This window comes from Flavobacterium urocaniciphilum (genome assembly GCF_900110615.1).
In the GTDB taxonomy this organism is placed as follows: domain Bacteria; phylum Bacteroidota; class Bacteroidia; order Flavobacteriales; family Flavobacteriaceae; genus Flavobacterium; species Flavobacterium urocaniciphilum.
This window is the reverse complement of sequence record NZ_FOEI01000007.1, coordinates 57,672-115,342: the sequence shown is the minus strand read 5'-3', so window position 1 is coordinate 115,342 and position 57,671 is coordinate 57,672. Positions and strand designations below refer to the sequence as shown.

Annotated in this window: 42 protein-coding genes (1 of these 42 only partly in view); 6 read left to right on the top strand and 36 right to left on the bottom strand. The window is 33.4% G+C overall.

What is annotated here, in order from left to right:
• On the top strand, positions 1-747 hold the 3' portion of the coding sequence (locus BMY86_RS11440; protein WP_091469450.1) for a hypothetical protein. It extends 384 nt beyond the left edge of the window; the window shows 747 of its 1,131 coding nt (coding positions 385-1,131); its start codon lies off the left edge, out of view; it ends in the stop codon at positions 745-747.
• Between the two features lie 7 nt (positions 748-754).
• Here BMY86_RS11440 and BMY86_RS11435 read toward each other — a convergent pair whose 3' ends face one another.
• The 10 genes from BMY86_RS11435 to ruvB form a co-directional block, all read right to left on the bottom strand.
• Positions 755-946: a hypothetical protein gene (locus tag BMY86_RS11435; protein ID WP_091469448.1), complete on the bottom strand. Its 192-nt coding sequence runs from the start codon at positions 944-946 to the stop codon at positions 755-757.
• A 125-nt stretch (positions 947-1,071) separates the two neighbouring features.
• Positions 1,072-3,156 carry a gliding motility protein RemB gene (locus BMY86_RS11430; RefSeq protein WP_091469445.1) on the bottom strand — a complete coding sequence of 695 codons (2,085 nt, stop codon included), beginning with the start codon at positions 3,154-3,156 and terminating at the stop codon, positions 1,072-1,074.
• 130 nt (positions 3,157-3,286) lie between these two features.
• Positions 3,287-4,030, bottom strand: coding sequence for a deoxyribose-phosphate aldolase (deoC, locus tag BMY86_RS11425; RefSeq protein WP_091469443.1), 744 nt, complete (start codon positions 4,028-4,030; stop codon positions 3,287-3,289).
• 54 nt (positions 4,031-4,084) lie between these two features.
• A complete protein-coding gene (locus BMY86_RS13220; RefSeq protein WP_143065656.1) occupies positions 4,085-4,462 on the bottom strand; it encodes a VanZ family protein in 378 nt (125 codons plus the stop codon).
• Complete coding sequence (gcvH, locus tag BMY86_RS11415; protein WP_091469438.1) at positions 4,431-4,811, bottom strand: glycine cleavage system protein GcvH; 381 nt, start codon at positions 4,809-4,811, stop codon at positions 4,431-4,433. Before gcvH ends, BMY86_RS13220 begins: the two co-directional genes overlap by 32 nt.
• 73 nt (positions 4,812-4,884) lie before the next feature.
• Positions 4,885-12,021: a T9SS outer membrane translocon Sov/SprA gene (gene sov, locus BMY86_RS11410; RefSeq protein WP_091469435.1), complete on the bottom strand. Its 7,137-nt coding sequence runs from the start codon at positions 12,019-12,021 to the stop codon at positions 4,885-4,887.
• Between the two features lie 53 nt (positions 12,022-12,074).
• Complete coding sequence (ruvA, locus tag BMY86_RS11405) at positions 12,075-12,656, bottom strand: Holliday junction branch migration protein RuvA (protein WP_091469432.1); 582 nt, start codon at positions 12,654-12,656, stop codon at positions 12,075-12,077.
• A gap of 133 nt (positions 12,657-12,789) precedes the next feature.
• A complete protein-coding gene (locus tag BMY86_RS11400; protein WP_091469428.1) occupies positions 12,790-15,090 on the bottom strand; it encodes an NADP-dependent malic enzyme in 2,301 nt (766 codons plus the stop codon).
• A 438-nt stretch (positions 15,091-15,528) separates the two neighbouring features.
• Positions 15,529-16,452 carry a tRNA epoxyqueuosine(34) reductase QueG gene (gene queG, locus BMY86_RS11390; protein WP_091469422.1) on the bottom strand — a complete coding sequence of 308 codons (924 nt, stop codon included), beginning with the start codon at positions 16,450-16,452 and terminating at the stop codon, positions 15,529-15,531.
• Between the two features lie 39 nt (positions 16,453-16,491).
• Positions 16,492-17,514, bottom strand: coding sequence for a Holliday junction branch migration DNA helicase RuvB (ruvB, locus tag BMY86_RS11385; protein ID WP_091469420.1), 1,023 nt, complete (start codon positions 17,512-17,514; stop codon positions 16,492-16,494).
• 376 nt (positions 17,515-17,890) lie between these two features.
• On the opposite strand from ruvB, the gene BMY86_RS11380 reads away from it, so the two are divergent.
• From BMY86_RS11380 to mgtE, 3 genes are all read left to right on the top strand, one after another.
• The gene (locus tag BMY86_RS11380) at positions 17,891-18,217 is read left to right on the top strand and encodes a DUF4286 family protein (RefSeq protein ID WP_091469417.1); all 327 of its coding nucleotides are present in this window, start codon (positions 17,891-17,893) and stop codon (positions 18,215-18,217) included.
• A gap of 117 nt (positions 18,218-18,334) precedes the next feature.
• Complete coding sequence (gene rsmA, locus BMY86_RS11375) at positions 18,335-19,111, top strand: 16S rRNA (adenine(1518)-N(6)/adenine(1519)-N(6))-dimethyltransferase RsmA (protein WP_091469413.1); 777 nt, start codon at positions 18,335-18,337, stop codon at positions 19,109-19,111.
• Positions 19,101-20,453, top strand: a complete 1,353-nt coding sequence (mgtE, locus tag BMY86_RS11370; protein ID WP_091469409.1) for a magnesium transporter — start codon at positions 19,101-19,103, stop codon at positions 20,451-20,453. Before rsmA ends, mgtE begins: the two co-directional genes overlap by 11 nt.
• Before the next feature lie 188 nt (positions 20,454-20,641).
• On the opposite strand, the gene BMY86_RS11365 is transcribed toward mgtE, so the two are convergent.
• From BMY86_RS11365 to BMY86_RS11310, 12 genes are all read right to left on the bottom strand, one after another.
• Complete coding sequence (locus tag BMY86_RS11365; protein WP_091469406.1) at positions 20,642-23,887, bottom strand: T9SS type B sorting domain-containing protein; 3,246 nt, start codon at positions 23,885-23,887, stop codon at positions 20,642-20,644.
• A gap of 6 nt (positions 23,888-23,893) precedes the next feature.
• Positions 23,894-24,355: a hypothetical protein gene (locus BMY86_RS11360; RefSeq protein WP_091469402.1), complete on the bottom strand. Its 462-nt coding sequence runs from the start codon at positions 24,353-24,355 to the stop codon at positions 23,894-23,896.
• A gap of 279 nt (positions 24,356-24,634) precedes the next feature.
• Complete coding sequence (locus BMY86_RS11355) at positions 24,635-25,069, bottom strand: LexA family protein (protein ID WP_091469399.1); 435 nt, start codon at positions 25,067-25,069, stop codon at positions 24,635-24,637.
• On the bottom strand, positions 25,063-26,328 hold the full coding sequence (locus BMY86_RS11350; protein WP_091469397.1) for a Y-family DNA polymerase: 1,266 nt from the start codon (positions 26,326-26,328) through the stop codon (positions 25,063-25,065). The genes BMY86_RS11355 and BMY86_RS11350 overlap by 7 nt, the downstream gene beginning before the upstream one ends.
• 90 nt (positions 26,329-26,418) lie before the next feature.
• The gene (locus tag BMY86_RS11345) at positions 26,419-28,185 is read right to left on the bottom strand and encodes a cytochrome c oxidase subunit I (protein WP_091469394.1); all 1,767 of its coding nucleotides are present in this window, start codon (positions 28,183-28,185) and stop codon (positions 26,419-26,421) included.
• A gap of 31 nt (positions 28,186-28,216) precedes the next feature.
• Positions 28,217-29,377 (bottom strand): cytochrome c oxidase subunit II, encoded by a 1,161-nt coding sequence (locus BMY86_RS11340; protein ID WP_091469390.1) that lies wholly within the window; start codon positions 29,375-29,377, stop codon positions 28,217-28,219.
• 19 nt (positions 29,378-29,396) lie between these two features.
• Positions 29,397-30,926 carry a quinol:cytochrome C oxidoreductase gene (locus tag BMY86_RS11335; RefSeq protein WP_091469387.1) on the bottom strand — a complete coding sequence of 510 codons (1,530 nt, stop codon included), beginning with the start codon at positions 30,924-30,926 and terminating at the stop codon, positions 29,397-29,399.
• 25 nt (positions 30,927-30,951) lie between these two features.
• Positions 30,952-31,512: a c-type cytochrome gene (locus BMY86_RS11330; protein ID WP_091469383.1), complete on the bottom strand. Its 561-nt coding sequence runs from the start codon at positions 31,510-31,512 to the stop codon at positions 30,952-30,954.
• Positions 31,513-31,518: 6 nt separating this feature from the next.
• Complete coding sequence (locus BMY86_RS11325; RefSeq protein ID WP_091469380.1) at positions 31,519-32,043, bottom strand: DUF3341 domain-containing protein; 525 nt, start codon at positions 32,041-32,043, stop codon at positions 31,519-31,521.
• An 11-nt stretch (positions 32,044-32,054) separates the two neighbouring features.
• Positions 32,055-33,491, bottom strand: a complete 1,437-nt coding sequence (gene nrfD, locus BMY86_RS11320; protein ID WP_091469377.1) for an NrfD/PsrC family molybdoenzyme membrane anchor subunit — start codon at positions 33,489-33,491, stop codon at positions 32,055-32,057.
• Positions 33,492-33,518: 27 nt separating this feature from the next.
• Positions 33,519-36,578 (bottom strand): TAT-variant-translocated molybdopterin oxidoreductase, encoded by a 3,060-nt coding sequence (locus BMY86_RS11315; protein WP_091469374.1) that lies wholly within the window; start codon positions 36,576-36,578, stop codon positions 33,519-33,521.
• A gap of 31 nt (positions 36,579-36,609) precedes the next feature.
• On the bottom strand, positions 36,610-37,938 hold the full coding sequence (locus BMY86_RS11310) for a c-type cytochrome (protein WP_091469371.1): 1,329 nt from the start codon (positions 37,936-37,938) through the stop codon (positions 36,610-36,612).
• A 211-nt stretch (positions 37,939-38,149) separates the two neighbouring features.
• On the opposite strand from BMY86_RS11310, the gene BMY86_RS11305 reads away from it, so the two are divergent.
• Both BMY86_RS11305 and BMY86_RS11300 read left to right on the top strand, forming a co-directional pair.
• Complete coding sequence (locus tag BMY86_RS11305; protein ID WP_091469367.1) at positions 38,150-38,542, top strand: SPOR domain-containing protein; 393 nt, start codon at positions 38,150-38,152, stop codon at positions 38,540-38,542.
• Between the two features lie 67 nt (positions 38,543-38,609).
• Entirely contained in the window at positions 38,610-40,817 is a 2,208-nt protein-coding gene (locus tag BMY86_RS11300; RefSeq protein ID WP_091469364.1) for a TonB-dependent receptor plug domain-containing protein, read from the top strand.
• 76 nt (positions 40,818-40,893) lie between these two features.
• Here the strand turns inward: BMY86_RS11300 and BMY86_RS11295 are convergent, their stop codons facing one another.
• The 14 genes from BMY86_RS11295 to rimP all read right to left on the bottom strand — a co-directional run bounded on the left by BMY86_RS11295 (position 40,894) and on the right by rimP (position 57,653).
• Entirely contained in the window at positions 40,894-41,640 is a 747-nt protein-coding gene (locus BMY86_RS11295; RefSeq protein WP_091469361.1) for a maleate cis-trans isomerase family protein, read from the bottom strand.
• Between the two features lie 70 nt (positions 41,641-41,710).
• The gene (locus BMY86_RS11290; RefSeq protein ID WP_091469357.1) at positions 41,711-42,619 is read right to left on the bottom strand and encodes a fumarylacetoacetate hydrolase family protein; all 909 of its coding nucleotides are present in this window, start codon (positions 42,617-42,619) and stop codon (positions 41,711-41,713) included.
• A 67-nt stretch (positions 42,620-42,686) separates the two neighbouring features.
• Positions 42,687-43,796, bottom strand: coding sequence for a cupin domain-containing protein (locus BMY86_RS11285; RefSeq protein WP_091469354.1), 1,110 nt, complete (start codon positions 43,794-43,796; stop codon positions 42,687-42,689).
• Positions 43,797-43,843: 47 nt separating this feature from the next.
• Positions 43,844-44,824, bottom strand: a complete 981-nt coding sequence (locus tag BMY86_RS11280; protein ID WP_218141973.1) for a carbon-nitrogen hydrolase family protein — start codon at positions 44,822-44,824, stop codon at positions 43,844-43,846.
• Between the two features lie 97 nt (positions 44,825-44,921).
• Positions 44,922-45,344 carry an acyl-CoA thioesterase gene (locus BMY86_RS11275; RefSeq protein ID WP_091469348.1) on the bottom strand — a complete coding sequence of 141 codons (423 nt, stop codon included), beginning with the start codon at positions 45,342-45,344 and terminating at the stop codon, positions 44,922-44,924.
• Between the two features lie 131 nt (positions 45,345-45,475).
• Complete coding sequence (locus tag BMY86_RS11270; protein ID WP_091469345.1) at positions 45,476-47,056, bottom strand: FMN-binding glutamate synthase family protein; 1,581 nt, start codon at positions 47,054-47,056, stop codon at positions 45,476-45,478.
• Positions 47,057-47,060: 4 nt separating this feature from the next.
• Positions 47,061-48,641 (bottom strand): AMP-binding protein, encoded by a 1,581-nt coding sequence (locus BMY86_RS11265; RefSeq protein ID WP_091469341.1) that lies wholly within the window; start codon positions 48,639-48,641, stop codon positions 47,061-47,063.
• Between the two features lie 82 nt (positions 48,642-48,723).
• The gene (locus tag BMY86_RS11260) at positions 48,724-51,015 is read right to left on the bottom strand and encodes an oxidoreductase (protein WP_091469337.1); all 2,292 of its coding nucleotides are present in this window, start codon (positions 51,013-51,015) and stop codon (positions 48,724-48,726) included.
• Between the two features lie 54 nt (positions 51,016-51,069).
• Positions 51,070-51,519 (bottom strand): SRPBCC domain-containing protein, encoded by a 450-nt coding sequence (locus BMY86_RS11255; RefSeq protein ID WP_091469533.1) that lies wholly within the window; start codon positions 51,517-51,519, stop codon positions 51,070-51,072.
• A gap of 6 nt (positions 51,520-51,525) precedes the next feature.
• On the bottom strand, positions 51,526-52,128 hold the full coding sequence (locus tag BMY86_RS11250; protein WP_091469334.1) for a flavin reductase family protein: 603 nt from the start codon (positions 52,126-52,128) through the stop codon (positions 51,526-51,528).
• A gap of 104 nt (positions 52,129-52,232) precedes the next feature.
• Complete coding sequence (locus BMY86_RS11245; protein ID WP_091469331.1) at positions 52,233-52,862, bottom strand: murein L,D-transpeptidase catalytic domain-containing protein; 630 nt, start codon at positions 52,860-52,862, stop codon at positions 52,233-52,235.
• A gap of 121 nt (positions 52,863-52,983) precedes the next feature.
• On the bottom strand, positions 52,984-55,875 hold the full coding sequence (gene infB / locus BMY86_RS11240; RefSeq protein WP_091469328.1) for a translation initiation factor IF-2: 2,892 nt from the start codon (positions 55,873-55,875) through the stop codon (positions 52,984-52,986).
• Positions 55,876-55,928: 53 nt separating this feature from the next.
• Positions 55,929-57,170: a transcription termination factor NusA gene (nusA, locus tag BMY86_RS11235; RefSeq protein ID WP_091469324.1), complete on the bottom strand. Its 1,242-nt coding sequence runs from the start codon at positions 57,168-57,170 to the stop codon at positions 55,929-55,931.
• Between the two features lie 15 nt (positions 57,171-57,185).
• Positions 57,186-57,653 (bottom strand): ribosome assembly cofactor RimP, encoded by a 468-nt coding sequence (rimP, locus tag BMY86_RS11230; RefSeq protein ID WP_091469321.1) that lies wholly within the window; start codon positions 57,651-57,653, stop codon positions 57,186-57,188.
• Positions 57,654-57,671 lie beyond the last annotated feature (18 nt).

Below are 57,671 nucleotides of genomic sequence, written 5' to 3'. Positions count from 1 at the left end.
AATGAAATAAATAAAATTTCAAATCCTAACCAATATCCTGAATTTGAAAAACTAAAAAACTTAGTTAGTTCTAAAAAAGACAAAAAAACAGGATTAGATTTAACATCTATTTTAGGAACCAATACCATTGTATCTGTAATACAAACATTTACGAATATGCTAAATTCATCCCTTTCTAAAGATGAAAAGGAAAAAGAATTAATGAACATCGAATGTGTTTTAGATTTTACTTTACGAATGCAAAATGATTTAAATACTATTTATTTTGAAACGGCTTTTTTACAAAAAAGTAATGATAAGATGAAAAGTGAAATTGAACTCTTATTTAAAGATTATACAAAACCTATAAATTATTTTACCACATTAGAACAATGTAGAACTAACGACGATTGGGAAAATGTAACTGTAAAAATGGAAGAATATTTATCCAAAATGAAAACAACAACTGGAACTCAACAGTATAAAATGCAAGTGAATTTAGAATTCCCTATTGACAGATTACTTCAATTTATTACTATGTATAATAACTTTATAGATCAGGGCGGAAAGTTTTATGAGAAATTTAAAGTAATACTGAATAGTTATGAAAACGAAAAACAATGTGAAACCAAACTCCCATTAGAATACAAAAAACTAAAAACAGACATAGACTTAGCCATAGACAAATTTAACATCGCCTATAAACCTGTAGAAATTAACGGCACCAAAATGAAAGAAATTTTATACGGGTTAAATGAGTTTGAATGAAGTAACATTATACTTTTCCATCCACTTTATTTTTAAGCATAGTATTTAACTTTCTACTTGTAAAAATAAAAACTAAAATTGCAATTATAAATCCACCTAAAATAGCAAGAGTAGGCATAACAAATTCTGGTTCTCCATTTTCATTATATCTTTTAGAAGGCATTACATATTCAATAAACAAAAAGGTAATTAAATACATAAGCCAGCTTATAATAAAAGCTATAACTATGCAAATAAAGTATCTCAAAAATTTTTTCATCTAGTATAAAGACCATGCAGGTTTCAAAAACTTGTCAGGTCTTATTTCGTTAGTAAAACACTATTCTAATAATCAAAATACCAGTTAAACAAGTCAGTAGAAATACCTACAGACAACCAAGTAGTATTCGATTTTTCAAAAGTAGCCGATGTTTTCGTTGGGTCGAAACTTCTATGAATTACGTTAGCAAATACTTTTAAGTTTGAATTTGGGTTGATAATATAACCTGCTGTGAAATCGCCAATTAAAATGGTTGTCGTATTTCCTTGTCCGGCAAAAGCACCTTCATCATACGGACGCGGATTTACATCGCTATCGTACGGAATAAACAAGTTACCTCCATAGTTAAAGTTATTGGTTCCGTCTGTATAATCGTACCCTTTTTGTCCGTAAATTAATTTAGCCTGAGCAAAATATCTGTTTTTGTTATAACGCGCAATTCCGATAATTTCTTTAAAATTCGCCCCCCAAGCATGTCCCATACTTTGGTTGTTGTGCGTATAATTGGTAAGTGTTGCACTGTGTGAATATACATACGGACGAACAATATTGTATTCTGCTTGTAGCGTTAAGTTTTCAATATTGAAGGCGTTGAAATATTTAGCTCCAATTTGGTAACCGAATTTATTTTTCCAACTTTTATTGCCTTTAGATACATCGCCCACCGAAAACTCATCAATTAAAAATTGTCCGTAAGCCATAATTTGGCTGTTAAATTTGTATTTAGATGTTAATCCTAATAAAGCATTCCCCGATTTTGGCGACGATGCAAATTCAACGGATCTATAGAAAATAATTGGGTTAATAAAGTTCGGATCGAAACCTCTTCCGTTAGTATTCGACCATACTACGCTTTCAAACAAACCTAAGTTCCATCTTTTTGTTACGTTCCAACTTAAATAGTGGTTCGCCATGTATTTAGATGCATAGGTGTTTTCAGCTGTGTTTTCTGGTGTAATATCACGTAAAAACATATACGTGTTGGTATATTTAATTTTCCAGAAAGTAGTGTTGAATTTAATAAACGGGTACGGACTAGTAGCGTCTCCTTGAATTACCGAACGGTAACCGTCTCCAATAAAGTTTCTTCCATATCCTAATTGTACATCAAAAAACTGATTGGCTGTAAATTTAATATTAGCTTCTGCCATTGGGAAATCGAAGGCATCTACTTTAAATTGTTTCGCAATTCCTACTCCCGGAATCGTTCCTGGGTTTCCTCCAGATGGTTTTAAACTCACCGCATAAGCATTATAGTAATCGGCAAATCGACCTTGACTTTCGTAAATAGATGTAGTAAAAGTGATGTTTTTTCCTAAACCTGCCTGAATATTTACTCCTCGCGTATTTACAAAGGTGTTTTTTAATTCGCTATCGAAGTCTTTTCCTCCACGAATATCTAAAATTGGGTTGAATAAAAACCAGTAGCCATCTCCTTGAACTTCTACTAAATTTTCATTCCAAAATTTTCTTCCCCACCATGAAGAAGCTTTTTTATACTTTGCTTGATATTGTTTTTCAAAGTTATAATACTTTGCAACATCTCTATATGAATATGGTTTTTCAGCAGTATGACTGTTTGCTCCTACCTGATTTAAATAGGCTTCAAATTCGGCATATTTTTGATGATTGAACGGAATGTTTAATCCGCTTTTTAATTGTGGATTTTCAAACGCATGGTATTTGATATCATCATATTCGGTAAGTTCGGTTTGAGCCGTAATTTTTTCTGTTTGATAAGCGGTTTCCGATTTTTTACCTGCTCGTTCATCGTCAGAAAAAGGAAAATTTACTTTTAATGTATATTTTGCATAAACGGGTTTACCATTATATGTGGATGGCGTAACCACGGGTAAAGTTGAAAAAACGCGTTTGGTTTCATTTTTAATTTCTTCTGAAGCAGCATCGATGTAAAGTAATTCGAACTTCCCTATTGTATCCACTGCAAAAAGTGCAATAATTGTAGATTTTTCAGCAGTATATTGTTTATTGAAATTTTGCTTGAAATGATCTTGAATGGTTGCAAAAAAACAAGTTTCGTCTTCTGGCTTGGTTTTACAATTTTCAAATTGTGGTAATTTTTCAGTATTGTTTTGCGAGAAAACAGTTATTGAAAATAGAAATACAATAGTGCTTATTATTTTTTTCATGTTATTGCGAGTTTACGAAGCAATCTTTTACAAATACGCTTAGTAATTAAATTTTTACTTGATCTTTATACTTATGCTTTATGCCTATTAACTTTTCCCTTTTTACTTGACTCTTTTTTCTACTTGGCTCTTAATAACTTCCCTCCGATTCTAAACCTTCAGAAATAGCTTTCGCTGATGAAGTTCCGATGCGTTTCACACCTAGTTTTATCATTTCTAACGCTTCTTCTTGATTTTTAATTCCGCCTGAAGCTTTCACTTGTAACGGACATGCATTTTCTAACATGGCGATGATAGCCGGAATGGTTGCTCCGTTTGGTGAGCCGTCAATGGTTTTATAAAATCCGGTTGACGATTTAACAAATACTCTTTCAAATTCATTTTCTTTGAAATTAGCTACCACAACATTTTTAATAAGTGTGGTTAGTTGAATAATCTGCGCTCCGTTTAAAGCTGCGGTTTCAATAATCCACTTTACGGTTTTATGGTGCTGTAAAGCTAAAAAAGTACCTTTTAAAACCTCAACCTTTACTAAATCAATTTCACCTTCTTTAAACGCTTCAAAATTGACTACAAAATCCAATTCATCTGCGCCATCTTTGATGGCTTTTTCAGCCTCAGCTAATTTTTCTTCGATGGTATTGGTTCCTTCATGAAAACCGATTACTGTACCAATTAAAACTTTAGATTCGTTTTCGGCTAGTAATTTTTTAGCCATAGCCACTTTATTTGGTCGTATCATAACCAATTTAAACTGTTCTTTAATGGCTTCCAAAATGCAGTTTTCTATCATTTTGTTGTTTTCCTTTTCGGAAAGCTGTGCCTGCTGAGCAGTTTTCAAATACGTGGAATCTAAATAAGCTTTAATGTTCATGGTATTCAAATATCGGTAAAAATAAAAAAATCTCACATAAAGTGAGATTTTTATTTAGTTTTTTATCAGATGAAACTTAATTACGAGTAAAAAGCTGAATAAGCCGCCAAGTGTATTGGCTAAAATATCGTAATTATCATAAGTTCGATGTACTGTAAAATTTTCTTGTAAAAATTCTATACTAATTCCTAAAAGTATGGCAAGAAATAAAACGATTAAACCTTTTTTAAAAGTTTTGTTTTCGAAGCTTTTAACCCATAAAAAAACGAACATAAAATAGAAACTAAAGTGAACTATTTTGTCTTTAAAGGGCAATTTAAAATTAGGAACATTAGGCGAATCTGATAAACATAAATACAAAATAGTAATGGTCCAAATAACGGCCAATACTTTAAATAATTTATGCTCCGATAAGTGCTGTATAATCTTCACTAGATAATAATTCTGAAACTTCAGCTGGGTTAGCAATTTTTACTTTAACCATCCAACCTGCTCCATAAGGATCAGAATTTACAGTTTCAGGATTAGATTCTAAATCGTCGTTGAATTCAATAATTTCACCACTTAATGGTAAGAATAAATCTGATACTGTTTTAACCGCTTCAACAGTTCCAAAAACCTCATCTTTATCTAAAGTTTGGTCTAAAGTTTCTACTTCAACATAAACAATATCTCCTAATTCTCTTTGAGCAAAATCAGTAATTCCTACAGTTGCTACATCTCCATCAATAGATACCCACTCGTGGTCTTTTGTGTACTTTAAATTTGCTGGTATATTCATTTTAATAATTGTGTTTTATATTTTTTGACAAATGTAATTGATATTCTTAAAATTTGCTATAAATTTTCATTTTTTAATTTCCGAAATTATAGCGTAGTGTAAATCCAGATCGAATGTTCGTTAACGGGAATGCTGTTGAAATAACCGCTTTTGAGAACTGATGATCATAGAAGAAAATAGCTGTAAAATTCTTACTAAACGAATAATCGGCAGTTAATTTAAAGTTCCAAATATTTTGCCCACCTCCTAATTGATTATTATCGTAATCTAAATAACGAACGATTGTCATGTTTTTACGTAATGTAAAATCGGCTTTTAAATTAATATCACTCTTAATAACTCCTTGTGCATTATCTGCTAATTTCGAATTGATTTCAACTCCTTTAATTCTATATCCTAAACGTAAGGTATAATCGTTACCTTGTACTTCCGTTAATAAGTTATTATCGAAACTCATGTTATAACTTCTGTCTTTTTTAACTTCAGCCATAATGTTAAACGAGTTTTTCAATTCGAAATTTATATTTACTAATGGATTAAATTGCTCTGTTAAGTTCACATTTGATGTAATTACATCTGCAAAAATATTATCATTTTGATCTCTTACCGAAGGATTTAAATTACTTCTAAACGCATTAACACTATAACTAGAGCGGTAACCGTGTTGAATAGAGAATCGTTTGAAGTTATCTTTAAACCAACTAAGTTTCATTAAACCTGTATACTTAACTGTCCAGTTTGGTAATGGGAAATTTGAAAATAATCCTGTTTGTACGGAAGATGTTTTTGTCCCAGTATATGCAGATAAGAATGCTGGCACTAATACACGCTGACTATTTTTTCCAAATCCATCAGGGAAACCATCTGCATCTAACGCATAAGCTGAAGTTCCGTAATATTGTTCCGCTAAACGAGTTGCCATTGCATAACGGTTCTTACGGAATCTGTCGAAAATTTCAGATTCATCTTCGTTACTAGCTTTAAATGCTGTTTTAATCATTACAGTAGAAATACTAAAATTACCAGTGTTGAATGGCGCTCTCGATTGGTAATTTCCATCTATTGCATCATATTGTTCCGAATAATTTTCAGTTATATTTCGTTCTGCATTAATATCAATTTTGAAGTCAGGCAACAATTCCACCATCGCCGTATAATCTAATTTTTTAGATTTTATTTGCGTAAAACTTTGGTTGAATTCAGGATAACTTGTTAAATATCCTCTTTTAGCCGCTTCATATCTAATATCCGATTGGTCTCCAAATACGAATCCTAAAGTTGGGCGTGACGTTCCGAAGAATCCTAATCCTGGTAAATATCCCGGTAATAAAGTACCACCTGATTCGGTATAATTAACTTGAATATTTTTTACAGAAGTTAACAATCCGATTCCGAATTTGGCAAAACCACTTCTTTCTTCAGTTTGATTTTGTTTTGGAACTGTATTCGTTACTTTTTCTCCTGGTTTTGGAGCTGTTTTAGGCACCGCAGGTTTTTTCTGTTTTTTAGCTGTTAAACCAATATATTTATAGAACGTATTCATGTCTAAAGCCGCATTAATTTTATGCGAATTAGCATTTTGAATTGTATTTCCTAATTGATAAACTGTTCCGTCTAATGCTTGAAAAGTAGCAAAAGCATCTGAAGAACGTTGCCAGCTATAATCTCCTGTATAAACGTAAGATGATTTTACAAAACTCAATACAGGAATTTTATTAATTGGTAGATCATAATTTACCAATAATTGTTGATTATGCGTGTTTGGATCTCCAAAATTCCAATAATCATCCCAAATGTCTAATTCGTTAATTGGGTTTTTATTTGAATCGAAATAGTTTCGAACAATATTATTATTAGCAGCTGTATAATTAACTTTTAACGATCTTGTAATAGGGAAATTTACTCCGTACTGATAATTGAAGAAATAATTTCTTCTGTATAATGGATCAATTGCAATTCCTTGAACATCTATTAATCTAAATTGTTGACGATTAAATTGACGCATGATGTTTGAACTGAATGAAATATTACTTGGTAAGAAGTTAAAGTTCATGTCGCTAAACAACTTATAATAGCCATTTTTCTTAAAGAACTTATTCTTTTTAAACGGTTCAATAGACATTGGTTTGAAAGAATAAGCATAATCTAAACTCGATTTTTGTTGCTGATCGATTAAGTTTTGAACTTGGAAATCGTGGTGCAACATTTCATTAAACGAATACGATAAAGTTAAATTTTCTACATCGTAAAAACGTGCTTTTTGTTGTTCCGCTCTTTCTTTTTTAACACCTATAAAGTTTACACTTGTTCTTTTTGTATAATCGATTGCTCGGTTTTCAATTTCGTCTTTTTTAGCTTGATCTGAAGTAGCATTCAATACTTCTTTCAATTCTAAATCTTGATATAAAGGATCGTATTTCGGAGTAATAATTTGTTCTCCAACTGCATAATTGAACGGTAAAACTAATTTCCATTTTTTAGGCAATAACTGACCTAAGTTTAAATTAGAAACGATATCATATTGTTTTACATCTTCTCTACTTCTTTCATTCGGACCTTCTTCTAAGGCACCAAAACCGATAGTACTTAATTTTCCAGTTGCCGAGAACGTTGCGAAATCTGCTAAGTTGGTATCTAAGTTTGCCACTGCAGCATAACCTCCTTTGTTATCCATATCCGACATACGAAGTTCGTTAAACCAAACTTCTCCACGAAGCGGACCTGTAGCGGCTGGATCTGGATTTTTTAATCCGACCATTAATGTTCTAATTAAACCAAAGTTTGGATTACCCTTAATTCCAATATTCATTCTATCGTTTCCTGAACCTAAATCGCTTTCATTTAAGAAAGCAATTCCGTTTACATCCGGAACTATAGAACCATCACCAGCAATTTTTAAACTTTTAATTCGTGTTAATAACGACAATGGTAATTCGATTTCGTTTTCTGCTGGCCAAACATCATCTGCAGATCGAGCCGTAAATTGGCTGACTTTTAACGGCATTTCCACTTGGTAGAAGTTATCGGTAAAGTCGTTACCAAAACGAATAAACGCCACTAATTGATCATCTTGAAGTCTGTCTCCAACTGCATCCGCTTCTAATGCTTCTGCATGTAAGAACATACGTAATTTTTTATACTGACGCATATCTACGTTTACATTTTTAAACACAGCTCTAGAATCGTCTTCTTCTAAACCACCTAATCCAGGTAATCCTTGATCTTTTTTGTACACTCTTAACGATAAAGATTGTTCGTTTTGATTGATAACAGAGTTATTATTGTACAATTGCTCTCTATCAACTCCTGGAGGCGCAACATATGGTATTGGCGTTCTGTTTGAATTTTCTTGAATGTTAATTGCAACAACATCAAATCCTGTATCATCATCAGAAACATTTAAGTCATTTGCATCTAATGAATTCACATATCTTCTCCATTCACCACGAACTAAATCTAATGTTCCGAAACGTAAAGTTACATCTTCACTAAATCCAGATAAGAACATTCTCATAAAACGAATGGTTCTAAAATCGGTAATCGGTCCTTCAATGTTTGCAGCTGTAGCTTCTAAAATTGGAATTTTATATTGAACCCATTTAACCGGCGTTGTTTGTCCGTTTGCCATTGTTTGTGTTGTAACCATTACATCCGAAACGTAATTTTGACCCACAACTGGGTTTGGAGAAATTGGAATATTAAATTTATAATACGCATTAATAGTATTCATCGTATTATCTCTATTAATATCTTCTACATCTGGTAAAGTTGAATTTCCTCTATTTGTATCTGTAACAGTAATTGGCGAGTTACCTTCTAAACCATTATAATTTTTATAACGATCTAAAATAGTTCCAGAAGTATTTAAATAGTAATTGTAGTTATCAGCAGAAGCATCTCCCAATCCAGCAAAAGCAGGATATTCTACTTTTTCTTCAGAATCATTCAATCCATTTAAACCAACGTCTTGAACTGTTCTATTTCCTTCGTTTGTATCAAAAGCGTAAATTAAAGATTGTGAAGCAGGAACTTTACCCCAGTTGGTATCAACTGTTGGTTGACTTCCTCCGTTTTCTGGCAAACCATTTTCGTATAATTTTCTACCATCTTTTAAAACGTCTTCACTAATTTCTCCTAAGTTAATCGTTAAAGTACCAGTATTGGTGTTATTAGCAGCATCACCAACATTTCCAGTATAAGGATCCATTAACCAAAACTGAACATACTCAACATTTGATTGTTCGAAATTGGTAGTATTGATGGCACGCATAATTCCACCCCAGTTATTTGGAGCATCAATTGCAGGGAATTGATTATTTGAAGCCGTAACTGGATTATAGTTATACGGTCCACGCTCTTTTGGATAGTAAGTTAAGTCTAACGTACTAATAACATTGGATTGTCCTTGTGGAATATCAATATTTGGGAATAACTCCTGACTAAAAATTCTTCTCGTTTTGTTACTCGATAAATCGTTATCATCAATTCCTGATGGTGGACTGGTATAAAACACAGGATCGATATTATACCAAGATAATTTCGCTCTTTTGTAACCATACGTTAAATCATCTTCGTTTAATTCCCCACCAAAACCAATTGGGGTTGAAGCTAACGACCAAGATAATGGCGATTTTAAATCGATATTAGATTGCGAACCTTCAAAATCATCAATATAAGAAGTTGGCTCTCCATTAAAGTTTGATGTTTTTGGTGCATTTGGAAACAAATAAGCAAATTCTCCTCTGAATGATAAATTAGAAGGAGCTTCTGTTTCAATATTTGGTAATTTGTTTACTAATCTTGTAAAGAATGGCACTTCTGTAGAGAAGTTAGTATTTAATCCAACAATTGTATTGTTAACTGATTCTTGATTGTAATCTGATTTTTGCGTAAATGGTCTTTCTGTCATTTTTAAGAAAGTACCACCAACTAAGAATTTATCGTTGAATTTATGTTCTACATTCAATCCATAAAAACGTTTTGTTTGTTGTCCGAATACCGAGTTGTTTTCTAAAGAAACTTGAATTGGTGTATTTGAGGCTAATAAAGCTGGATCTAAAATTTGAACTCTACCTGCTTGATAGTTTACGGTGTAATCTACTCCTTCTACTAAAATTCTTCCACCGGCAGTAACCACAACACTTCCTTGTGGCACATTGAACGCTCCTAATGGAATTCCGTCGCCACCAGTAGATTTGAAACTACCTTTTAACTTGAACTTATTTTTAGCACTTTCTTGTAAAGCTGCAGCTTGAGTAGATTTATATAAGGTTCTGAATACGTATTTCGATTGGTTCGTATTATAAGTACCACCATCATAACTTTCAGCACCATTTAATCTTAATTTCTCAAATAAATGTTTACCGAACGGTTCTACAGTAGTAAAGATAATTCTACCGTATTGTGTATCTACAGTTAATCCTGGATAAAAATCGAAAAATCCATCACCATTTGGTTGAGGGTCGTTCGTAAAATTTAATTTATCTAAATTAAATACTTTTAATAAAGTTGTATTTTCAACTGCTGGAGTAAGTGGATCAATTCCGGCTTGCGTTATGTAATTTAAAGGCGAAGGGTCTTGATATAAGATATTGAATTTGAAATCTTGTTGTTGTAATTGATTTCCACCTGGAATTTGGTAGATGTTTTTCATCATTAAGTCCCAACTTGGTTCACTTACATTAATCAAACTTCCTTTTAACATTTTTAAAATTAAAGCCTGAGTTGTTGGAACTCCAGAAGTATTAACCGTTGTAGATTCAACCCCATCATTAGCAAATTCCCCTACTTGAAACACTTCACCACCAACTGTATATTGGTAAGCAACTGCTAAAACCTCATCATTTTGTAATTTTTGATTTAAGGAAATGTATCCTAATTGAGGGTGAAAGGTATATTCTGAAGAGGATAATTTTCTTGCGTTTTCTAATTTCGAATAATCAATTCCTTCGGAAAAAGTACTTGCTGGATTGGAATTGATATTGAAACCTTGAGAAGCTGTTGCAATTTCTCGAATTCCAGAGTTTAAAAAACTTCCTGCTTGATCAATCGCTAACGGATTGAATTTATTATTTTTATTATCCGAAGGTGTATTGGCTACAACATCAAAAAATGTTGGATTCAGAGCCAAATCGATACCAACCACTTCGTTATCTGGAATTGGTGTAACACCATCTGTTAATTGCGATTCCCCTAAATCTTGAAGCGCAATAATATTTCTTAAATTATTATCTGTAGTGGTAACTCTGTTTTGTTTGTTCGTTACCCAAACCTCAATTCTTGTAATTTGTGCACGAGAATCGATAACTGGATAATTTCGCAAAGCTTTGTCGTAGTTATTTCTAAAATATTGCGATAAGAAATAGTGTTTATCAGAGTCGTAATCTAAAGCGAAGAAATCAAACTCTTGAATGGTTCCACCTCCTTGTGTAGTAATCGATCTTGATTGCGATTTTTGTTCAGAGAAAACACCCGTAAAAGTTGTTTTCCCAAACTGGAATTGCGCTTTAACCCCAAATAAACTTTGGGCACCACGAATCAACGAATTGGAAATTGGAAAACTCACATTTCCGACTTCAATTTTTTGTAAAATATCGTCTTCTGTTGGTGTATAATCTAATTTAATTAAGTTTTGAAAAGCAAAAGTAGATTGTGTATCGTAATTAATATTTACGTTCATTCTTGTTCCTACTTTTCCTTGTAAACCCATCGAAATTCTTTGATTGAAATCGAAAGCAGTAGTTTTTCTATTTCTTGGAGAAAACGAAGGATTATCTTGTTTTGAAAATCGAATTCCTAAGTCAATTTCAACCGAACCAGTTGGTTTAACGTCAATTGTATTACCTCCGAAAATAGCTTCAAAAAACTTAGAATTTACATAATATCTTGGTAAAAGATTTCGCTTAGCATCATCTGTTCCTTTTTTAGGATCTAAGGCAGTTGTTTTTTCTTGAAAATACTTACGCATTCTTTCTTTTAACACCAATTTTTCATATTCTTCAGGCGTCAAAATCAAAGGATAATCGATATTAAATCCGTCTACAGATGCGGTATAAATATATCTATTGGTTACTGGATCATAGGTGTAACCTTCTAATATACTTTTTGGATTTGGAATTTCAATTTTACCTACACTATGACCTGTTTTTACTGAGTCGGGTGGAGTTGTTGGAACATCTTGCGCGTAGATAAATATACTGGCAAACAGCATGACGATACTGATGCTTGTTTTTGAAACAATATTTTTAAATAATTTATTCAAAATTATAATACTTTTAAGGCTTGTTTTATTAAATCTTCTACCGTTGCCGCTGGATTATTGGCGATTATTTTTTCTAAAACTTTTTCTGCATTTTTACGTTGATATCCTAAAACTTCTAATGCAGATAACGCTTCTTCTTTATTTGTATTGTATGAACCTGTTGAAATTTCTTCAATTTGGTAAATTTTCAACACTTTATCTTTCAAGTCAATGATAACACGTTGTGCGGTTTTCAATCCAATTCCTTTGATAGACTGAATCGTTCCAACATCGTTTGAGGCAATGGCTTGAATGATTTGTTCTGGTTGTAAAGAAGACAACATTGTTCTGGCAGTATTCGCGCCAATTCCGGAAACAGAAAGTAATAATTTGAATAATTCTCTTTCCTTTTTGTCGGCAAAACCGAAAAGCGAATGCGCGTCTTCTTTGATTTGTAAAAACGTATATAATTTGATATGCTCCGAATCTGGAATTTGAGAATAAGTATGTAATGAAATATGAATTTCGTAGCCCAAACCACCACAATCGATTACGACTTCGGTTGGTGTTTTTTCCACTAATTTTCCTTGAATATGTGCTATCATATTTTTTACTTAACTGCAAAATCTACATGTCCAATAGTTATTGGTTGTAAAGCTTACAAATTTTTTTTATAGTTTTTATATTTTTTTGTTTTCGTATATCCAACTTCGTAAATTACTTTTTACTTGGCTCTTTTTACTTTTTACTTTTTACTTTCAATTTAGCTTTCAATTTCTCTTGAGCATCCACAACAGAAACTGCAGCCATATTTACCATTTCTTCTACACTTGCACCTAATTGAAAAATGTGTACGGGTTTTTCTAATCCCATCATAATTGGACCAATAGAAACTACTTTATCCAACTCTTTCAACATTTTATAAGTAATATTTGCCGCATCTAAATTAGGGAAAATTAATGTATTAACTTTCTTGTTCGCTAATTTCGAAAATGGGAACTTACTTTTTAACAATTCTGGGTTTAATGCAAAATCAGTTTGAATTTCCCCATCAACAATTAAATCTGGATGATTTTCATGTAAAATTTTAACGGCTTGTCTTACTTTAATGGCACTTTCATTAGATGATGAACCAAAATTTGAGAACGATATCATAGCAATTACGGGTTCTACACCAAACATTCTTGCCGTTTTAGCAGTCATTAATGCAATTTTAGCTAATTCTTCTGCTGTTGGATTTGGATTAATCGCAGTATCTGATAAAAACAACGGTCCGCGTTTTGTATTCATGATGTTTGTCGTAGCAATTCTACTCACACCTTGTTGTCTATCGATTAGCTCCATTACGGGTTTTACAACCGTTGGGTAACTTCTTGAATAACCCGTTACCATACAATCGGCATCGCCAGTATTTACCATCATGGCTGCAAAATAGTTACGCTCACGCATCCATTTTTGAGCATCTAATAATGATGTACCTCTACGTTGTCTAGCTTTCCAGAAATATTGCGCGTATTTTTCTCTTGTTTTATCTTCTTCTTTCGATTTTGGATCGATGATTTGTAATTCGGCATCGAAACCAATTTCTTCTTTTAATTCCTGAATGGTTTCTAAATTTCCTAATAAAATCGGAATTCCAATTCCTTCTTCATGAACAATTTGTGCTGCTTTCAACACGTCTAATTGATCGGCTTCAGCAAAAACAATTTTCTTAGGATCCGTTTTCGCACGGTTCGTTAACAACTTAACAATTTTGTTATCGCCACCTAAACGCTCTAATAATTCATCTGCATATTTTTCCCAATCGGTAATTTCAACATCAGCCACACCACTATCCATTGCCGCTTTTGCAACTGCCGGAGAAACGGTAGCAATTAATCTTGGATCGAATGGTTTTGGAATGATATAATCTCTACCGAAAACTAATTTTTTCTCTCCATAAGCAATATTAACTTGCTCAGGAACCGGAGTTTTAGCTAAATCTGCCAACGCTCTAACCGCAGCCATTTTCATCGCTTCGTTAATTTTTCGAGCGCGAACATCTAATGCTCCACGGAAAATATAAGGAAAACCTAAAACGTTATTTACTTGGTTAGGATAATCTGAACGACCAGTAGCCATAATGATGTCTTCACGAGTAGCAATGGCAACATTATAATCGATTTCTGGTTCCGGATTTGCCATAGCGAAAACAATTGGATCGTTTGCCATTGACAATAACATTTCCGGTTTTAAAATATTACCAACCGACAATCCTAAAAACATATCGGCACCTTTGATGATTTCAGCAAGTGGTGCTGGATCACAAGATTTGGCATATTTCATTTGTAATTCTGAAATATCTTTTCGGCAAGTTGTTAATAAACCGTCTACATCAAACATGTATAAATTTTCAGGTTTTACTCCTAAAGCCACATATAAATTCGAACACGCTAATGCTGCCGAACCGGCTCCAGAAACTACAACTTTTATTTTTGAAATATCTTTTTCTGCTAATTCTAATGCGTTTAATAAAGCTGCCGAAGAAATAATTGCTGTTCCGTGTTGGTCATCGTGCATTACCGGAATATCTAATTCTTCTACCAAACGTCTTTCAATTTCGAACGATTCTGGCGCTTTAATATCTTCTAAGTTAATTCCACCAAATGTTGGCGCAATATTTTTAACCGTTGCAATAAATTCTTCAATGTCTTTGGTTCCGACTTCAATATCGAAAACATCAATGTCTGAAAAGATTTTGAATAATAATCCTTTTCCTTCCATTACGGGTTTTGAGGCTTCCGGACCAATGTCTCCTAAACCTAAAACGGCAGTACCATTTGAAATTACAGCTACTAAATTTCCTTTCGCTGTATATTTATAAACGTTATTGATGTCTTTTGCAATTTCCAAACATGGCTCGGCAACCCCTGGCGAATACGCCAAAGACAAATCTCTTTGCGTTGCATATTTTTTAGTAGGAACAACCTGAATTTTCCCAGGTGTTGGTTTGGCGTGATATAGTAAGGCTTCTCTTCTTTTATTATTACTTTTGGACATATATTATCATTTGCATCAACTTACAAAGATAAAATTTGCTTTCAAATAACCATAAAGTTTGTACGAAAAGTTGGTGAAGAAAATAATTTCTAGGTTGATTTGTTTTTTTGGAAGGAAAAGTTGCGTTGGAAAATGTGAAAAGTAATCTAATTTTTGAAAAATAAAGTAGTTTTAAGCACTGATTACAAATCCGCTCAATCGGAATTAGAAAAACTTTTTCAACTCATAAAAAATAATTAATATCCCGAAAAAAATTAATACTACATAACTCCAAAAAACATTTGATTCTGCCGCCCACAACATATCTTTTTCTTTTCTTTTGTAATATTTATTTTTTGTAAGACGAAATGCTCCAAAAACAATAAGCAATATTGCAATACCTATATATTTATAATTAATCATTTATATACTTTGTATAAGTTTTGTTGTTATTAAACTCTACTTCAAAAACTCAATATTACGCATCAAACCTTCAAATTTTGTTCGTTTGACTGCGGAATTTTTAAAGACTTTATTAAAGGTTTCTTTGGTAAGTTCTTGCCAATCTCTTTTGGAAAAATTGAGTAATTCTGATTTTGGTTCGAATAAAGGTTCTTGATGCGGTTTTGAAAATCGGTTCCACGGACAAACATCCTGACACACATCGCAACCAAACATCCAATCATCAAATTTACCTTTCATTTCTTGAGGCAAATTATCTTTTAATTCTATGGTAAAATACGAAATACATTTACTGCCATCAACTACATACGGTGCAATAATCGCTTCTGTTGGACATGCATCTAAACAAGCGGTACAACTCCCGCAATGGTCGGTTGTTGGCGTGTCGTATTCCAATTCTAAATCGACAATTAATTCGGCAATAAAATAAAACGAACCGACTTTTTGCGTAATTAAATTAGCATTTTTACCAATCCAACCCAAACCGCTTTTGGCCGCCCATGCTTTGTCTAAAACGGGTGCTGAATCGACAAAAACGCGACCATTTACTTCACCAATTTCATCTTGAATGAATTGTAATAATGTTTTTAGTTTATCTTTTATAACAAAGTGATAATCTTCACCATAGGCATATTTGGAAATCTTAAAACTCTCTTGATTTTGTATTTCAGACGGATAATAATTTAGCAATAAAGAAATGACACTTTTCGCACCATCTACTAACAATGTTGGATTTAATCTTTTGTCGAAATGATTTTCCATATACGACATTTGACCATGCAGATTTTTATTCAGCCAGCTTTCTAAACGAGGCGCTTCTTGCTCTAAGAATTCGGCACGAGAAATTCCGCAGGAAAGAAAACCTAATTTTTTAGATTCTTCCGTAATTAATTTTGAATATTTCTCTTTGTTATTTATCAACGCTTCCTTCTTCCAACTCCCAACTTCTTTCTTCCAATCTTAAAAAAGTTCTCCTTGGTTACCCAATTTCAATCGTCCTAAATGTTTGTAGGCTAAATCGGTTGCTTCTCTTCCTCTTGGTGTTCGCATTAAGAAACCTTCTTGAATTAAAAAGGGTTCGTACACTTCTTCTAATGTTTCGGCATTTTCGGCAACAGCAGTGGCTAAGGTAGTAATTCCGACTGGTCCGCCTTTGAATTTATCGATGATTGTCGACAAAATTTTGTTGTCCATTTCGTCTAAACCATGCGCATCTACATTTAGTGCTTTTAAGGCATATCGTGCAATTTCTGTATCGATAGTTCCGTTACCTTTAATCTGAGCGAAATCGCGCACTCGACGCAATAACGCATTAGCAATACGAGGTGTTCCTCGACTTCGACCAGCAATTTCAATTGCGGCTTCCAAATCGATTGGAACATTTAAAATATTCGCACTTCTTTCGATAATTGTTGCTAATAATTCTTTGTTATAATATTGTAATCGACTTTGAATTCCGAAACGCGCACGCATTGGCGCTGTTAATAATCCAGAACGCGTTGTCGCACCCACTAACGTAAACGGATTTAAGTTAATTTGAACTGTACGAGCATTCGGACCGCTTTCAATCATGATGTCGATTTTGTAATCTTCCATGGCCGAATACAAATATTCTTCTACCACTGGAGATAAACGATGAATTTCATCAATAAATAGCACATCTCTTTCATCCAAATTGGTTAACAAACCGGCTAAATCGCCAGGTTTATCTAAAACAGGACCAGAAGTGATTTTAATTCCAACACCCAATTCGTTTGCTAAAATATTTGCCAATGTTGTTTTTCCTAAACCGGGAGGACCATGAAATAACGCATGATCTAAGGCTTCTCCACGTTGATTAGCGGCAGCAACAAATATTTTTAAATTCTCCAATACGTGATCTTGTCCGGCGAAATCATCGAAACTCAATGGTCGCAATGCACGTTCAATATCCATGTCTTGTGGAGTAAATCGGTCTTTATTTGGATCTAAATTTTCATTCATGTTACAAATATAGATAAAGTTAGAAGTTGGAAGTTGGAAGTAGGAAGTTTTTTTGTGGAAACATATAAGTCAGATAAGTTTTTAAACACATGGGTATTTTTCAAATAAAGACGCTTCGCTTGGAAAAGTTCATTTAAAAAAATTGTATTTTCAATTTTTCATTGATATTGACATTGATATTGAAAAACGGATTCTTGCGTGAGGGTTGAAGTGGAGCTCTTTTTTGTGAAGATTTTTCGAAACAAAAAAAGCGGGAACGGAAGCCCGACCTGAAAGGGCACGCCCAAATTAAAATTAATTCTTACTGATTTTTATTGAAATTTGTATTGATATGGAACTTTGAGATTTAAAAAGTATCTTTGTAAAAAAATACTATATGATTATCTACAATGTTACTATAAATATTGATGAAAGCGTTCATGACCAATGGTTAAATTGGTTGAAAACAAAACATATTGATGAAGTTTTAGCAACTGGTTGTTTTTATAAAGCGAAGTTAATAAAAGTTTTAGTGGAAGAAGAAATGGGTGGAACTACCTATTCTATTCAGTATTTTGCGCATAACAACGATAAACTTCAAGATTATTACAATACGTACGCACCGAAATTGAGAGAAGAAGGATTGCGTTTATTTGGCGATAAGATGCTTGCTTTTAGAACAGAATTACAAGTTATGGACGAGTTTTTTGGAAACGAAAACTAGTTGATTTACGAATTACGATTTCGGATTTACGATGTAACACTTCGACAAGCTCAGTGTGACAGATTTACGAATTTGAATTTGGAATTTGAGATTTAAAAATATTTATAAATAAAACATATGTCAGTTAAAGCCAAAAAACATTTAGGTCAACATTTTCTTACCGATGAAAGTATTGCGCAACAAATTGCCGATTCGTTAATTGGTACTAACTATAATAAAGTATTGGAAATTGGTCCAGGAATGGGGGTTTTAACCAAATATTTATTAGAAAAACCATACGAAACTTTTGTAGCGGAAATTGACAAAGAATCGGTAGAATATTTACAAGTTCATTATTTAAAATTAGCTAAAAATATTTTCTCTTTAGATTTCTTAAAACACGATTGGCAAACGGCTTTTAATCAAGAGCAATTTGCAATTATTGGAAATTTCCCTTATAATATTTCTACACAAATTGTGTTTAAAACATTAGAGCTTCGAGATTTTGTTCCGGAATTTTCAGGAATGTTTCAAAAAGAAGTTGCCGAACGAATTTGCTCTAAAAAAGGCAGCAAAGTGTATGGAATTTTATCGGTTTTAGCTCAAGCTTTTTACGATGTAGAATATTTATTTACGGTTCCACCAACGGTTTTCAATCCGCCACCAAAAGTAGATAGTGGTGTAATGCGAATGATTCGTAAAGAAAACTACAAATTGGAATGTGATGAAAAATTACTTTTCACAGTAGTAAAAACAGCCTTTCAGCAAAGAAGAAAAACATTAAGAAATAGCTTAAAAAGTTTAAATTTATCGGATAAATTACAAGAAGATACTATCTTTGCATTAAGACCAGAACAATTATCTGTAGAAGAATTTATTTCTTTAACCAAAAAAATAGCTGCCGATGGAGTTTAAAATCAGTAAAGAATTTATCGAAAAAATAGAAGGTTTAATTCAGCAAAATAATATCACTGAATTAGAATCCCTATTACAAGATATTCACTTTGCCGATATTGCTGAAATTATGAATGACTTAGAGCCTTCTCAAGCCATTTATGTTTTCAACATATTAAATTCAGAAATTACAGCTGAAATCCTTCTTGAACTAGACGATGAAGTTCGTGAAACCATCCTTAGAAGTTTATCTGCAAAAGAAATCGCAGAAGAGCTTGACGAATTAGATACCGATGATGCTGCCGACATTATTGCCGAATTACCGCAATCGAAAAAAGCGCAAGTAATTTCGGAATTAGAAGACGTTGAGCATGCGAAAGATATTGTTGACCTTTTACGTTACGACGAAAATACTGCCGGTGGTATTATGGCAAAAGAGTTGGTAAAAGTGAACGAAAATTGGAATGTTTTAACTTGTGTGAAAGAAATGCGTCACCAAGCCGAAAACGTTACTCGTGTACATTCTATTTATGTTGTGGATGATGAAGATCGCTTAAAAGGAAGGTTGTCTTTAAAAGATTTATTAACTACTTCTACTAAAACACCAATTAGCGACGTTTATATCAAAAAAGTAGACTACGTTCGTGTAGACACCAAAGACGTAGAAGTGGCGCGAATTATGCAAAAGTACGACTTGGAAGCGATTCCTGTAATTGATGAATTAGACCGATTAGTAGGAAGAGTTACCATTGATGACATTATTGATATTATTAAAGAAGAAGCCGATAAAGATTACCAGTTAGCAGCCGGTATCTCGCAAGACGTTGAGGCAGATGACAGCATCTTAGAATTAACGAAAGCGCGTTTACCTTGGTTAGTTTTGGCTTTATTTGGTGGTTTTATTTCGGTTCGTGTATTGGGAATTTTTGAACCTGCAATGGAAAAACATGCCACTTTATTTTTATTTACTCCGTTAATTGCGGCGATGGGTGGAAATGTTGGCGTTCAATCGAGTGCGATTATCGTTCAAGGTTTAGCAAACAATACCATTACTGGAAGTTTATTTAATCGTTTGATTAAAGAATTCTCATTAAGTTTAATGAATGGTGCTTTCTTATCAGCCATTTTAATCATTGTGAGTCATTTTCTTTTTGGTTTCGACTACAATATTGGCATAACGGTTTCTATTGCTTTATTAAGCGTTATTATCTTTGCCTCTTTAATTGGAACCTTTATTCCAATTGTTTTAGACAAATACGGCATTGACCCTGCTTTAGCTACTGGTCCGTTTATCACGACTAGTAATGACATTATGGGTATTTTGATTTACTTTTCTATTGCAAAGGCGATATTAGGGTTTTAGATTTTAACAATAGCTCAAAGTCGGGAGACTTTGCGCAGCGAAAGCATATTAGGGCTTTAATTATTCTTGATATACCCAAATCTTATATTTTCTTCACCACATACGTTACTATACCCCAAATGATAAAATTATTTTCTTGGGTGACTTCAATGGGTTCAAAGGAAGGATTTTCAGGTAATAATAACAAACTATTTTTTTAAAGTAAAATGCCCTTTAAAAATTCTACCATCCTCTAAATTAATAACATACCAATAATCAGAAGAAGGCATTATTTTATTATTATAAGTACCATCCCAACCTGTAGAAAGTGGTGAAATTTGTTTTAACAACTTTCCATATCTATCAAAAATATGAATTGTAGTTTTAGTGTTATAAGAATTACTAACGCCTTTTATGTTCCAATAGTCATTATAGCCATCACCATTTGGTGTGAAATAGTTTGGAATTCCAAGTAAGCTAATATCTTTCTGAGCAATTCCACAACCGTTATTATCTTTTACATAAACCGTGTACGTTCCAGATTCTACATTATAAAAGATATTACTGATTTGATAATTAATTCCGTCTAAACTATATTCATAATCTCCAGAACCACTAACATTTACTATTATCGAATTATTATCAGATAAATCATTAATTACAATATTTTCAATGGTTGCAATATTTGATGCTGTTACAGTAATAGTTCTTGTTTTTACACAGTTTTGGGCATTGGTAACTACAACAGTGTAAATCCCTTCTGTATTTATCGTTAAATCATAATTTGTTTCTCCAGTTAATAAATTTCCATCTAAAAACCATTGATAGGTAAAATCGTTTATTGTTGAAAAATCTTGTAAACCTGCATCTATAACTTTTACAAAATTTGGATTATTACTACAAACTAATTCTGAACCAGTTGTATTTATTCTAGGAGTTGGTTTTACTACAAATGGAATACTTGAAGTCGCTTTACATGCTGTATTTGTCGGATTAATTACTTCAACAGATATGATTTGTGAAGCAGTAGAAAACGGATTTGGTAATGGACTTGGTAATACATTTCCACTTACATCATAATACTTAACAATCATTCCAGTTTGTGAACCTAAAATTGTTGCTTGAAATGTGCTTGTATCAAAAGGAAATAATCCATCTTGAGAAAGCGGGTCTACTTCATCATCACATGCTGTCGTTAAAGTTGCTGCAATTGGAAAAGCTTCTGGTAAATCGTCGACTATGAATTGAATGGTTGCCTCATCATAACATGCAGTTGTTGTATTATTTGTTGCTCTAGCCGTAATAGTTTGTGTAGTTGTTACAAACGGATTTGGTAACGGACTTGGCAATGGGTTTCCATTCTGATCTTTGTAACTAACTGTTACATTTGTTAAACCATTTAGTAAAGTGGTTTGTAAATTATTGGTATCGAAACCGAAAAGACCATCATGATTATCATCACAATTTCGGATAATTTTATTTTCAATAAATGGAATTTGCTCTACATTCAACGTAATATGATGACCTAAACCTAAACATTCATTATTAACTTGACTATCCACTCGAATATAAATATTTTGTGCATTTGGATAACCAATATTGGTGTAATTAGAAATATTTGTAATTGCATTTTGCTCTGCTAAAGCATCTGCTTGATTTTTGTAGTATTTAATAGTTAACAACTGCCCAACTGGATACAAAGCTTGAATTTCTGAAGTAACACTACTAAAATCAAAAGTAGCAATTCCGTCCGTGTTTGAACCTGACAAAACATCATCACAAACAGTAAAAACTTTTTGAAAACTAGATGGAATTGAAGTTGTAGAAACATTTAAATTCAATTGTCCTACTCTGTAACAACCATTTGTATTTTCTATACGAACATAAACCACATCATTACTCACAATCTGATTAGTATAAGTGATTGGATTTGTTATTCCGACTATTGTATTGTCGTTTTGAGCATCTATAGCATTCTCAAAATAAGTAAAAGTTAATCCTGTTGTATTGGCTACAAATAAACCTTCTGCTTCTTTTAGATTAAATGCACTAAAGCCATCATTATTATCGTCGCATTGTTTTAAGGTTACAACATTTTTTGTTAAAACTGGTCTTGGATAAATTGTTATATCTCTATTATTACTTCCAGTTCCTTGTGGAGTTGTAATAGTTACAGTTACTGGATAAGTTCCAGCATTTGTATAAATATGTGTTGGACTTATAGCATTAGATATGTTACCATCACCAAAATTCCAATTGGCAGATAAAATAGTTTGATTGGAACTGAAACTAAAATCAACTGTATCACCTTCACAGGAATTGTTAAATTGAATGGCTGGTGTAAAAAAGAAAGATTGATTAAATACAGGTAATCCCGAATAACAAATTTTTCCATTGAGATTAACACTATTCAAAGTAAAATTACAACTTGTACCAATTACATCAGGTGTATTTATAGAACTTAAAAAATTTTCATTAGACATTGCCAAATAAATTTTCATATCTGGTCCCAACTGTAAAGACCTTGGATAATGAGCACCAGATGTATTGTTGTAAATAGTCGTTTTTGATGCTGTTATATTAGAAGCATTCAAATCAAGTTGATAAACATTACCGTTTGAACCTGAACTAACGTACAATAACGAATTACTTGGTGAGAACTCAACACCATAATATCTTTCAGAATCTGACAATAATACTTGTGCATTTGATAACTGACCAGTAGCATTATTAAAATCTAATAATTCTAAGGTTGAAACATTTGAGTTCGCATAACAAATTGCTAATTTTGAACCATTAGCTGCAATTTTCATTGCCCCTTGTGAATCTGTAACATTACTTCCATTTTGTAACGCAGTATGTCCAACATTACTTACTACTGGAGTTGCATTCAAACCAGTAGACGTTAGTAAGTATGTATTAAAACTATTATTATTCCAACCGTGTGTAACTATCCAATAATCTGTATTATTAGCATGTTTTACTACTGCAATTTTTTCACAAGTTGGTGAATAAACTAAAACATTCTTATTTGCAGTAACAGCTCCTAAACCACCATCTAATGATAAATCAATTATGGAATAACAAAATCCATTGATTTGTGTTTCTCTATCTAAAGTAAATACATAAAATAAATTTGTTGATCCTGGTACTTGAACTATAGTTCCAGATTGAGTAGAAGAATCATGACCTAATAATCCAGTTCCGTTAGGCATTACTTGATGGTTTCTATTATAAACTGTTCTTCCATCAGTATAAAAAAGTAATTGTCCTGCAGCATTTGATAATGTGGCGCATCCTTCTCCAGTAATAAGTGAGCCATCCGTTACTGCAACTGGTGAACCACTGGCGAAAGAAATTCCTGCCTTATTACCAAAATACCAAAAATTGGCTTCTCCCTGAGGAAAAGCCAACATAGAAATAAAACATATTATAAAACTACAATAGTTTTTCATTAAACTTTATTGAAATCGCACTAATGAATATCCAGTAGCTTCACCAACAAATGAATCACTAGTTTTTGTTCCAGAAGGCACTATTATCTCCATAGAATTTTCGGTTAATGAAGTGATTTTAGCACCAGCTAACATTGGTAAAGATTGTGCATTAAAAGTATCATTTTCTAAAAACTGATTATAAAATACAGCCTCATCATCTGTAACACATGTTGAGTTAAAAAAATAAACTGTCATTTGCTTATCTCCAGGCTGATTTGTAAAATCAATAACTACTCTTTTACCAGCACAAACTGGTTGAAAATCTACTACAGAGCCATCAGCTCTTTTCAGTTTTGTAAACTTCCATGGCCCTAAAATGTTTTCCCAACTTTTAGTTACTTGCGACTCTGTTTGTGGGTTATCATCGTTTTTTGAACAGGATAATAATGATAAGATTACAACTAATAAAATAATTGTTTTTTTCATTTGATGTTTTATTAATAATAAACTTTTTTCTATGATTTTTTTAAAAAAATTAAATTGGATATTTCTATCTCAATTTCCAAAGAATTACAGACCATTTTCAAGTCATAAAAATCATACAAAAATAAATCATTTTACATATATACATTACGGATTTCCCGTAAAATTATAAATCTCGTTTTTTAACCATCCAAATATTTGAGATGATTTTAATTATCGGATAAAAACCCAATTAGATCAAATAAATCAAGAAAATAGTATATTAGAATAAAAAATGTAGTTTTATATCTTTTTCACCACATAGGTCACAATTCCCCAAATAATAAAATTGTTTTCTTGGGTGACTTCGATGGGTTCGAAGGAAGGATTTTCAGGTAATAATAACAGACTATTTTCTTGCACTTTTATTCTTTTCACGGTAAATTCTCCATCGATGAAACAAACGGCAATTTTACCATCTTGAGGTTCTAAACTTTTATCGATAACTAAAATATCGCCATCGTCAATTCCGGCGCCATTCATAGAATTACCACTCGCTTTAGCATAAAAAGTTGCTGTAGCATTTTTCACTACAATTTGATCAATACTCAATCTGGTTTCGTCAAAATCGGCAGCAGGTGAAGGAAAACCTGCTTTAATTCCACTCGAAATGTATGGCATTTCAAGTTTTGAATCGCCATTTGGTATAAAGAATGATATTTTATTATGTTTTAGCATTTGATAACTAATAATTCTGTTAGATCTGTTGTATATTTTTTAGACAAAAAGTTTTGTTTCATTTTCCAAGTACGCTGTAAGTCTTGATTTCCGAGTCGGATTTTACGCTCGCCCGTTTTCCTTCTGATGTCGTCCATCACTTTCATTAATTTTTCGTGTTTTGGATTTTCTTCCACGAACAAATTGAATTGTTTTTGCTGTTGCGGAATAATTTCAGTAATAAAAATACCCGCTTTGGTATAAGTTCCATCCGCCTGGAAAAGTTTTTCTACCATTTTAACAGCCGTTGTACTTAAGGTAATACTAGATTGAGTTGCAAAAGGCAATGCTTCGTATACGGAAAAGTTATAACGCTCGTTTCCGGCTTTATATTTATCCTTTCTAAGATATATTACAATCCCGTTACAGCACGATTTTTGTTGTCGCAACTTCTCAGCTGCAATAGTGGCAAAAGTAGAAACACGCTCTTTTAAATCGTTTAAACTGGAAATGGGTTTTTCAAAAGTACGCGTTACGGCAATATTTTTCTTAGCTTCAGCTGCTTTTTCAATATCCAATACAGATTGTCCTAATAATTCGGCACGCAGTCTTTTACCCACTACACCCATAGTGCGAACTATATAATTTTCGTTATGAGGTAAAGTGAAATCATAGGCAGTAGTCATTCCGAACGCCTTCATTTTTTTTGATAACTGATACCCAATTCCCCAAACATCTTCAATTTTGGTCCATTTCAACGCTTTGATTCGTTTTTCCTCCGAATCGATAACATAAACACCACCTGTTCGTTCTTGAAATTTTTTAGCGATACGATTGGCAATTTTACTCAAAGCTTTTGTTTCGGCAAAGCCAACACAAACGGGTAAACCAATCCATTTTTGAATGCGTTGTTTCATTTGCAAACCACAAGATTCAAAATGAGTAATATTGGTATTTTTAAAATTAAGAAAAGCTTCGTCGATACTATAATTTTCGATATCTGGTGTAAAACCGGATAACACATCCATAACACGATTACTTAAATCGCCGTACAAGGCATAATTAGAAGAAAAGACAGCAATTTGATGTTCTGCAATAAGATTTCGGACTTTAAATTCGGGTACACCCATACCAATTCCGAGTGCTTTTGCCTCGTCACTTCTAGAGATAATACAACCGTCGTTATTGGATAAAACAACTACTGGTTTATTGAGAAATTGAGGTTGAAAAACACGCTCGCAAGACACATAGAAATTATTACAATCGACCAATGCAAACATATTACAAAGATACGAGGAATGCTTGAAAAGAAATTAGAGTGTTAATAAATAAAAAAGTCCCAATTTTCATTAGGACTTTTTTAATATATCTTAGTGGTGTAATTCCACTTCACCTTCTTTCATTGGTGTAGTTTGCGGTACGAAATCTTCATCGTGACCTGGCTTACTATAGTCATAAGGCCAACGGTGTACAGCTGGGATTTCTCCTGGCCAGTTACCATGCATATGCTCAACTGGTGCTGTCCATTCTAATGTGTTAGAACGCCATGGGTTCATTGGAGCTTTTTTACCTTTGAAAATACTGTAGAAGAAGTTCCAGAAGAATACTAATTGGAACGCTGCTCCAACGATAGCAAACATAGTAATTAATACGTTTGTATCAGCTAACTCATCAAATAATGGGAAGTTAGAGTTTGTATAATATCTTCTTGGTAAACCAGCCATTCCGATAAAGTGCATTGGGAAGAATACTCCGTAAGCACATACAGCTGTTACCCAGAAATGGATGTAACCTAATGTTTTGTTCATCATTCTACCGAACATTCTTGGGAACCAGTGGTACACACCAGCGAAGAATCCGTATAGAGCAGAGATACCCATTACTAAGTGGAAGTGAGCAACTACGAAATAAGTATCGTGTACGTTAATATCCAATGTACTATCTCCTAAGATGATTCCCGTTAAACCTCCAGAAATGAAAGTAGAAACTAATCCGATAGAGAATAACATAGCAGGATTTAACTGTAAGTTACCTTTCCATAATGTTGTGATATAGTTAAATGCTTTTACCGCAGATGGGATTGCAATTAATAACGTTGTAAATGTAAATACCGAACCTAAGAATGGATTCATACCTGAAATAAACATGTGGTGACCCCAAACGATAGTTGATAAGAAAGCGATTGCAATAATAGAAGCAATCATCGCTCTATAACCAAAGATCGGTTTTCTAGAGTTTGTAGCAATAATTTCAGATGTAATACCTAATGCAGGTAATAATACGATATATACTTCAGGGTGTCCTAAGAACCAGAATAAGTGTTCGAATAATACTGGAGAACCACCTTGGTAATGTAACACTTCACCTTTGATAAAGATATCAGATAAGTAGAAAGACGTACCGAAACTTCTATCAAAAATTAATAATAAAGCTGCAGAGAATAATACAGGGAAAGAAATAACCCCGATAATTGCAGTAATAAAGAATGCCCAAACAGTTAAAGGTAATCTTGTCATTGTCATTCCTTCTGTTCTTAAATTGATAACAGTAACGATATAATTTAATGAACCCATTAATGAAGAAGCAATGAAAATAGCCATAGATACTAACCATAAAGTCATACCTAAACCAGAACCTGGAATAGCTTCTTCAAGAGCAGAAAGTGGAGGATAAATTGTCCAACCTGCAGAAGCAGGACCTGATTCTACGAATAAAGAAACAATCATTACCACACAAGAAATAAAGAACATCCAGAACGATAACATATTCATGAAACCTGATGCCATATCTCTTGCTCCAATTTGTAATGGAATAAGTAAGTTACTAAACGTTCCTGATAAACCTGCCGTTAATACGAAGAATACCATGATTGTACCGTGAATTGTAACTAATGCTAAATAAATATCGTTTCGCATTACTCCACCTGGAGCCATTTTTTCACCTAAGAAAATTTTAAAAATCTCGAAAGATTCTTCTGGCCAAGCAATTTGCATTCTGAAAAATAAAGATAAAACTACCCCTACAATTCCCATTAATAAACCTGAAATTAGGTACTGCTTAGCAATCATTTTATGATCAATACTAAAAATATATTTAGTAATGAAAGTATCTTTATGATGACCGTGATCGTGTGACATAATAAATGTATTATTTTGAATCTTTATTTAATTATTTACCTTTAGCAACTGCTTTTGTTGTATCAACTACTGCTTCTGCAACAGCTGGAGTTTCTTTTACAGCAGCTGGATCTTCTTTTGGAGCATTAGCTTCTTTAATTGCAGAAGCTAAAGTTTTTTGCTCTTTTAACCATTTTTTGTAATCTGCTTCAGATTCAACAACAATTTTTAATTGCATGTTAAAGTGCGAAGCTCCACAAATTTTATTACATAATAATAAGTAATCAAATGTATATGGTTCTAAAGCTGGTTTACCTTGAGCAGCTAACTCAACCGATTTTTTAGCTCTAATTTTATTGATACCGTCTACTTTTTTAACCATTCCAGGCATGTTACGCATATCTGCAGTAGTAATTGTAGGAATGAAAGCAAATTCAGTTACCATACCAGGAACACAGTTCATTTGTGCTCTAAAGTGAGGCATATAAGCTGAGTGTAAAACGTCTTGAGAACGCATTCTGAAATGAACTTTTTTACCAACTGGTAAGTGAATTTCAGTTACTACTTTATCATCTTGAGACGCACGGTCAGACATATCTACTCCTAAAGTATTAACATCTTTAATATAACGTACGTTAGCTTTACCTAAAGTATTATCATCACCTGCATAACGAGCTTCCCAAGAGAATTGTTTTGCATATAATTCAACATTGATAACTTCTTCATCTTCGTCTACATACATAATTTGGTTCCAAGTATATAATCCGTAAAGAATTAAAACCGCTAATACAATAACTGGAATAATTGTCCAAATTGCTTCTAACTTATTGTTATCTGCGTAGTATAAAGCTTTTTGACCTTCTTTACCTCTATATTTGAATGCAAAATAGTGTAATAAAAACTGAGTAAGTGTTTGAACTGTAAAGATAATAATCCAAGAAATATTCATTAAATTATCATAATCTTTACCGTGTTCTGATGCAGGAGTATCTAAAACGAAACTTCCCCATTTGATAAATGAATAGATTGTAAAAATGTAGATAAACCCTACAAATGCAAACATTAAATATCCATTTATATTATTGTCTTTATCATTTGCAATGGTAGAGTCGCCTTTTGCCATTCCAATTTGAGTTAGACTAAATATCTTAGATAATTGCCAAGCAGCAACTCCTAATAAAACTATGATTAAAAGTATCAATAAACCGTTCATTTGTTTATTTCTTTAAATATTAATAATGAAAATGTTTGCTTTCTTCGATGTAAGGATTACCTTCTGATTCTAAAGGTGCTTTTGTTAATGCAGTGAACACAACAAAGATGAATAATCCAGCGAAGAAAAGAACTGAACCAATTTCAGATGCTCCAATAAACCATTGATCTCCAACAGTTGCAGGCATAATCATATTGAAGAAATCAATATAGTGACCTGATAATATTACGATACCTGCCATTACCACAACCCAGTTAAGACGTTTGAAATCAGCATTCATTAATATTAATAATGGGAATACGAAATTCATAACAACCATTCCGAAGAAAGGTAAATTGTATTTTTCAATACGTGTTACAAAGTAAGTAACTTCTTCAGGAATATCAGAATACCAAATCAACATGAACTGAGAGAACCATAAGTATGTCCAGAATACACTGATACCAAACATAAATTTAGCTAAATCATGTAAATGAGATTTATTTACATCAGGTAATAAACCTTTATTTTTTAAGTAAATTGTAATTAAAGTAATTACAGTAATACCACTTACAAAGAAACTTGCAAATACATACCATCCGAATAATGTACTGTACCAGTGAGGATCAACAGACATGATCCAATCCCAAGACATAATTGATTCAGAAACGATAAAGAATACTAAGAATGTTGCAGCAGCTTTATAGTTCTTTTTAAAGAATGATAAATCTTTAGTTTGATCTAATTTGATAGAGTTTTTTCTAGAAATATATCTATATAAGTTCCATCCTACTAAGAAAACAATTGCTCTAATTAAGAAGAATGGTACATTTAAGAAACCTGATTTCCCTTGAATTAAATGATCGTGTTTTACTACTTCTGGATCCATCCAAACAAATAAACCATTGTGTCCAAAATGGAAAGCAGCAGCTAATAAAAGGATGAAGAAAATAATAGAACCTGGTAATAAGTAGCTAGAAACACCTTCCATTACTCTGAACAAAATTGGAGACCAACCTGCTTGAGATGCCCATTGAATTGCGTAGAAAGCTAAAGCACCTACTGCAATTAACATGAAGAAAATACAAGCAACATATAATGCCGACCAAGGTTTGTTTTGTAATTGGTGAAACACATGTGAAACGTGTTCTTTGTGTTCTGCATCATGATCAACATGCACTTTATGATGTTTGTTTACAACTAAATCGTTATCACCATTATTATTAACTACAGGAGCAACAGCTACAGCAGTTGTGTCTAATGCTAAACTAGTTGTATCAACAGCATGAGCAACTTCATGTTTTAAAGTATCTTTAACTTCATGAGTTGTTGCATCGTGAGAAGCATGCTCCTCAGTTTTTGCATGTTCATTGTGTGAAGCTCCTTCGTGAGTTGCTTCAGCGTGAGTATCGTGGTGACCTCCACCATGATGAGCTTCTTGCTCTTTTAAAATTGCTTCAACATCTGCTTCTGTTTTTGGAGCACTAAAGAAACCATATCCGATTCCTAAAATACCTAAAACCATTAAGGCAAATGAAAAACTTTTTAATCTACTTGAAAACTGGTACATATCTATTATTTTCAAAAAAGTAATACTATTTTAATTCTGATTTAAGTTTCATAACATAATCAGCAACTTGCCATCTTTCTTCTTTTGACAATTGATTAGCATGAGAACCCATTGCGTTAATACCGTAAGTTTCTACGTGAAATACGCTACCAACAGTAATTTCTCTATCTTTATAATTAGGTACACCTAAGAATTTTTCTCTTTTAGACAAATTACCTTTTCCGTCTCCAGCTTCACCGTGACAAATAGCACAGTAAATTGTAAATAACTCTTTACCTTTTTCAGAATCAATTTGATCTGCAGTTAAAGGAGATGGATTCGCTTTAGAAGCAGCATATCCTTCTGGAGTATTAGGAATTTCATAAGGAGTAAAACCTCTTTTAATTGTTCCTACAGCTGGAATTTGACCTTCTTTACCTTTTTCACCTGATGGAGAATTAAATGCATCTGATTCAGCATAAGTTTCATAAGGAACAGGTTCATACATGTTTGGAAAAAACTGGTAATTAGGTGCCGATTTATCAAAACAAGACGTCATCATGAATGATAATCCAACGAATGACATTATTTTTAAAACACTTTTCATATTCTCTTAATGCTTATCAATTACTTTAACTTCTACTGCTCCAGTGTTTTTGAAGAAAGATACTAATTCTTCTTCGTTACCATGAACTCCAACTTCCATTAAAAAATGATCATCAGTAGTTCTAACATCTGGATTTTCTGCTTGTTTAAATGGCCATAATTTACTTCTCATGTAGAAAGTAATAACCATTAAGTGAGCTGCAAAAAATACAGTTCCTTCAAACATAACAGGTACAAAGGCTGGCATATTTTGGTAAAATGCCATACTTGGTTTACCACCAATATCTTGTGGCCAATCTTCGATCATGATAAACTTTAAAAGTGAAGCATAAATACAAAGACCTGTGATTCCAAATAAGAATGCACAAATTGCAATTCTTGTTCCTGCTAACCCCATTGCTTTATCTAGTCCGTGAACTGGAAATGGAGTATAAATTTCTTCAATATGATGATGTGCAGCTTTAGTTTTCTTTACTGCATCTAGTAAAATATCATCGTCGTTATAAATAGCGTGTACTACTTTATTACTCATAATCTCTAATATTAATGATGATCGTGTCCTTCGTGTCCATGAGAATCGTGGTGGTGCTCTGGTTTAGCATCTCCTCTTTCTCTTTTAAAATTATCTCCTGAAGATTTTAAGATAGTCTTAACCTCTGCTTGAGCAATTACTGGGAAACTTCTAGAGTATAATAAGAATAATACGAAGAAGAAACCGATTGTTCCGATATAAATACCAGCATCAACAAACGTTGGTTGGAACATTGTCCAAGATGATGGTAAATAATCTCTATGTAATGAAGTAACAATGATTACGAAACGCTCAAACCACATTCCAATGTTTACAACGATTGAAATAATGAAAGAGAAAGCAATACTTGTTCTTAATTTTTTAGACCACATAAACTGAGGTGAGAATACGTTACAAGTCATCATTAACCAATATGACCACCAGTAAGGTCCTGTAGCTCTGTTTAAGAAAGCATATTGTTCATACTCTACACCAGAATACCATGCTACGAATAACTCAGTAATATAAGCACATCCTACAATAGAACCAGTAATCATGATTACGATGTTCATTAATTCGATATGTTGGATTGTGATATAATCTTCTAAGTTAGATACTTTTCTCATGATGATAAGTAAAGTATTTACCATGGCAAATCCTGAGAAAATCGCTCCAGCAACGAAGTATGGAGGTAAAATTGTAGTATGCCAACCTGGAATAACAGAAGTTGCGAAGTCAAACGATACGATTGTGTGTACCGAAAGTACTAACGGAGTAGCTAAACCTGCAAGAACTAAAGATACTTCTTCGAAACGTTGCCAATCTTTAGCTCTACCAGACCATCCAAAAGAAAGGATTGAATATACTCTTTTTGTAAATGGAGTAACGGCTCTATCTCTTAACATTGCGAAGTCAGGTAATAAACCAGTCCACCAGAAAACTAACGATACTGATAAATACGTAGAGATCGCGAATACGTCCCATAATAATGGCGAGTTAAAGTTAACCCATAATGAACCGAATTGGTTCGGGATTGGTAATACCCAGTATCCTAACCATGGACGACCCATGTGGATGATTGGGAATAAACCTGCTTGAACTACTGAGAAAATTGTCATCGCCTCTGCAGAACGGTTAATCGCCATTCTCCATTTTTGACGGAATAACAATAATACAGCTGAGATAAGTGTACCAGCGTGACCGATACCTACCCACCAAACGAAATTGGTGATATCCCAAGCCCAACCAATTGTTTTATTTAATCCCCAAGTACCAATACCTGTTGAGATTGTATATACCATACAGCCTAATCCCCAAAGGAATGCAGCTAATGCTATCGAAAATACTGTCCACCATAGTTTGTTAGCTCTACCTTCTACTGGTTTAGCCACATCTACCGTTATATCGTGATAAGATTTATCACCAATAACTAAAGGTTTTCTAATGGGTGCTTCGTAATGAGACATAATCCTTTATATTGTGTTTCTTATTATTAATTATTTATCGTTTCTAACTTTAACGTGATAGAAAACATTTGGTTTAGTACCAATGTGCTCTAATAAATGATACATTCTATCGTCTTCTAATAATTGAGCAACGTCAGAATCAGCATTATTCACATCTCCAAATTTCATAGCTCCTGAAGTACAAGCTGCAGAACAAGCTGTTTGGAATTCATCCTTACCAACTTCTCTTCCTTCTTTCTTCGCTTTTAATTTTGTAGCTTGAGTCATTTGGATACACATAGAACATTTTTCCATAACTCCACGAGAACGAACGTTTACATCTGGGTTTAATACCATACGTCCTAAATCATCATTCATGTGGTAGTTAAATTCGTCATTTTTGCTGTATAAGAACCAGTTGAAACGACGTACTTTATATGGACAGTTGTTTGCACAGTAACGAGTACCAACACATCTGTTATATGCCATATGGTTTTGACCTTCACGACCATGAGATGTAGCAGCAACTGGACAAACTGTCTCACAAGGAGCATGGTTACAGTGTTGACACATAACTGGTTGGAAAGCAACTTGAGGATTTGCAGATGGATTTTCCATTGCATCTAAAGCATCAATTGAATTCATTAATCCTTTAGCTCCTTCTTTTTTATCGATATCACCAGCAAAAGTTTCTTGAGAAGAATAATATCTGTCAATTCTTAACCAATGCATATCTCTACTTCTTCTAACTTCTGATTTACCAACAACTGGTACATTGTTTTCAGCATGACAAGCGATAACACACGCTCCACATCCTGTACAAGCATTTAAGTCGATAGACAAATTAAAGTGATGACCTGTAGTTCTATCAAATGAAGTCCATAAATCTACTGATGTAGCAGCAACTTCTTTGTGGTCTAATGAAACAACTGGAGTTGGGTTATACACCTCTTTATTTCCAGCATCATTAGCTTTATTGAATGTAGTTAAAGTAGTATCTTTAATGATATCACCTCTACCCATTAATGTTCTTTGTAACTGAACACAAGCAAATTCGTGTTCACCATCAGCTAAAGTAATAGAAGCAGATTGATTAGCATTAGCATTAGCATATAATGCATAAGCATTAACACCAACTTGCATTTCTTCTTTTAACGCTTCTTTTTTACCATATCCGAAAGCTAAACCTACAGTTCCTTCAGCCTGACCTGGTTGGATAATTACTGGAGCAGTAACCGTAGCATTTCCTACTTTAATAGTAGCATAGCTTCCGTTTAATCCACCATTAGCAACGTTGAAGTTTTGTAAATTCCATTTTTTAGCATCAGCTTGAGCAACGGTTACATAGTTATCCCAAGAAACTCTTGTAATTGGATCTGGAAACTCTTGTAACCAAGGGTTGTTTGCTTGTTGACCATCACCCATTCCAACTTTACTATACAATACTAAATCTGTACCGTTTGAAGTTGCAGCAGCTAATTTAGATACAGAAGCACCAAAGTTAGCACCTTGAGCAGCTAATGCTCCAACAGGAATTGCAACGAATCCATCATGAACGGCTTGATTCCAAGTTTTACCAGCTAAATTAGCAGCAGCAAAACCTTTTAAGAAATCATAATAAGTTGCAGAATTATCATTCCACACTAATAATGCTTCTTGGAATTGTTTTGTATCAAATAATGGACGAATCGTTGGCTGAGCAATACTATAGTTTGAACGTGTAATAGCTACATCGTTCCAAGATTCTAAATAATGATTAGCAGCAGCAGCAATATTTACTTTAACAGCTGTTTCATCTTCTTTTGTAGTAAATGCAACAGATAATTTAACTTTTCCTAATCCAGAAACGAAATCTTTTGAATTAGCTAAAGTGTAAACTGGATTAACTCCACTCATAATTAAAGTGTGAACATTTCCAGCATTCATATCTGCAACTAACTGAGCAACTGCTTTCGCGTCACCTTTTCTAGTTAATTTTGCATCACCAGGATTAAAAGCTTCTGATTTTAAAGCGATATTGATACCTAATACTAATAATTGAGCATCAAAATCATCTAAACCTGTAACAACTACACCTTTAGATCCAGAAGTTTTTAATTGTTGAGCTGCTTTTTCAACTTCTGCATCTAATTTAGATAATTTAACAGAAGAACCAGCACCTGTAACTGCGTTATATAATTTAACTAAAGCTTTCTTTTGATCTGCAATAGTTAAAGGAATTCTTTTATCAGCATTAGCTCCAGCTAAAGACATGTTAGCTTCGATTTGAATGTGCTTAGACATTTTTCCGTTTTTAGGAATACGTCCTTTTGCATATTCAGCATCGTAACCTCCACCTTGCCAATCACCTAAGAAATCAGCACCAACAGAAACAATAGTATCTGCTTTTGAGAAGTTATAATTTGCTAAAGCTCTAAATCCATATACAGATTGGAAAGCATCTAAAGCATTAGAATCTGAAATTGCATCATACACAACATGCTTAACGTTTGTATATTTTGCAGCTAAATCAGCAATTAATTTATCAGTAGATGGACTAGCAGTAGTATTTGTTAAAACAACAACTTGACCACCTTTAGCTTTAGCTTCTGTTAAACTAGTTTTGATTTTTGCATTTACTTGATTCCAAGTTGCAGGTTTCTTATCGATTTTAGGACCTTTCAATCTTAAATTATCGTATAAAGAAAGTACCGAAGCATGAACTCTTGCGTTTGCTCCAGAAACTGCACCTTGTAAAGTATTATTCTCAACTTTTATTGGACGACCTTCACGAGTTTTGATTAAAATATTTGCAAAATCATAACCATCTGCAATTGTTGTAGCATAATAATCAGCTACACCAGGAATAATTTCTTCCGGTTGAACTACATAAGGAATTGATTTTACAACAGGCCCCTCACACGCGGCTAATGAAGCAGCTGCTGTACTGAACCCAACATACTTTAAAAAGTCACGACGTGAAGTAGATGAATTAGAAAGACTTTCTTTATCACCTAAAAACTCATCAACAGGAATTTGTTCTACAAATTCGTTGTTTTGTAGCGCCTCAACAATAGAACTATTTTCATTTAGTTCTTCAACACTTTTCCAGTATTTTTTGTTTGATGCCATTGTATATAGATATTAGCTTCTTAAATTATTATTAATAGTGACATTTACCACATTCTAAACCACCCATTTGAGCAGCTGTCAACTTAGTAACACCAAGTTTTTTAGATAATTGGTCGTGGATTTTTTTGTAATAAGCATTGTCTTGAATCTTAACATCTGTTTTTCTATGACAATCTACACACCAACCCATTGTTAATGGTTGATCTTGCTTCATTACTTCAAATGTTTCAACTTTACCGTGACATTTTTGACACTCAATTCCTCCAACAGTTACGTGTTGAGAGTGGTTAAAGTATACGAAATCTGGTAAGTTATGAATTCTAACCCATTTAACTGGTTTAGTTTTACCTGTATATTTTTGAGCGGCTTTATCCCAACCAACTGCATCATATAATTTTTGAATTTGAGCAGTATAGAATTCTTTAGTGTAATCTACATAAACTGAATCTTTATCACCTTGGAACTCACTAACATTTTTATGACAGTTCATACAAACGTTTAATGAAGGAATACCAGCATTCTTAGAAACTCTAGCAGATGAGTGACAGTATTTACAATCAATACCATTATCTCCAGCATGAATTTTATGCGAATAGTGAATTGGTTGAATAGGCTCGTAACCTTGATCTACACCAATTTGCATAAAATAACCATACATAAAGTAAGCTGAAATTAATAAAAATAAAATTGCCGATACTAAAACTAAAAATTGGTTTTGCACGAAAGCTTTCCATAATGGTAATGACTTTGGTGTTTCTGCAACCTCTAAACCTTTAGATTCTACAACTTTCTTTAATAGCTTATTAACCATGAATAGCATAAACACTAACACAGCTAAAATTAAAGCTAAAACTCCTAAAATAAGATTATTTGAAACTCCACTTCCTGTTTTCTCAGATCCTTGAGGAACAGCAGCAGTTTTCACTTCTTCTTTAGGCATCATTGTATAAGCGATGATATTATCAATATCTGCATTTGACAACTGTGGAAAAGCAGTCATTGCAGTTTTATTGAATTCCTCATACACTTTTACAGCTTTAGCATCACCAGACTTAATTAACTCTGAGCTATTTTTGACCCATTTATACAACCATTCTTTGTCGTATTTATCACCAACACCTCTTAATGCTGGTCCGGTCATTTTTGCATCTAATTTGTGACATGCTGCACAATTAGTGTTAAACAATGCTTTTCCTGCAACGGCATCACCTGTTCCTGCTGCTGGAGCTGCTGCTGCCGGAGCCGCTGCTGCTGGAGCAGCTGCTGCGTCTTGCGCATTAACACCAATAGCGAACATTACTGAAAACGCTAAAGAAAAGAAAGTTTTTGAAAACGAATTAGGGTTACCCACCTTTTTCATATTAAAAATTAATTATCAAACTTATTTTTTTGGTATGATTTTAGCTTATACTATAATCAGACTTTTTTAAAAACTCCGACAAAAATACAACATTAGAATAATTATCAAAACCTTAAATTTATCTTAAAATGTAATTTATTTTAATTCTAAATAAGATTAGAAGTAAATAATTTAATTCAAAGTAATAAATTTGCAATAAATACCATTCATTATGAAGACATTAAAAAAAATATCTTTTTTATCATTTTTCCTGACTCTTTTATTAAGCAGTCAAAATATTTTTTCTCAAAGCAATAAATCAAATATAGAACAAGATCCTAAAATTGAGCAATTATTAGCCGAAAAAAGAAAAAACAATTCCGCTATTACCATCAATGACAAGTATAAAATTCAGATTTTCTACGGAAATATTGAAGAATCTAAAAAAACTTTAATCAATTTCAAAAAAGACTTTCCTAAAACAGACGGAACTATAGTTTTTAACAATCCCTCATACAAAGTTTGGGTAGGTAGTTTCAAATCTAAAATTGAAGCGGAAAACGCTCTAGCTTTAATCAAAAAGAAATACCCAACCGCCGTAATGATTAATCCTAACAAAAAATAAAAAAACCAACAAAAACAAGCTGATTGGTATGATTTTTGCGAGGTAATTCTCAACAAACTAACGAATTATGACAAAAAAAATATTTTTGGCAGGAGCGCTAATGGTGCTTGCTGCTGAATCGTCTTATAGTCAAGAGGTTAAAGACACAACCAACATACAAAACATTGAAGAAATTAAAATTCATTCCGATAAAATTTTCATCAACAAACACAAGGTTCCTTCTCAAATTGAAGTAATTTCAAAAGATAAAATAGAATTTCAAAATTTCCAAAATACAGCAGATATGTTAGCCAATTCAGGCGCATTATTTGTTCAAAAATCACAACAAGGTGGAGGATCTCCTGTTATTAGAGGTTTCGAATCGAGTCGCGTTTTACTTTTAGTAGACGGTATCCGAATGAATAATTTAATTTTTAGAGCAGGACATTTACAAAATGTAATTACCGTTGATGAAAATTTCTTAGAAAATGTATTAGTTCAATACGGCCCTACATCATCTTTATACGGAAGTGATGCGTTAGGCGGATCGGTTAACATGATTACTAAAAAAGCAAAATTTGGTAATGGTTTCATGGGAAACGTTAACACAAGATATTCTTCAGCAAACAATGAGAAATCTGGATATTTAGATATCAATTATGGAACATCAAATTTTGCATCTTTAACCGCTTTTTCTTATAATGATTTTGGCGATTTGAAAATGGGAAGAACCAAAAATCATAATGGAGATTTTTTTGGTGAACGAATATATTATGCAGAAACCATTAATGGTACGGATACAAATGTATTAAATCCAAACAAATACGTACAAGTTGGAAGCACCTATAAACAGTGGAACTTCATGCAAAAATTAGCCTACAAAACTAATAGTGGATTTACCCATGAATTAAACGTACAATATTCGAGCACGACAGACATTCCACGTTACGACAGATTAACGGAACGTAGTGGTGGAAACATGACTTTCGCAGAATGGTTTTACGGCCCACAAAAAAGAATTTTAGGCGTTTATAGTTTAGAAAAAGACAATTTATTTGGCAAAACAAATTTTCGCATGGATGCATCCTTTCAAGATGTTGAAGAAAGCAGAAATGACAGAAGATTTAACGATGCAAATGCTCGTTTAAGAACACAAACTGAAAATGTTTCTGTTTATAGTTTAAATGCTCATTTCAATACTCCTTTATTAAAAGGAAATTTATTTTATGGAATTGAAAATTATTACGAAACATTAAGTTCAACGGCATCTAGAGTAAATATTTATACCGGACAAACATACAGTGTAAACACAAGGTATCCTGATGGCGATAATTCTTTATTACGAAATGAAATTTATGCATCCTATTCAAAATCACAAAACAAATGGCATTATAATTTGGGTGGAAGAATTGGAAGTTCAAACCTAAAAAGTCAAATTATCAATAATTCAGCTTTCAACTTTCCTTTTACAGAAATCAATCAACAAAATATCACATACAGTGTTAATGCTGGTTTAGTGTATAATACTTCAGAAAATTTCATCCTTAAATCAAATGTTGGAACTGGATATAGAGCACCTAACATTGATGATTTAGCTAAAATTTTCGACACAACTACTAACGGTGTTTTAATTATTCCGAATAACGACTTAGGTCCAGAAACTACTATTACTACTGATTTTGGATTCGTAATCAAATCGAAAACGAATAAACATAATTTTGAAGCCACCTATTTTTACACAACAATTAATAATGCCATTGTTACAAAAGAATTTTCTTTAAATGGCACAACACAAATTGACAATGATAATGATGGGATTTTCAGCACTATTTTCGCTAATCAAAATGCTGGAAAGGCTTATATTACAGGTTTCAATGGAAATGTAAAAACAACTATTGCTAAAAACTTACAGTTTAATGGTTCGTATAATGTTACTGTAGGTCGCGTTACAAATAATGGAAATAACAGACCTTTAGACCATATTCCGCCTTATTATGGAAGATTAAGTTTTATTTATGCACCAAATTGGGGAACTTTTGAAGCTTACATGTTATTTAATGGCAAAAAACATTTAAAAGACTATTCTACAAGTGGAGAAGACAACTTACAATACGCACCTGCAAACGGAATGCCTGCTTGGGAAACTTATAATTTCAAAGCGTCTACAAAACAAATGTATGGCATAACACTTTATGCAGGAATGGAAAATATTTTAGATACTCAATATAGAGTTTTCGCATCTGGAATTAATGCTCCAGGAAGAAACATTTATGGTGGAGCAAAATATTGTTTCTAAATTCTAGAATCAAATAGTAATAAAAAATGCGTTCCGAGAAATCAGAACGCATTTTTTAATTAGGGTAATTTTTAACTTAATATTTTCCAGAAAGTAATTCGCCACCAATGGCAGATTTTGCTTCAATACCAATTTTTTTCATCATTTCATAAGTCGTACAAACAGCTGCTGAAGTAACTGGAATTCCACATTCTGCTTGAATTAAATCAATTGCTTCTAATGATGGCATTTGCACACAAGCCGAAGCAACTAAAACATCAACATCTGTTAAATCCAATTGCTTGTAAATTTCCAATAAATTCATTGGGTTTTGCGCTGCTACTTCTAAATTATCTGGAATTTCCAAAGCAATACTTTGTTTTACTTTGATACCTTGATGCTCAATATAATCTACAACCATATCCGTTAACGGACGCATATATGGTGTAATTATTGAAATTTGTTTTGCACCTAACGTTTTTAAACCATTAATTAATGCTCCTGCTGAAGTTACAATTGGCGTTGGAAAATCATTTGCAATCGTTTCTTGGTGTAAATTCACTTCTGAAACGCAGTGATAACCACGACCCATACTCATAATAGCTACTAAACAGGCATAACCCATAACATCAACATGTGCATCTGACAATTCTTGAGCACATTTTAAACTCATGGCATCCATCGCTTCCAATTCTTCTTTGGTCACTTTTTTCATACGCATTCTACTGCTGTGAAACGTAAAACGTTCTGGTAAAATGGTTTCGCGTGAGCGAAAAATGGCTGGTATTTCAGTTTCCATCGTTACGTTTGATGATGGAACTATTTGTCCTATTCTGTATTTCATTTTTATTTAGATTACAGTCGCAGTCGCAATTAACAGTTTGAAGACAGAAAACTGAGACTGAAAACTTTTTTTAAATTTCCTTAATCGTATTTACTATCGTACCAATTCCTTCTACAGTTGCTTCAACTACATCACCGTCATACATCCATTCTTGAGGATCTCTTCCAGCTCCTACTCCGGCTGGTGTTCCAGTAGCAATAATATCACCGGCTTCTAAAGTGAAAACTGTACTTAAATCTTCAATCAAATCATTAATATTGAATAACATGAATTTTGTATTCGAATTCTGTTTTTCAATTCCGTTTACTTTTAATGATAAATTCAAGTTATGTGGATTTTCGATTTCATCTTTTGTAACTAAAACTGGACCCATAGGTGCAAAAGTATCTTGCCCTTTTGATACAATCCATTGTCCTTCACGACGACAATCACGCGCAGAAATATCATTAATTACCGTATATCCGAAAACATAATCTAAAGCATCTTCTTTAGCTACATATTTTCCTTTTTTACTAATAACAACCGCTAATTCACATTCCCAATCTAATTGAGAAGTTAGTTTTGTGTTTTTAATAATTTCTGTATTCGTAGCCGTAACCGTTGTTGGTGGTTTCGAGAAAATAATTGGTTTTGCAGGTAATTTTCCTGTTGTATCCAATGTTCTTGCACTTTCTGCAACGTGTTCTGTATAATTTAATCCAATTCCGATGATGTTTTTTCTTGGTTTTTCGATTGGTGCTAAGAAAGTCACTTGATCTAATTCATAAGATATTTCCTCGAAGAAATTTTCTGGAGTTTCAGAAATTAATTCCGTGATTTCTTCGATAATTTCATAACCCATATCAATTAATTCCAACATATCGTTTGGTAATGGAAAATTAGAGATTTCACCAAAATCTTCCATATCGATAACTTGATTGTTATGAATAAAACCTAAACGTGGTTCGGTGTCTTGTGTTTTGTAAGTAAGTAGTTTCATTTTCTTTTAAGTATCTGAGTTTCTAAGTTACAAAGTAACAAAGTCTATTTTCTATTTTCTATTTTCTTTATTCTATTATCTGATGTCCGTTATTTTCTTCAAATGCTCTATCTTGATACAAACCTAAACTTTCAATTACTGGTAAATCGTTAAATTGAAATAAGCAAGCATCTTCTGTATCAGATAAATTATGATGTTCATGCCAAGCCCAAGAAGGTACACAGAAAATATCTCTTTCTTTCCAATCGTAACGTTTTCCATTAATAATTGAAAATCCTTTTCCTTTCGCACATTGATAAACGATGGAACCCGTGTGTTTGTGTGCTTTTCCTTTGAAACCTGCTGGCAATAATTGCATTGCTGCTCCCATCGTTTGCATTACGTGACCGCCTGTTAATGGATTTGAATATTGCATAAAAATTCCATCGAACGGATTTACATCTGAAACTTTTTGTGTTTCTAAAAGTGAAGGATAAACGTTTTTCCAAGAATATTTAAATAACGGTGAATATGGTTTATCCCAAGCTTTATCGGCAGGAATTAATCCCGCACAACCATACGTCATTGGCGAAAAATTCAACGGTTTTACTAAAGGCTGTTTGCCATCATACACAGCATAATCATTCGCTTCTAAAGCATTTACTAATGGAATATCTAAACCATCTTGCCAAATACATGTTTTTCCTCCTTCTTCTACGCCATGTTCATGCCAAGTGGAATTCGGAGTAATAACGAAATCATTAACTTCCAACATGATTTTATTTCCATCTACAACGGTATAGCCTTTATCACCTTCCATAATGAAACGCAATGCCGAAGCACGATGACGATGCGCCGAAGTACTTTCTCCAGGACGAGTCACTTGAATTCCAGTATACAACCAACCTACCGCTGCCGAAACATCTTTACGTTTGTCGTTAACTAAATATACTACACGTCTTCCGGCTTGTTCTGGCGTTACTAATTCAGAAGATTTTAGTACTAATTCTCGTAAATCATCATATTTCCAAAGCATTGGAACTGATGAACTTCTTGGTTCCCAAGGTTCAATATCGTTAGCAACTGTCCATAATGCCCCAGCACCAAGCGTTTCTAATTCTTTATAATACGCTACTAATTCTGGTGAATCTTGAACTCGAGCGCGACCAATTACGTCATCTGAAAATTTATCTTCCATAACTTATGTTTTAAATCTGACAGGATTTAAAAACCTGTCAGATTGAATTATCTCTTATTAAATTCTTCGTGATTATCTATAAATGTAATTTTTCGAGTTGGAGCAATATTTACTCTTAAATCGAAAATATCAAATCGGTTATAATGTCCCAAAATATCATGCATTTGTTTTGGTTGTATGCATTTTTCTAGATCGATATCAGCATACACCATTCCTTCATCATCAATTAAAGGCTCTCCAATAACTGCTCCATTCGGACCAATAAATCCTGAAAAAGCAGAGTTTTTACGAGTCAGTAATTCCTCCACATTTGGAACATCTTCTTTTAAAGCATCCATAATTTCTTTGGAAATTGTAGAACACGAAACAATCGTAAACAATTTTCCTTCGAAAGAATGTGCTGCGGCACGAATTTTAATCGCTTCCGCCATATTATAATCTGGTGGCGCAACTGGCAATGAAATGTAATTCGCAATATGAATTAATTCACCTTGAGAAAGCAACGTAAAACGTGCTAATGTATTGGTATTTTCTCCACAAGCCAATGTTCCTATTGGACCAATTTCTGTATTATATACTTTTAAAGAAGAACCATCACCAGACGTCCACGTTAATTTTTCAGCCCAAGTTGGCACTAATTTTCTGTGTTTTCCAATTAATACACCATTATTATCAATGATTAAATTAGTGTTGTAAATTTCACCATAGCTATCTCCACGCTCGTTTACACCAATTACAATATGAATGTTATACTCTTTTGCCGCTTGAAATAAAGGTTGCATTTCGGCATCTTCAACTTTTACAGAACATTTATATAGTTTTTCGTACCATTTACTTCCTTGAACTGGCGTCATGATCCAATTCCAATACGGATAACCGGCTACAAAAACTTCAGGAAAAGCAATCAATTGTGCGCCATTTTGACTCGCTTCTTTAATAAAAGTAATTGCTTTTTCAACTGTTTTTTCTACATTTAGAAAAACAGGTGAGGTTTGTACAGTGGCTGCTTTGAATTTTTTAAAGTCCATAATTTGTTATTTCACAGAGTTTCGCAGAGAATTTTCACGGAGAAACGCTAAGTTAGAGACACTTCGACTCCCGAAAATTCGGGACAGTGCGACAATATTATATTATAAATTTACTTATTTTATTTTTCATTTCTTCGTTAAACGCTTCCGATTTAACTGAATTTCTATCTTCAGAAATACTCACGTTTACTAAAGTTACTTCACCTTCTAAGACAGTGTTTTCATTTTCGTTTACAAATTGAAATCCACATAAAATTGAAGAATTACGCAATTCTTTCACCCATAATTTTTTGGTTAAAACTTCTCCTAATCGGGCTGGCGATTTGAATTGAATTTTCAAATCTACTGTTGGAATTCCGTTGGTTTCATGCATTTTTGAAAATGGTCGTTCTAAGGCTTCTTCAAACCAATCTTCCACGATACCATTTAGCATTTCTAGAAATCTTGGATAGAACACAATTCCAGCAAAATCAATATGTTGGAAACGAATTTTTTCTTGTTTTATAAAAGGTTGATTCATGTTTTTATTTTAAGTTGCGAAGTTGGTAATGAAGACGCAAAGTCGCAAAGTTTTAATGTTTATTATTATTTCATTTATCCCCTAAGTTGTGGATCCCGATTATATTGGGAGCACGATGCTAGGATTAACTTCTAAAATTTATCAGCACTTGCTTTTTTCCAAAAATACAAAAATTCTTTCGGCACTGTAGTTTCATTCAGCAAACAACCTGTTTCTAATTCTGGGAATATTTCAGCAAATGTTTCTACTTTATTTCGATCTATTCTTGTGGTTACCACGTCTCGAGTTACTTCATCTGGATGTGCTAAACCGGCCGAAGCCATTAAATCCATAGCGCTTTTTACAGTTTCATGTTGAAAACGTGCTACACGAACACTTTTTTCTTCTGGAACCAAACCTTTCATTAGGTTCGGATCTTGTGTTGCAACGCCTGTTGGACAGGTATTAGCATGACATTCCAAGGCTTGAATACATCCTAAGGCAAACATCATTCCTCTAGCAGAATTACATAAATCGGCACCCAACGATAAATTTCTGATAATATCAAAACCAGTAATTACTTTACCAGAAGCTATTATTTTAATTTGATTTTTTATTCCGAAACCGTTTAAGGCATCATAAACAAAAGCAATTGCATCACGAAGAGGCATTCCAACATGATCGGAATATTCTTGTGGAGCAGCACCAGTTCCACCTTCGCCACCATCGACTGTAATGAAATCTAAATAAGTATTCGTTTCCACCATCGCTTTACAAATGGATAAAAACTCCGATTTATTTCCGATACAAATTTTCATTCCTATCGGTTTTCCACCGGAACCTTTTCGCAATAATTTTACAAAATCCATTAATTCTAATGGCGTTGTAAAAGCAGAATGTGTAGGTGGTGAAATGATATCCTTTCCTTTTGAAACCAAACGTATTGCAGCAATTTCATCCGTAACTTTAGCTTTGGGTAAAATTCCACCATGTCCCGGTTTCGCTCCTTGAGAAAACTTAATTTCAATCATTTTTACGTTTTCCAAAGTGGCTCTCTTTTCGAATTCTTCATAATTGAATTTCCCATCTTCTGTTCTACAACTGAAATAACCGGTTCCAATATTCCAAACTACATCACCACCTTGTAAATGATAGGGCGATAATCCGCCTTCTCCTGTATTATGAAAAAAGCCGCCTTGTTTGGCTCCATTATTTAATGCTAAAATGGCATTTTTACTTAACGAACCAAAACTCATCGCACTAATATTAAACATACTCGCATGATATGGTTTTGTACATTGTGATGAACCAATTTGTACACGTGGGTTTTCATTAACTGTTGAAAAGGAAATTGCACGAATACTGTGATTGATCCATTCGTAACCATCTTGATATACGTCTAATTGCGTACCAAAAGGCATCGAATCTGTTTCTTTTTTACTTCTTTGGTACACAATACTTCTTTGCAAACGATTAAATGGTTTTCCATCTAAATCAGTTTCAACAAAATATTGACGAATTTCTGGACCTAAACTTTCTAATACATAACGCATTCTACCTAAAAGTGGAAAGTTTCTACGAATTGTTTTTTTAGATTGATACATGTCGTACAATCCCATCGCAATAAGTGGTAGAAACAACATAAACAAAAACACGAATTTCCAATTGATGTAAATTAAAATCCCTGTAATTGCAATTAGTGTTAAACTTATGATTAGAAATGCTTTTCTCATGTTGCTATTTCAGTTTAAATCGTTGAATTTTACCTGTTTCGGTTTTTGGTAAACTTTCTACAAAGTTAATTATTCTTGGATATTTATAGGGAGCAGCAGCGTTTTTAAACCAATTTTGAATTTGTGTTTTAAAATTATCATTTGCTTTCTCACTTTCTTTTAAAACAATATGCGCACAAACTAGCATACCACGCTCTTCATCAGGCAAACCAACAACTGCACATTCTAAAATATCTTCATGCGTTAAAAGTACCGATTCCACTTCAATAGCGGCAATATTATAACCTGAAGAAATAATCATATCATCGCCACGAGCCACAAAATAAAAATAGCCTTCTTCATCCTGACGAAACACGTCGCCAGTAATGTTCCAACCCTTTTCAACATATTCACGTTGTTTATCTTCTCGATTTAAATATTTACAACCAGTAATTCCTTTTACGGCTAATCTACCTGGTTCATTTCTAGAAACTTCATTTCCGTTAGCATCGATAATTTTTGCTTCATAACCCGTAATTGCCACACCTGTTGCACCCGGTTTCATGTTTTCTTCATTGGATGAAATAAAAATATGAAGCATTTCAGTTGCTCCAATTCCGTCAATGATTTTCAAACCTGTTGCATCGTACCAATCTTGCCAAACTTTTAACGGTAAGGTTTCGCCAGCAGAAACACATTTACGAAGACTCGAAATATCAAACTCATCTACTTTTGTTGTGATGATTCGCCATGCTGTTGGGGCTGTGAAACAAATGGTAACTTTATAGTCTTGAATTGCTTTTAACAATAAATCTGGACTCGGTTTTTCAATTAGAAATGTTGATGCACCAAAATACATTGGAAACAACACCAAACCACCTAAACCAAATGTAAATCCAAGAGGCGGACTACCGATAAACACATCATTTTGGGTTGGTTGTAATGAGTATTGCGGAAATGCTTCGCAAATATTTAAAATATCTTTATGATAATGTGCCGTCATTTTTGGCAATCCTGTTGTTCCAGAAGTAAAACCAATTAATGCAACAGAATCTGCTTTGGAATGATTATTTTGAAACGTTTTTGGTTTTGAAACCATTTTTTCTTCTAAATCTGCATTTCTAAAGAAACTCACTTTTTTAAGAAAATCAGAATGAACCAAATTCATTTCTTCCGCTAATTCACTATCACAAATCGCATGAGAAATTTCAGCACAGTCAATAATAGTTGTTAATTCTTTCGAACGTAATAAAGGCATGGTTGCAACAACGATTCCGCCCGCTTTTAAAACAGCATACCAACAAGCTACCATCATTGGATTATTTGCAGAACGCAGTAATACTCTATTACCAGATTGTAAACCTAATTCGTCTACTAAAACATGAGCAATTTGATTGGCTTTTTCGTATAAATCTTGATAGGTCCAAGTCTCTTCGAAAGTTCGGATACAAATATTGTTACCTCTTCCTTCTTTGATATGATTATCGAGTAATTTTTCAACACAATTCAACATTTCTGGTCGATTGAATTGTGGTAAATCCAAGAATTTATATTCTGGTTGTAATTCCAGATTTGGTAAATTTATTTGTGCGAAATTGTCTAACATTTTAAAATTCCAATTTTTAAAATTCCAAATTCCAACATGTATATTTTTTGGGATTTGGGATTTGGGATTTGATTTTTGTAATTTACTTTTTATTACTTTTTGGTTTTAAAGCTATTTTCATGCCTTCCGTTTGTTTTCTTTCCGAAGCTTTTAACGGATACAAATGCGAAATTCCCATTTTATATGGATTTGGAATATCTGTCGCTTGAAATTGCTCGTAAGCTTGCGCATTTCTAACAAAATTCGCATCCAATAATAGAGGTCTTCCTAAAGCAACTAAATCGGCACGACCATTTAAAATAATCGTATTTATTTGATCAATATCTTGAATATAACCTGTTGTAATTGTAGGAATGTGAACTGTATTTCTCACAGCATCTGAAAATGGCGTTTGCCACATTCTTCCTGTTTGAGGTTTTTGTCCAGCCACTGTATTTCCTGTTGAAACATTGATAATATCCGCACCAGCGTTTTTGAAAGCCGTAGCCATTGTGATAACATCTTGTTCTGAAATTCCGTTTTGAGCCCAATCGGATGCTGAAATACGAACCGACATTGGTTTTTCTTTTAGGAAAACACTTCTCATTTCGGTAAAAACTCTCAATGGAAATTTTAATCGGTTTTCGATGCTTCCACCAAATTCATCGGTTCTAGTATTCGTTAATGGCGATAAGAAAGACGCTAATAAAAATCCGTGATGCGCTTGCAATTCAATCATATCAAAACCAGCTTCATCAGCATTTTTAGTCGCTTGAACAAATTGAGACGCTACCAAATCCATATCAACAATTGACATTTCTTTAGGAGTTGCAGAAACTTCGTTAAATGGAATGGCTGAAGCGGAAAGTAATTCCCAACCAGAACCAGTATATAAATCTTCCCAAGGTTTTTTTGTTGCACCTTTTCGACCCGAATGCCCTAATTGAATTCCGATTTTAGTTTGTGTATAGTTATGAATGAAATCGGTAATCCGTTTCCATTCTGTAATTTGAGAGTCGTTATAAATTCCGGCACAACCTTCTGTGATTCTACCTGTTTCTGAAACAGCGGTCATTTCAGTTAATATCAACCCTAAGCCACCAACTGCTCTTGAAGTATAATGCTGGAAATGCCAATCGTTTACCAATCCGTTTTCAGCAGTATATTGCCCCATCGGCGACATTACGATTCGATTTTGTAATTCTAAATTTCTTAGTTTGAAAGTTGAAAAGGCAGCAGGCACTTCGACAAGCTCAGTGTGACAATTATCGTTAAACTCTTTCAAAACTTTATCTGTAAACGATTTATCGCGTAAGCGTAAGTTTTCGAAAGTCACTTTTTTTGCACGCGTCATGCATCCGAAAGCAAATTGATAAAAAGGATGTTGATTGTGACGATTCATGTTTTCGAACCAATCTAATGAAACCAACGCCGCATATTGAATCATTTCAACTGTATTTTTACGAGTTTTATCATATTGTTGAAAGGCTGCTTGAACATCGTTTGGATTGGCGATTACTGCATCCGATAATCCAATTGCAGAATCCATGGCTAATTTCGTTCCAGAACCAATAGAATAATGAGCTGTAGCTTTAGCATCACCTAATAAAACGATATTTTTATGATACCAATTTTCATTTGTTACGTGAGGAAATTGACGCCAATGTGATTTATTTGAAATTAATGGATGTCCGTCTAATTCTGCCGTGAAGATTGAAGCAATTTTTGCCATGGTGTCTTCTTCATTTGTGACTTCAAAACCGTGTTTTTGCCAAGTTTCATCCGAACATTCAAAAATCCAAGTACTCATACCTTCTTCATATTGATACGTATGCGCCACGATTAAACCATGTTCTGTATTTCTGAAAAAGTAAGTAAAAGCATCTAATGGTTTTGTTGAACCCAACCAAACGAAACGGTTTTTCTTCATTTCGATTTTAGTCCCAAATTCCTTTTCATATTGTGTACGAATCGCACTTCCAATTCCGTCTGAAGCTAAAATAATATCTGAATCAGCAAATTGATCTAAATCGTCTACATTTTGTTCGAAGTGTAAATTTACACCTTCTTCCCTACATCTTTGGTGTAATAATTTTAGCAATGTTTTTCGAGAACATCCACAAAAACCATTTCCGGCAACACTCACTTCTTCTCCATCTCGAGCCACAATAATATCATCCCAATACGCAAATTCACTACGAATAAGTTCATACGATTGCATATCGCGTTTTAAGAATTCACCAAGTGTTTCATCAGAGAAAACTACTCCAAATCCAAAACTATCATCAGGTCTGTTTCGTTCGTACACATTGATTTCACAATGTGGCATTGCTTTTTTGGTTAATATCGAGAAATAAAGTCCGCCTGGACCACCACCAATTACTGTAATTTTCATTCTTTTCAATTGATAATTAACAAAGAAGATTGATAATTATACGCTTTAAATTATTTATTTTTTCATGAAATCAAATGCGCCTTTACGCAAATTGATATTGTATTCTAAATAGGCTTTTAAACACGCCAAGAAATTAGACCATCCGAAAGAATTTCCAGAAAGCCATTTTAAGCCTGCTTCATTATTTTCCATACTTTTTTCTGAAATAGAAACTAAAGTCGAATTGTTTTCTTTTTCAGAAAGTGTAATTTCAACCAATAAATTTTTCCCAGAATTTTCCCAATAAAAAGAAATGCATTGGTTAGCTTCTACTTTTTCGATTTGAACAGGACATTCGAAATCGAATTCAGGAAATTTCCAGATTAGGTTTTTCCCTGATTCCATTATTCCTGTGCTTTGAGAAATGAAATAATTGGACATTTTTTCGGGGTAGATAATCGCTTCAAAAACTTCGTGAATTGGTTTTTGAATTTGCATTGCACAATTAATTTCTAATTTCTCCATATTCATTTATCTTTTGATGGAGAAAATTTCTCCAAGTTTAGAATAATTAGAACCCGCTAAACGAGCTACAGGTTTATACGTTTCAAGGTTGATTCTGTGATTTTCAAGAAGTATTGAATCATCAATATGCATCGTAAGAATTTTTCCGATAATGATACAAGCGCCACCATTTTTATGATTTTCGATGAAATAATGATGTACCATTTCACATTCAAAATGAACTAAACTTTCTTTAACACGTTTTGGTTTCACAAAAACGGAGTGGATTGGAGTAACTTTAGCCAATTCGAATTCATCAACATCTGCAGCAACACTTTGAGAAGTGGTATTCATTTGTTCTACGACATCTTCAGTTACCAAATTGACTACAAATTGTTTGTTCAGAATGATATTATTAAGCGTGTCTTTGTTTTTGTTTCCGGTACGAACTGTTGAAAACATAACATGAGGCGGATCTTCACTCACCACATTAAAAAAAGAAAAAGGCGCTAGATTATTCGTTCCGTTACTATCTATAGTCGAAACCCAACCAATTGGACGAGGAATAACTGTTCCTGTCAATAATTTGTATAAAGCCGAAGATTCGGTATTTTGAATGTCGAATTGCATTTTTGAGTTTTAATATGCTCAAAAATAAGGTAAAAAATATAAAAAATGTATTTTTTTAGGTTTTAAATTTTCGGAATTTCGAGTGAATTTGTGTGAATTTTAAATTATTTTATAATCCACATCAGCATATTTTTATTGGCTTTTAGTAAGGCATCAATTTCATACATGCTTTCGTTGGAAACTGCTGGGCAACCCCAACCTTCTGGCGTTCCTTCCGGATATACTTCATCTGTTGAAATCTTTTCCCAAGAATGCAGCACGATGGCGCGTTTAACTGCATTAGAATTGGTTTCGTCTTTTCCAATAAGCAGATAATTGACTTTTATTCCCCACTGACTAACCCCACGAGAACTGATTACATATTTACCAATAGAAGAACAATGCGAATCCGGTTCGTTAGAAATGGGCGCATCTTCTTTACTTGATGTCCAACTCCACATATTTTCGCCACAACCGTGACTCACCATATACGAATTTGTGATGGTTTCTTTTTTCAAATCGTACACAAAGAAACGTTTTAAACCAGAATGCAATCCTAAATTGATAAGGATAAATTTATTTTGATTGAGATTATTCTTATTAACATAGCTCTTTGCTTCGTTAATATACGAACCATAATCTTTAGCTTTTAATTCGGTTTTTTCTGAATCGATTCTAGCTAATTTCTGACTTGGTGTTTCATTTTTACAGGAAATAAAAAAAACTGCTATAAGAACTATTTTTATGTATTGCATTGGAATTTTTATTGGATAACGAAGAAAATGAAAATTTAGTATCTACATAAAAAAGAATGCTTTTTACCTCGCTATGACTGAAAATAAAAAATCCCGATATCAATCGGGATTTTTTAAGCTATTATTTTAATTTTTTCTTTACTTCTACTTCGTGGAAACTTTCAATGATATCGTATTCTTTGATATCGTTGTAGCCTTTAATTTGCATACCACAATCGTATCCTTTAGTAACTTCTTTAACGTCGTCTTTGAAACGTCTTAAGGCAACTAATTCACCTGTGAAGATTACTACACCTTCTCTAATTAAACGAATTCTGTTATTACGAACAATTTTACCATCTGTAACCATACATCCAGCGATTGTACCTACTTTAGAAACTTTGAATAATTCTCTAATTTCTGCAGTACCAGTAATTTCTTCTTTCAATTCTGGAGAAAGCATTCCTTCCATCGCGTCTTTTAAATCGTCGATAGCTGCGTAAATAATTGAATAGTTACGGATATCGATTTCTTCTTTTTCAGCTAAGGCTTTTGCATTTCCAGCAGGACGAACGTTAAATCCGAAGATAATCGCATCAGAAGCAGAAGCTAATAATACGTCAGATTCTGTAATCGCTCCAACTCCTTTGTGAATGATATTGATTTGAATTTCTTCTGTTGATAATTTAGAGAACGAATCCGATAACGCTTCAACCGAACCATCCACGTCTCCTTTAAGGATAATGTTTAATTCTTTAAATTGACCTAAAGCAATTCGACGTCCGATTTCATCAAGAGTAGTATGTTTCTTAACTCTAGCCGATTGCTCACGTTGTAATTGTGTACGTTTTACTGCAATTTGTTTTGCTTCTCTTTCGTCTTCGTAAACGTTGAATTTATCACCCGCTGTTGGCGCACCATCTAACCCTAAGATTGATACTGGTGTTGACGGTCCAGCTTCTTTAACTTGATTACCTCTTTCGTCGAACATTGCACGGATTTTTCCATGGTTTCTACCTGCAAGTACGTAATCTCCAATTTTCAACGTTCCAGCTTGAACTAAGATTGTAGAAACATAACCACGACCTTTGTCTAATTGTGCTTCAACAACTGTTCCTAATGCTGGTTTATTTGGATTAGCTTTCAGTTCTAAAACTTCAGCTTCTAATAATACTTTTTCTAATAATTCGTTAACTCCTTGTCCGAATTTCGCAGAAATATCATGTGACTGGTATTTTCCACCCCAATCTTCAACTAATAAATTCATAGCCGCTAATTGTTCCTTAATTCTTTCAGGATTAGCATTTGGCTTATCTACTTTATTAATAGCAAAAATCATTGGTACACCTGCTGCTTGTGCGTGAGAAATCGCTTCTTTTGTTTGAGGCATGATTTCATCATCGGCAGCAACTACGATAATTGCGATATCGGTAACTTGAGCTCCACGAGCACGCATCGCTGTAAAGGCTTCGTGACCAGGTGTATCTAAGAACGTAATTTCTTGTCCACCTTCTAACTCTACTCCATATGCTCCAATGTGCTGTGTAATACCACCCGACTCACCAGCAATTACATTTGCTTTACGAATATAATCCAGTAAAGATGTTTTACCGTGGTCTACGTGACCCATTACCGTTACAATTGGTGCTCTGTGTTCTAATTCTTCTGGTTTATCTTCAACTACAACAATATTTTCTTCAATATCTGTTGTAATGAATTGTACTTCATAACCAAATTCGTCTGCAACAATAGATAATGTTTCAGCATCCAAACGTTGGTTCATTGTTACCATGATTCCAAGAGACATACATGTTCCAATAACTTTCGTAATTGGCACATCCATCATCGTAGCAATTTCACCTACCGTTACGAATTCAGTAACTTTAAGGATTTTGCTTTCTAAATCTAATTGTGACAATTCATCTTCCGTACGTTGACGGTGAGAATCTCTTTTATCTCTTCTATATTTTGCCGCTTTAGACTTATTACCTTTACCTTGTAATCTTTCTAAAGTTTCTTTAATTTGATTTTTTACTTCTTCTTCAGTTGGCTCAACTTTTACAATTGGAGTTGATTTATTGAAACCTGGTTTTTTGAAACCACCTCCGCCTTGTCCGCCTTGGTATGGTTTTTTGAATCCGCCACCTTGTGCATTACCACCACCTTGAGCAGTACCACCTTGTCCTCCAGCACCTGGAGTTCCTGGTTTTGCAATTCTTTTACGTTTATTAGCTCCCGCTTGACCTTGACCTGGTGTTCCTGGTTTATTAGCTCCAGCAGCATTTGGCGTTCCTGGTTTTGCGTCTTTTTTGAAGTCTTCTTTTTTCTTTTTAGGCTTATTGAATTGCGATAAATCAATTGTTTGCCCAGTAAAAGTAGCACCAGAAAGTTTTTGATATTGTGTTTCAACTCTTTCTTCAACAGGAGTTCCATCTGCATTAAACTCTTGAGGTTTTACAGTTGGTTCTTCTTTAGCAACAGGTTTTTCAACAACCACTTCTTGTGGTTTTTCTGAAGGTTTTTCAGAAGGTTTTTCAGAAGGTTTTTTCTCAGCTGGAACAGATTTGTCTGAAGGTTTTTCTGCAACTACTGGTTTTTCTTCTTTAGCAACAACAATATTTTCTTTAGCAACAATTTCAGGTTTTTCTTCTTTTGGCTGTTCTACTTTTTTAGGATTTAAATCAATTTTTCCTAACGTTACTGGAGCAGTAACTGTAGCACGAGCTTTGATAACTTCTTGTCTTTGTCTTTCTTCTTCAGCAAGACGTTTCACTTCAAGTTCTTTTTCGATTTCGCGCTTTAATGCTTCTTTTTCTTTTTTCTTTTCCTCACCAACTTCCTTAGAAGCTACTTTGTTTCCTTTATCGGCCGAAAAAATATTGCATAAAACATCATACTCCGACTGAGAAACCTTTGCATTGGGACTGTGCTCAATGGTGTGACCCTTTTCTTTTAAGGTGTCCACGGCTCTATCAAGTGAAATATTAAATTCTTTTAAAACCTTACTAATTCGTATTACTCTTTCTTCAGACATATATTGTATTTTGCTAATTTCTGTTGTTGTGCTGTTGCTATAAAGTTAAAGGATTATCCTTCTAATTCTGCTTTTAAAATTTTGATAACGTCTAAGATAGTTTCTTCTTCAAGATCTGTTCTTCTAACTAAGTCAGCCACATCTTGATCTACAATACTTCTTGCCGTATCTAAACCGATTTTTTCAAACTCTTCAATTACCCACTCATCGATTTCGTCGATAAATTCTCTTAATTCTACGTCATCTTCTTCTTCAACAATTCCTTCACGGATTACATCTAATTCGTAACCAGTTAATTGACTTGCTAATTTAATGTTTTGACCGTTACGTCCGATAGCTTTTGAAACTTCTTCGATTTTTAAGAAAACTTCTGCTTTTTTATTCTCTTCGTCAATTTTAACTGAAGAAACTTTTGCAGGACTTAAAGCTCTTGTAATGTATAATTGCGTATTTGTTGTAAAGTTGATTACATCGATATTTTCGTTTCCTAATTCACGAACAATTCCATGAATACGAGAACCTTTCATACCAACACAAGCACCAACTGGATCAATTCTATCATCATAAGAATCTACAGCTACTTTTGCTTTTTCACCTGGAATTCTTACTACTTTTTTAATATTGATTAAACCATCAAATACTTCCGGAATTTCTTGTTCGAATAATTTCTCTAAGAAACTTGGTGCCGTTCTAGACATTATAATTTGAGGTTTATTACCTTTTAATTCTACGCTTTCTATAATTCCTCTTACATTTTCTCCTTTTTTGAAGAAATCATTAGGAATTTGTTTTTCTTTAGGTAACACAATTTCGTTACCATCATCATCCATTAATACTACCATTTTTGGTCTAACATGATGAACTTCAGCCGTATAAATATCACCAATTAAATCTTTAAATTGTTTGTAAAGATTTGTATTGTCATGCTCATGAATTTTAGAAATTAAATTCTGACGTAAAGCCAAAATTGCTCTTCTTCCAAGATCGATTAATTTTACTTCTTCAGAAACATCTTCACCAACTTCAAAATCTGGCTCAATTTTTCTAGCTTCTGTTAATGAAATTTCAGAATTTTCATCTTCCACTTCATCATCAGCCACAACAACACGGTTTCTCCAAATTTCCATATCTCCTTTATCAGGATTAATGATAATATCGAAGTTGTCATCTGAACCATATTTCTTTTTCAACGCATTTCTAAACACATCTTCCAAAATCGCCATTAAGGTAACTCTGTCAATTAGTTTATCGTCTTTAAATTCTGAAAATGAATCTATTAATGCAATATTCTCCATGCTATGCTTTATTAATTAAAATGATATTATTACTACTGCTTCTTTTATTTCTGAATAAGGAAGTTTTACATTTTTCTCTACTGTAACTTTTCCTTTTCCTATTTCTTTTGGTTCTCTTGCTTTCCAAGTTAACGTTGCAAAATCATCATCTGCATCGGCTAAAGTCGCTTCAATTTCTTCTTGAGAAACCGTTTTAACTTTAAGCGTTCTTCCAATATTTTTCTTGTATTGTCTTACTAATTTTAACGGACTTGAAATTCCTGCAGAAGCAACTTCCAATGAAAAATCTACATCTTCCGTCTCTAAATCAGCATTTAACGCTTTGTTAATATTGATGCAATCTTGCAAATTCACACCTGAATCGCCATCTAAAACCACATTAATCTTATTTGCTTCTGTAATTGATAAATCGATTAAAAACAAATGTTGATTTTCCTCTAAGGCCTTATCAAGTAAGGCTTTTACTTTTTCTTTAAATGTCATTTTTATAAAAAGAGGCAC

Excerpts from the sequence above, each read along its gene's own strand:
- BMY86_RS11275 (WP_091469348.1), bottom strand. The coding sequence starts at position 45,344 with ATGAATCAACCTTTTATAAAACAAGAAAAAATTCGTTTCCAACATATT.
- ruvA (WP_091469432.1), bottom strand. The coding sequence starts at position 12,656 with ATGATAGCACATATTCAAGGAAAATTAGTGGAAAAAACACCAACCGAA.
- deoC (WP_091469443.1), bottom strand. The coding sequence starts at position 4,030 with ATGAACATTAAAGCTTATTTAGATTCCACGTATTTGAAAACTGCTCAG.
- BMY86_RS11305 (WP_091469367.1), top strand. The coding sequence starts at position 38,150 with ATGAAGACATTAAAAAAAATATCTTTTTTATCATTTTTCCTGACTCTT.
- BMY86_RS11330 (WP_091469383.1), bottom strand. The coding sequence starts at position 31,512 with ATGAAAAGTGTTTTAAAAATAATGTCATTCGTTGGATTATCATTCATG.
- BMY86_RS11400 (WP_091469428.1), bottom strand. The coding sequence starts at position 15,090 with ATGTCCAAAAGTAATAATAAAAGAAGAGAAGCCTTACTATATCACGCC.
- BMY86_RS11435 (WP_091469448.1), bottom strand. The coding sequence starts at position 946 with ATGTATTTAATTACCTTTTTGTTTATTGAATATGTAATGCCTTCTAAA.
- rimP (WP_091469321.1), bottom strand. The coding sequence starts at position 57,653 with ATGACATTTAAAGAAAAAGTAAAAGCCTTACTTGATAAGGCCTTAGAG.
- BMY86_RS11280 (WP_218141973.1), bottom strand. The coding sequence starts at position 44,824 with ATGGACTTTAAAAAATTCAAAGCAGCCACTGTACAAACCTCACCTGTT.
- BMY86_RS11340 (WP_091469390.1), bottom strand. The coding sequence starts at position 29,377 with ATGAACGGTTTATTGATACTTTTAATCATAGTTTTATTAGGAGTTGCT.
- BMY86_RS11300 (WP_091469364.1), top strand. The coding sequence starts at position 38,610 with ATGACAAAAAAAATATTTTTGGCAGGAGCGCTAATGGTGCTTGCTGCT.
- nusA (WP_091469324.1), bottom strand. The coding sequence starts at position 57,170 with ATGGAGAATATTGCATTAATAGATTCATTTTCAGAATTTAAAGACGAT.
- BMY86_RS11260 (WP_091469337.1), bottom strand. The coding sequence starts at position 51,015 with ATGAAAATTACAGTAATTGGTGGTGGTCCAGGCGGACTTTATTTCTCG.
- gcvH (WP_091469438.1), bottom strand. The coding sequence starts at position 4,811 with ATGAATATACCAGCAAATTTAAAGTACACAAAAGACCACGAGTGGGTA.
- BMY86_RS11365 (WP_091469406.1), bottom strand. The coding sequence starts at position 23,887 with ATGAAAAACTATTGTAGTTTTATAATATGTTTTATTTCTATGTTGGCT.
- BMY86_RS11310 (WP_091469371.1), bottom strand. The coding sequence starts at position 37,938 with ATGAAAAAGGTGGGTAACCCTAATTCGTTTTCAAAAACTTTCTTTTCT.
- BMY86_RS11255 (WP_091469533.1), bottom strand. The coding sequence starts at position 51,519 with ATGGAGAAATTAGAAATTAATTGTGCAATGCAAATTCAAAAACCAATT.
- rsmA (WP_091469413.1), top strand. The coding sequence starts at position 18,335 with ATGTCAGTTAAAGCCAAAAAACATTTAGGTCAACATTTTCTTACCGAT.
- BMY86_RS11270 (WP_091469345.1), bottom strand. The coding sequence starts at position 47,056 with ATGAGAAAAGCATTTCTAATCATAAGTTTAACACTAATTGCAATTACA.
- BMY86_RS11265 (WP_091469341.1), bottom strand. The coding sequence starts at position 48,641 with ATGTTAGACAATTTCGCACAAATAAATTTACCAAATCTGGAATTACAA.
- BMY86_RS11315 (WP_091469374.1), bottom strand. The coding sequence starts at position 36,578 with ATGGCATCAAACAAAAAATACTGGAAAAGTGTTGAAGAACTAAATGAA.
- mgtE (WP_091469409.1), top strand. The coding sequence starts at position 19,101 with ATGGAGTTTAAAATCAGTAAAGAATTTATCGAAAAAATAGAAGGTTTA.
- BMY86_RS11245 (WP_091469331.1), bottom strand. The coding sequence starts at position 52,862 with ATGCAATACATAAAAATAGTTCTTATAGCAGTTTTTTTTATTTCCTGT.
- sov (WP_091469435.1), bottom strand. The coding sequence starts at position 12,021 with ATGCTGTTTGCCAGTATATTTATCTACGCGCAAGATGTTCCAACAACT.
- BMY86_RS11250 (WP_091469334.1), bottom strand. The coding sequence starts at position 52,128 with ATGCAATTCGACATTCAAAATACCGAATCTTCGGCTTTATACAAATTA.
- BMY86_RS11325 (WP_091469380.1), bottom strand. The coding sequence starts at position 32,043 with ATGAGTAATAAAGTAGTACACGCTATTTATAACGACGATGATATTTTA.
- BMY86_RS11355 (WP_091469399.1), bottom strand. The coding sequence starts at position 25,069 with ATGCTAAAACATAATAAAATATCATTCTTTATACCAAATGGCGATTCA.
- ruvB (WP_091469420.1), bottom strand. The coding sequence starts at position 17,514 with ATGAATGAAAATTTAGATCCAAATAAAGACCGATTTACTCCACAAGAC.
- BMY86_RS11285 (WP_091469354.1), bottom strand. The coding sequence starts at position 43,796 with ATGGAAGATAAATTTTCAGATGACGTAATTGGTCGCGCTCGAGTTCAA.
- BMY86_RS11295 (WP_091469361.1), bottom strand. The coding sequence starts at position 41,640 with ATGAAATACAGAATAGGACAAATAGTTCCATCATCAAACGTAACGATG.
- BMY86_RS11360 (WP_091469402.1), bottom strand. The coding sequence starts at position 24,355 with ATGAAAAAAACAATTATTTTATTAGTTGTAATCTTATCATTATTATCC.
- BMY86_RS11430 (WP_091469445.1), bottom strand. The coding sequence starts at position 3,156 with ATGAAAAAAATAATAAGCACTATTGTATTTCTATTTTCAATAACTGTT.
- BMY86_RS11380 (WP_091469417.1), top strand. The coding sequence starts at position 17,891 with ATGATTATCTACAATGTTACTATAAATATTGATGAAAGCGTTCATGAC.
- infB (WP_091469328.1), bottom strand. The coding sequence starts at position 55,875 with ATGTCTGAAGAAAGAGTAATACGAATTAGTAAGGTTTTAAAAGAATTT.
- BMY86_RS11345 (WP_091469394.1), bottom strand. The coding sequence starts at position 28,185 with ATGTCACACGATCACGGTCATCATAAAGATACTTTCATTACTAAATAT.
- BMY86_RS11335 (WP_091469387.1), bottom strand. The coding sequence starts at position 30,926 with ATGTACCAGTTTTCAAGTAGATTAAAAAGTTTTTCATTTGCCTTAATG.
- BMY86_RS11290 (WP_091469357.1), bottom strand. The coding sequence starts at position 42,619 with ATGAAACTACTTACTTACAAAACACAAGACACCGAACCACGTTTAGGT.
- BMY86_RS11350 (WP_091469397.1), bottom strand. The coding sequence starts at position 26,328 with ATGTTTGCATTGGTCGATTGTAATAATTTCTATGTGTCTTGCGAGCGT.